This window comes from Sphingomonas sp. 10B4, from assembly GCF_035019905.1.
GTDB classification, from domain to species: domain Bacteria; phylum Pseudomonadota; class Alphaproteobacteria; order Sphingomonadales; family Sphingomonadaceae; genus Sphingomonas; species Sphingomonas glacialis.
In genome coordinates this window covers 1-55,959 of the sequence record NZ_JASJVC010000013.1, presented here as the reverse complement: position 1 = coordinate 55,959, position 55,959 = coordinate 1, and the positions used below count along the sequence as shown (strand labels likewise).

Annotated in this window: 55 protein-coding genes (1 of these 55 only partly in view); 31 read left to right on the top strand and 24 right to left on the bottom strand. The window is 65.7% G+C overall.

Annotation, left to right across the window (positions count from 1 at the left end; translation table 11 throughout):
- Positions 1–2,778, bottom strand: the 5' portion of a protein-coding gene (locus QN347_RS06275; RefSeq protein WP_322162628.1) for a TonB-dependent receptor. 78 nt of this gene lie to the left of the window's left edge; only the first 2,778 of its 2,856 coding nucleotides appear in the window; the start codon lies at positions 2,776–2,778; its stop codon lies off the left edge, out of view.
- A gap of 179 nt (positions 2,779–2,957) precedes the next feature.
- Between QN347_RS06275 and QN347_RS06270 the strand changes: the two genes are divergently transcribed.
- Positions 2,958–3,479, top strand: a complete 522-nt coding sequence (locus QN347_RS06270) for a hypothetical protein (protein ID WP_322162630.1) — start codon at positions 2,958–2,960, stop codon at positions 3,477–3,479.
- A gap of 4 nt (positions 3,480–3,483) precedes the next feature.
- Here the strand turns inward: QN347_RS06270 and QN347_RS06265 are convergent, their stop codons facing one another.
- The 3 genes from QN347_RS06265 to groES form a co-directional block, all read right to left on the bottom strand.
- Positions 3,484–4,059 carry a Uma2 family endonuclease gene (locus QN347_RS06265; RefSeq protein ID WP_322162631.1) on the bottom strand — a complete coding sequence of 192 codons (576 nt, stop codon included), beginning with the start codon at positions 4,057–4,059 and terminating at the stop codon, positions 3,484–3,486.
- Between the two features lie 218 nt (positions 4,060–4,277).
- Positions 4,278–5,921, bottom strand: a complete 1,644-nt coding sequence (gene groL, locus QN347_RS06260) for a chaperonin GroEL (protein WP_322162632.1) — start codon at positions 5,919–5,921, stop codon at positions 4,278–4,280.
- A gap of 54 nt (positions 5,922–5,975) precedes the next feature.
- Positions 5,976–6,263, bottom strand: a complete 288-nt coding sequence (gene groES, locus QN347_RS06255; RefSeq protein WP_010183565.1) for a co-chaperone GroES — start codon at positions 6,261–6,263, stop codon at positions 5,976–5,978.
- A gap of 226 nt (positions 6,264–6,489) precedes the next feature.
- Here groES and sppA point away from each other — a divergent pair, with 226 nt between their 5' ends.
- The 6 genes from sppA to QN347_RS06225 all read left to right on the top strand — a co-directional run bounded on the left by sppA (position 6,490) and on the right by QN347_RS06225 (position 13,304).
- Positions 6,490–8,382, top strand: coding sequence for a signal peptide peptidase SppA (sppA, locus tag QN347_RS06250; protein WP_322162633.1), 1,893 nt, complete (start codon positions 6,490–6,492; stop codon positions 8,380–8,382).
- Positions 8,379–8,963, top strand: coding sequence for a GNAT family N-acetyltransferase (locus QN347_RS06245; protein ID WP_189675772.1), 585 nt, complete (start codon positions 8,379–8,381; stop codon positions 8,961–8,963). The genes sppA and QN347_RS06245 overlap by 4 nt, the downstream gene beginning before the upstream one ends.
- A gap of 59 nt (positions 8,964–9,022) precedes the next feature.
- Complete coding sequence (locus tag QN347_RS06240) at positions 9,023–9,319, top strand: GIY-YIG nuclease family protein (protein WP_322162634.1); 297 nt, start codon at positions 9,023–9,025, stop codon at positions 9,317–9,319.
- 76 nt (positions 9,320–9,395) lie between these two features.
- Positions 9,396–12,362 (top strand): isoleucine--tRNA ligase, encoded by a 2,967-nt coding sequence (gene ileS / locus QN347_RS06235; protein ID WP_322162636.1) that lies wholly within the window; start codon positions 9,396–9,398, stop codon positions 12,360–12,362.
- Positions 12,359–12,901 carry a signal peptidase II gene (gene lspA, locus QN347_RS06230; protein ID WP_322162638.1) on the top strand — a complete coding sequence of 181 codons (543 nt, stop codon included), beginning with the start codon at positions 12,359–12,361 and terminating at the stop codon, positions 12,899–12,901. Before ileS ends, lspA begins: the two co-directional genes overlap by 4 nt.
- A complete protein-coding gene (locus tag QN347_RS06225) occupies positions 12,894–13,304 on the top strand; it encodes a DUF3035 domain-containing protein (protein WP_133186598.1) in 411 nt (136 codons plus the stop codon). Before lspA ends, QN347_RS06225 begins: the two co-directional genes overlap by 8 nt.
- Before the next feature lie 88 nt (positions 13,305–13,392).
- Here QN347_RS06225 and QN347_RS06220 read toward each other — a convergent pair whose 3' ends face one another.
- The 3 genes from QN347_RS06220 to sseA form a co-directional block, all read right to left on the bottom strand.
- Positions 13,393–14,250, bottom strand: coding sequence for a TorF family putative porin (locus QN347_RS06220; protein WP_322162641.1), 858 nt, complete (start codon positions 14,248–14,250; stop codon positions 13,393–13,395).
- A gap of 193 nt (positions 14,251–14,443) precedes the next feature.
- Positions 14,444–15,637 carry a cystathionine beta-lyase gene (gene metC / locus QN347_RS06215; protein WP_322162643.1) on the bottom strand — a complete coding sequence of 398 codons (1,194 nt, stop codon included), beginning with the start codon at positions 15,635–15,637 and terminating at the stop codon, positions 14,444–14,446.
- 115 nt (positions 15,638–15,752) lie between these two features.
- A complete protein-coding gene (gene sseA / locus QN347_RS06210) occupies positions 15,753–16,592 on the bottom strand; it encodes a 3-mercaptopyruvate sulfurtransferase (RefSeq protein WP_322162645.1) in 840 nt (279 codons plus the stop codon).
- A 128-nt stretch (positions 16,593–16,720) separates the two neighbouring features.
- Between sseA and queF the strand changes: the two genes are divergently transcribed.
- The 3 genes from queF (at position 16,721) to QN347_RS06195 (ending at position 20,915) form a co-directional block, all read left to right on the top strand.
- Entirely contained in the window at positions 16,721–17,167 is a 447-nt protein-coding gene (queF, locus tag QN347_RS06205) for a preQ(1) synthase (RefSeq protein ID WP_189675766.1), read from the top strand.
- A gap of 151 nt (positions 17,168–17,318) precedes the next feature.
- Positions 17,319–19,592, top strand: a complete 2,274-nt coding sequence (locus QN347_RS06200; protein WP_322162647.1) for a glycosyltransferase family 4 protein — start codon at positions 17,319–17,321, stop codon at positions 19,590–19,592.
- A gap of 42 nt (positions 19,593–19,634) precedes the next feature.
- Positions 19,635–20,915 carry a glycoside hydrolase family 130 protein gene (locus QN347_RS06195; protein ID WP_322162649.1) on the top strand — a complete coding sequence of 427 codons (1,281 nt, stop codon included), beginning with the start codon at positions 19,635–19,637 and terminating at the stop codon, positions 20,913–20,915.
- Between the two features lie 131 nt (positions 20,916–21,046).
- On the opposite strand, the gene QN347_RS06190 is transcribed toward QN347_RS06195, so the two are convergent.
- Positions 21,047–22,993: an OPT family oligopeptide transporter gene (locus QN347_RS06190; protein WP_322162651.1), complete on the bottom strand. Its 1,947-nt coding sequence runs from the start codon at positions 22,991–22,993 to the stop codon at positions 21,047–21,049.
- Positions 22,994–23,115: 122 nt separating this feature from the next.
- Here QN347_RS06190 and QN347_RS06185 point away from each other — a divergent pair, with 122 nt between their 5' ends.
- The 4 genes from QN347_RS06185 to QN347_RS06170 all read left to right on the top strand — a co-directional run bounded on the left by QN347_RS06185 (position 23,116) and on the right by QN347_RS06170 (position 26,546).
- Positions 23,116–23,562, top strand: a complete 447-nt coding sequence (locus tag QN347_RS06185; RefSeq protein ID WP_322162652.1) for a MarR family transcriptional regulator — start codon at positions 23,116–23,118, stop codon at positions 23,560–23,562.
- A gap of 73 nt (positions 23,563–23,635) precedes the next feature.
- Positions 23,636–24,466, top strand: coding sequence for a diacylglycerol/lipid kinase family protein (locus QN347_RS06180; protein ID WP_322162654.1), 831 nt, complete (start codon positions 23,636–23,638; stop codon positions 24,464–24,466).
- Positions 24,463–25,230: a metallophosphoesterase gene (locus QN347_RS06175; protein WP_322162656.1), complete on the top strand. Its 768-nt coding sequence runs from the start codon at positions 24,463–24,465 to the stop codon at positions 25,228–25,230. Before QN347_RS06180 ends, QN347_RS06175 begins: the two co-directional genes overlap by 4 nt.
- 53 nt (positions 25,231–25,283) lie before the next feature.
- Positions 25,284–26,546, top strand: a complete 1,263-nt coding sequence (locus QN347_RS06170; protein WP_322162658.1) for a dipeptidase — start codon at positions 25,284–25,286, stop codon at positions 26,544–26,546.
- An 11-nt stretch (positions 26,547–26,557) separates the two neighbouring features.
- On the opposite strand, the gene QN347_RS06165 is transcribed toward QN347_RS06170, so the two are convergent.
- From QN347_RS06165 to QN347_RS06145, 5 genes are all read right to left on the bottom strand, one after another.
- Entirely contained in the window at positions 26,558–27,832 is a 1,275-nt protein-coding gene (locus QN347_RS06165) for a sensor histidine kinase (protein WP_322162659.1), read from the bottom strand.
- Between the two features lie 173 nt (positions 27,833–28,005).
- Positions 28,006–28,566: a 30S ribosomal protein S9 gene (gene rpsI / locus QN347_RS06160; RefSeq protein WP_322162661.1), complete on the bottom strand. Its 561-nt coding sequence runs from the start codon at positions 28,564–28,566 to the stop codon at positions 28,006–28,008.
- The gene (rplM, locus tag QN347_RS06155) at positions 28,566–29,045 is read right to left on the bottom strand and encodes a 50S ribosomal protein L13 (RefSeq protein ID WP_010185350.1); all 480 of its coding nucleotides are present in this window, start codon (positions 29,043–29,045) and stop codon (positions 28,566–28,568) included. Before rplM ends, rpsI begins: the two co-directional genes overlap by 1 nt.
- Positions 29,046–29,196: 151 nt before the next feature.
- The gene (locus QN347_RS06150; RefSeq protein ID WP_322162663.1) at positions 29,197–30,234 is read right to left on the bottom strand and encodes a COX15/CtaA family protein; all 1,038 of its coding nucleotides are present in this window, start codon (positions 30,232–30,234) and stop codon (positions 29,197–29,199) included.
- Positions 30,235–30,294: 60 nt separating this feature from the next.
- Entirely contained in the window at positions 30,295–30,855 is a 561-nt protein-coding gene (locus tag QN347_RS06145) for a hypothetical protein (RefSeq protein WP_323493990.1), read from the bottom strand.
- 163 nt (positions 30,856–31,018) lie between these two features.
- Between QN347_RS06145 and QN347_RS06140 the strand changes: the two genes are divergently transcribed.
- The gene (locus QN347_RS06140; protein WP_322162666.1) at positions 31,019–31,411 is read left to right on the top strand and encodes a MerC domain-containing protein; all 393 of its coding nucleotides are present in this window, start codon (positions 31,019–31,021) and stop codon (positions 31,409–31,411) included.
- Positions 31,412–31,464: 53 nt separating this feature from the next.
- Positions 31,465–31,923 carry a Fur family transcriptional regulator gene (locus QN347_RS06135; protein WP_133186630.1) on the top strand — a complete coding sequence of 153 codons (459 nt, stop codon included), beginning with the start codon at positions 31,465–31,467 and terminating at the stop codon, positions 31,921–31,923.
- A 7-nt stretch (positions 31,924–31,930) separates the two neighbouring features.
- Here the strand turns inward: QN347_RS06135 and QN347_RS06130 are convergent, their stop codons facing one another.
- Positions 31,931–32,470, bottom strand: a complete 540-nt coding sequence (locus tag QN347_RS06130) for a GNAT family N-acetyltransferase (protein WP_322162668.1) — start codon at positions 32,468–32,470, stop codon at positions 31,931–31,933.
- Positions 32,471–32,587: 117 nt separating this feature from the next.
- Here QN347_RS06130 and dxs point away from each other — a divergent pair, with 117 nt between their 5' ends.
- From dxs to QN347_RS06110, 4 genes are all read left to right on the top strand, one after another.
- Positions 32,588–34,513, top strand: a complete 1,926-nt coding sequence (dxs, locus tag QN347_RS06125) for a 1-deoxy-D-xylulose-5-phosphate synthase (RefSeq protein WP_189675754.1) — start codon at positions 32,588–32,590, stop codon at positions 34,511–34,513.
- 606 nt (positions 34,514–35,119) lie between these two features.
- Positions 35,120–35,818 (top strand): DUF6629 family protein, encoded by a 699-nt coding sequence (locus QN347_RS06120; RefSeq protein WP_322162669.1) that lies wholly within the window; start codon positions 35,120–35,122, stop codon positions 35,816–35,818.
- 89 nt (positions 35,819–35,907) lie between these two features.
- Positions 35,908–36,081 (top strand): hypothetical protein, encoded by a 174-nt coding sequence (locus QN347_RS06115; protein ID WP_322162670.1) that lies wholly within the window; start codon positions 35,908–35,910, stop codon positions 36,079–36,081.
- Positions 36,071–36,358: a type II toxin-antitoxin system RelE/ParE family toxin gene (locus QN347_RS06110; RefSeq protein ID WP_133186639.1), complete on the top strand. Its 288-nt coding sequence runs from the start codon at positions 36,071–36,073 to the stop codon at positions 36,356–36,358. The genes QN347_RS06115 and QN347_RS06110 overlap by 11 nt, the downstream gene beginning before the upstream one ends.
- Before the next feature lie 19 nt (positions 36,359–36,377).
- On the opposite strand, the gene QN347_RS06105 is transcribed toward QN347_RS06110, so the two are convergent.
- The 3 genes from QN347_RS06105 to QN347_RS06095 are packed head-to-tail and all read right to left on the bottom strand — an operon-like array spanning position 36,378 to position 38,527.
- Positions 36,378–37,208 carry a haloacid dehalogenase-like hydrolase gene (locus QN347_RS06105; protein WP_133186641.1) on the bottom strand — a complete coding sequence of 277 codons (831 nt, stop codon included), beginning with the start codon at positions 37,206–37,208 and terminating at the stop codon, positions 36,378–36,380.
- Positions 37,205–38,269, bottom strand: coding sequence for a ribonucleotide-diphosphate reductase subunit beta (locus QN347_RS06100; protein WP_140851713.1), 1,065 nt, complete (start codon positions 38,267–38,269; stop codon positions 37,205–37,207). The genes QN347_RS06105 and QN347_RS06100 overlap by 4 nt, the downstream gene beginning before the upstream one ends.
- A 57-nt stretch (positions 38,270–38,326) precedes the next feature.
- Positions 38,327–38,527, bottom strand: a complete 201-nt coding sequence (locus tag QN347_RS06095) for a hypothetical protein (RefSeq protein ID WP_189675748.1) — start codon at positions 38,525–38,527, stop codon at positions 38,327–38,329.
- A 133-nt stretch (positions 38,528–38,660) separates the two neighbouring features.
- On the opposite strand from QN347_RS06095, the gene QN347_RS06090 reads away from it, so the two are divergent.
- Positions 38,661–38,921, top strand: a complete 261-nt coding sequence (locus tag QN347_RS06090) for a DUF2171 domain-containing protein (RefSeq protein ID WP_133186647.1) — start codon at positions 38,661–38,663, stop codon at positions 38,919–38,921.
- Between the two features lie 68 nt (positions 38,922–38,989).
- On the opposite strand, the gene QN347_RS06085 is transcribed toward QN347_RS06090, so the two are convergent.
- The 4 genes from QN347_RS06085 to QN347_RS06070 form a co-directional block, all read right to left on the bottom strand.
- Complete coding sequence (locus QN347_RS06085) at positions 38,990–39,475, bottom strand: endonuclease domain-containing protein (RefSeq protein WP_322162671.1); 486 nt, start codon at positions 39,473–39,475, stop codon at positions 38,990–38,992.
- Positions 39,476–39,539: 64 nt separating this feature from the next.
- Positions 39,540–41,492, bottom strand: coding sequence for a ribonucleoside-diphosphate reductase subunit alpha (locus QN347_RS06080; protein WP_133186651.1), 1,953 nt, complete (start codon positions 41,490–41,492; stop codon positions 39,540–39,542).
- Between the two features lie 401 nt (positions 41,493–41,893).
- A complete protein-coding gene (locus QN347_RS06075; RefSeq protein WP_322162672.1) occupies positions 41,894–43,363 on the bottom strand; it encodes a sensor histidine kinase in 1,470 nt (489 codons plus the stop codon).
- Positions 43,364–43,481: 118 nt separating this feature from the next.
- A complete protein-coding gene (locus QN347_RS06070) occupies positions 43,482–44,141 on the bottom strand; it encodes a response regulator transcription factor (protein ID WP_322162673.1) in 660 nt (219 codons plus the stop codon).
- Positions 44,142–44,263: 122 nt separating this feature from the next.
- Here QN347_RS06070 and QN347_RS06065 point away from each other — a divergent pair, with 122 nt between their 5' ends.
- Positions 44,264–44,926 carry a hypothetical protein gene (locus tag QN347_RS06065; protein ID WP_322162675.1) on the top strand — a complete coding sequence of 221 codons (663 nt, stop codon included), beginning with the start codon at positions 44,264–44,266 and terminating at the stop codon, positions 44,924–44,926.
- A 169-nt stretch (positions 44,927–45,095) separates the two neighbouring features.
- Here QN347_RS06065 and QN347_RS06060 read toward each other — a convergent pair whose 3' ends face one another.
- Complete coding sequence (locus tag QN347_RS06060) at positions 45,096–47,207, bottom strand: putative bifunctional diguanylate cyclase/phosphodiesterase (RefSeq protein WP_322162677.1); 2,112 nt, start codon at positions 47,205–47,207, stop codon at positions 45,096–45,098.
- 131 nt (positions 47,208–47,338) lie between these two features.
- Here QN347_RS06060 and QN347_RS06055 point away from each other — a divergent pair, with 131 nt between their 5' ends.
- The 5 genes from QN347_RS06055 (at position 47,339) to QN347_RS06035 (ending at position 51,002) form a co-directional block, all read left to right on the top strand.
- The gene (locus QN347_RS06055; protein ID WP_322162679.1) at positions 47,339–48,856 is read left to right on the top strand and encodes a fumarate hydratase; all 1,518 of its coding nucleotides are present in this window, start codon (positions 47,339–47,341) and stop codon (positions 48,854–48,856) included.
- Between the two features lie 73 nt (positions 48,857–48,929).
- The gene (locus QN347_RS06050; RefSeq protein ID WP_322162681.1) at positions 48,930–49,202 is read left to right on the top strand and encodes a CopG family ribbon-helix-helix protein; all 273 of its coding nucleotides are present in this window, start codon (positions 48,930–48,932) and stop codon (positions 49,200–49,202) included.
- Complete coding sequence (locus tag QN347_RS06045; protein WP_322162682.1) at positions 49,190–49,483, top strand: type II toxin-antitoxin system RelE/ParE family toxin; 294 nt, start codon at positions 49,190–49,192, stop codon at positions 49,481–49,483. Before QN347_RS06050 ends, QN347_RS06045 begins: the two co-directional genes overlap by 13 nt.
- Before the next feature lie 31 nt (positions 49,484–49,514).
- The gene (locus tag QN347_RS06040) at positions 49,515–50,435 is read left to right on the top strand and encodes a DMT family transporter (RefSeq protein WP_322162683.1); all 921 of its coding nucleotides are present in this window, start codon (positions 49,515–49,517) and stop codon (positions 50,433–50,435) included.
- 111 nt (positions 50,436–50,546) lie between these two features.
- Positions 50,547–51,002 (top strand): hypothetical protein, encoded by a 456-nt coding sequence (locus QN347_RS06035; RefSeq protein WP_322162684.1) that lies wholly within the window; start codon positions 50,547–50,549, stop codon positions 51,000–51,002.
- A 193-nt stretch (positions 51,003–51,195) separates the two neighbouring features.
- Here the strand turns inward: QN347_RS06035 and QN347_RS06030 are convergent, their stop codons facing one another.
- Positions 51,196–51,759, bottom strand: coding sequence for a DUF3617 domain-containing protein (locus QN347_RS06030; protein ID WP_322162685.1), 564 nt, complete (start codon positions 51,757–51,759; stop codon positions 51,196–51,198).
- Positions 51,760–51,840: 81 nt separating this feature from the next.
- Here QN347_RS06030 and uvrB point away from each other — a divergent pair, with 81 nt between their 5' ends.
- The 3 genes from uvrB (at position 51,841) to QN347_RS06015 (ending at position 54,702) form a co-directional block, all read left to right on the top strand.
- A complete protein-coding gene (uvrB, locus tag QN347_RS06025; protein ID WP_322162687.1) occupies positions 51,841–54,048 on the top strand; it encodes an excinuclease ABC subunit UvrB in 2,208 nt (735 codons plus the stop codon).
- An 80-nt stretch (positions 54,049–54,128) separates the two neighbouring features.
- On the top strand, positions 54,129–54,410 hold the full coding sequence (locus QN347_RS06020) for a type II toxin-antitoxin system RelE/ParE family toxin (RefSeq protein WP_322162689.1): 282 nt from the start codon (positions 54,129–54,131) through the stop codon (positions 54,408–54,410).
- Positions 54,382–54,702, top strand: a complete 321-nt coding sequence (locus QN347_RS06015; RefSeq protein WP_323493989.1) for a HigA family addiction module antitoxin — start codon at positions 54,382–54,384, stop codon at positions 54,700–54,702. The genes QN347_RS06020 and QN347_RS06015 overlap by 29 nt, the downstream gene beginning before the upstream one ends.
- Here QN347_RS06015 and QN347_RS06010 read toward each other — a convergent pair.
- Entirely contained in the window at positions 54,699–55,067 is a 369-nt protein-coding gene (locus QN347_RS06010; protein WP_322162692.1) for a PRC-barrel domain-containing protein, read from the bottom strand. The genes QN347_RS06015 and QN347_RS06010 overlap by 4 nt on opposite strands.
- 191 nt (positions 55,068–55,258) lie before the next feature.
- Between QN347_RS06010 and QN347_RS06005 the strand changes: the two genes are divergently transcribed.
- Entirely contained in the window at positions 55,259–55,813 is a 555-nt protein-coding gene (locus tag QN347_RS06005) for a hypothetical protein (RefSeq protein WP_322162693.1), read from the top strand.
- Positions 55,814–55,959: the final 146 nt, after the last annotated feature.

The following is a 55,959-nucleotide window of genomic DNA, read 5'->3' as shown; positions in this document are numbered from 1 at the left end:
GTAGCGCCGCCAGGGGGAATCGAGCAGATTGCTCGCCTCGACGAACACGGTGAACTGCTTGACCGGCGAATAGCCGATCCGCGCGTCGAGCGAATTGTTCTCGTCGGTATATTGGTCGGTCGCCGCGGTCGTACCGAGTGTGTCGAGATAGGCCGAGCGATAGGTGTAGGCGAGCCGTCCGGTCAGGCCGTATTTCTCGTAATAGAGCTGCGCCGTGCCGATATATTTCGACTGGAGCAGATTGCGCACCGACCCCGCCCGGCCGATCACGCCGCGCGACGATCCATCGGTATAGGTGAAATTCCCCGACACGCCGAAGCCCGACAACGCACCCGGCAGGAAGGTCAGCTGCGCCTGGAGATTGGCCTCGACGCCGTAGATCTTGGCGCTGTCGCCATTGACCGGCTGCGTGACCAGTGCGCGAGTGAAGGTCGTGCCGCCGACGGTGCCGCCTTGCGTCGTGCCGACGGTGAAGATCGGGTCGTCGAGATGCTTGTAGAAGCCCGCTATCGAAACGATTCCCTGGCCCGCGAGATAATATTCGGCCGATAGATCGCCCGACACCGCCTTGTAGGGCTTGAGGTTGGGGTTCCCGAGCGCGACGACGCCGGCGTTGGGCGTGGTGTCGCTCACGTTCACGTAGGGCGCGAGCAGATTATAGTCGGGCCGGCCGATCGCGGTGGTTACGGCGGCGCGCAGCACGAGGCGGTCGGTTGCGTCGAGGCGCACGGTGAGATCGGGGAAGGCGTCGGTATAGGCGCGCGAATTCGAGACGTTGTAACCCTGGCTCACCAGCGAGGTCGCGGTGAAGGCCTTGCCCTTGTAGGTTCCGTCGGTGTGCTCGATGCGGACGCCGGGGACGATCGTCAGCTTCGCAAACGTGAACGTGCCCATGATGTAGCCGGCATAGACCTTCTCGCTGAGGTCGTAATCGTTGACCAGCGAGTTGGCGACCGACGTCGCCGCGTCCGACGCGCTCTGCGTCCGCGCGGCGGGATTGGTGACGGTGTAATAGGTCTGCGCCTGATCGTAGTTGATCCGCGGGCCGACCGGATAGCGGCCGTCATAGATCGCGCTGCCGTCGTCGCCCGCAGCCCCGGTCGCGGCGAGCGTGCTGCCGAGCGAATATTGCTGGAAGTCGCGATTGTTGGACTTGTCGGTCTGCTGGAACTTGCCGCCGAGCTTGATCGTGCTGTCGCTGCCGACGCCGATCGGTATCGTCAGGTCGGCGCGCGCCTGGTAGAGGTTTTCCGCGGCGCGACGGCGGTCGTACGTCACGCGATAGCCGTTGTAGAGCGCGCTGTTGTAAGGCGTGCCATTGGCGGTGTTGACCTTGAACAGCGTGTCGGCGAGGTCGAGCGACAGGCCGGTCAGCGCGGTGCTGCCGGTGCGGAACGAGAATTCCGAGCGCAGCGGGTCTTTCTTGAGCGCCTTGCTGTAGGTGCCCTCGACCTGCAGCTCCGACCCGCCAAAGCGGAACTTGCCGCCGAGCTCGCCCGAGAAGGTCGAGTCATCCTCGTTGCGCAGCCGCAGGAAGCGCGTGCCGCGGCCGCTGAAGGTGCTGCCGTTCGAGATCGCGGCATTGACCGCCTGCTGCGCTGCGGTCGGCTGCGTGGTGACGCCAGCGGCGTTGGTCGTCGCGTAGGTGACCGGAATCTCGATCCGCGACTGGTCGCGCGTCTCGTGGTCCTTGAAGGTCGAATAGAGCGTGCGGAGATAGACGCTGACGTCCGAACTCGGCCGCCAGTCGAAATTGCCGACTACGCCGTAGCGGGTGCGGTTGAGATTGTAATCGCGCAACCGGTAATCGTCGGGCAGCGCGCGGCTCGCGCCGGGCGGCGTGCCCCAGTTCGACGAGCCCTGCAGGTTCTCGGATTCGATCGGGCGGCTCGAATAGTTGCCCGAGAGCACGACGCCGAAGGTTTTGTCGGGACCGAAGCGCGTCCCCGCAGTGATATCGCCCTCATACGGGCTGCGGCTGTTGAGCGTATTGTAGCCGCTGACGATCCGCGCGTTGGCGAACGCCTTGGTGCGGTCGAACGCGGTCAGCGTGTTGATGTCGACCTGACCCGCGATCGCATTGGCGTCGCGGTCGGGGGTGAGCGATTTGACGACGGTGACCGAGCCGATCAGCGAGGAGGGGATGTCGTCGAGCTTGACCTGGCGGCTCTCGGGCTCGGGTGCGGGGGCGGTCTGGCCGTTGACGGTGACGTTGGCGAGGTTGGGATTGACGCCCCGGATGATGACGTAGCGCCCTTCGCCCTGGTCGTTGGCGACCGAAATGCCAGGCAGGCGGCGCACCGCTTCGGCGACGTTCTGGTCGGGCAGCTTGCCGACGTCATTGGCGTTGAGCGTGTCGGAGATGGCGTTGGACGAGCGCTTGACCTGGAGTGCGCGGCGCTCGGCGGCGCGTTGTCCGGTGACGACGATCTCGCCGCCGCTCGTGTCGCCCGATGGCGGATCGAGCCGGAACTCGACGACCGTCGCGCGGTCGCTCGAGGTCGCGCTGCGCGTCACGGTCGGATAGCCGACATAGGTGAAGGTCAGCTCGACCGGACCGGGCGCGAGATCGCGGATCACGAATATGCCGTCGCGGTCGGCGACCGCGGTGCGACCCGCAGCGGAGATCGTCGCGCCCGGCAAAGCCGCGCCGGTTTGCGGATCGAGCACGCGGCCCGCTACATCGGCGGCATATGCCGGTAGCGCGGTGGAGCCGAGCAGCGCCGCGCACAGGCCTGCCTTGGACGCGAAGCTACGCGCCCGGATTTGTCCGAACATCAAGATTTTCCCCCACTCGCGGCGTTGATTGGGGATTCCCAATGTGCTCGCGTCGCCGAGGCCCTATCCGCGTCGCGTGACGGGAGCGTGACGTTTTCGCTATGTTTCGGAGAAGGCGCGAGTCGGCGACCGGTCTATGGTAGGGGAGATGCTCAAACCGAATCAGGCGGAGGACACCGATGCGTCGCACCCCCATAGTTTACGGCCTGAGCGCGCTGCTGATCGGCTCGATCGCGGCCGTGAGCGGCCATGCGCAAGAGCGCGACAGCCTCGGGCATGTCGTGACGCAGCCACTGCGCGACACGCGGATCGAGAAGACCAAGATTCCGCCTGTCCTTCAGCTCGCGGCGTCGGCGCCATATTCCGCGGCGCATACGCAAAGCTGTGCGACGATCGCGGCCGAAGTCCGCAAGCTCGACGGTGCACTCGGCGCCGATGTCGACGTGGCGGGCAAGGCCAAGGGCGAGGGCAGCGAAATCGCGGCGGTGGCGGCGCGGACGGCGGTCAGTACGCTGATCCCGGGGCTGGGCCTCGTCCGGGTCATCACCGGGGCGGACAAGGAGCAGCGCCGCGCCGAGGCGGCGGTCTATGCCGGGCAGACAAGGCGTGCGTTTCTCAAGGGGCTGGGCTATGCGCGCAAATGCCCGGTACCCGCCGCGCCGACGCGTGCCGCGGTGGCGGATATGCCCGGGCCCAACTGAGCCTTCAATCGCGCGCGAAGATTTTCGAGCGGGGGATGGTTAGGTTGAGCGAAGCGATCGTCACGTCTTCGTCGGGGCCAAGCCAGTCGGCGGTCCAGCCGCCCGCCGGAGTCCGCTGGACGACGTGGATCCGTTCTTCCGCCGGATCGACGAGAATGACTTCGCGCGTCCCGGCGAGCGCACAATATTCCGCAAGCTTGACCTTCTGATTGTAAGCGAAGGTCGAGGTGGACAGGACTTCGAAGACCACTTGCGGATCACCGAGCAGCTTCTTGCGCGCGTTCTCGGGCGCTGCTGGGTTGTTGCAATAGACGCTGACGTCGGGGAGGCGCACGGTGCGATCGTCTGTCTGCGCAGCGAGATCGGAGCCGTACGGGCGACAGCCTGAGCCGCGCAGCGCGCCACGCAGGCAGGCGAAGATATTGCCGGCAATTCGCGCATGCTGCTCGCTGCCGCCCGCCATCATGTAGATCAGGCCGTCTTCGAGCTCAGCCCTGGCGCCGCCGAAATCCATCTCGAGGAACTCCTCGACGCTGATGCGACGATAGGCCGGGTCGAGATCGAGAGAGGTCGCGGGCATGGCGCAGAATATACCGCCGATCGGCGGACAAACAAAGGGCCGGCGGATCGCTCCGCCGGCCCTTCATCTTGTCCAGCCAAGGAGGCCGGGTAGTGCGGGCTTCCGGCACCGGCAAAGCCGGTGCTGCGTCGTACGGGATCGTCGAGCATGCTCGCCGACCCGCCGGCCGGAGCCACGCGAGTCCTGACATAGCTTTCGCTATGTCAGGCCGCGTTGGCTCAGAAGTCCATACCGCCCATGCCGCCCATGCCGCCGCCGCCCATCGGCATTGCGGGCTTGTCTTCCGGCAGCTCGCTCACGGCCGCTTCGGTCGTGATGAGCAGGCCGGCGACCGATGCCGCATTCTGCAGCGCGGTGCGGACGACCTTGGTCGGATCGATCACGCCGGCTTCGACCAGGTTCTCGTACGTGTCGGTCGCAGCGTTGAAGCCGATCGTCGGATCGTTGCCGTCGAGCAGCTTGCCCGAGACGACCGCGCCGTCGTGGCCGGCGTTGGTGGCGATCTGGCGCACCAGCGAGGTCAGCGACTTGCGGACGATGTCGATGCCGCGCGTCTGGTCTTCGTTCGCGCCGGTCAGGCCGTCGAGGACCTTGCTGGCGTAAAGGAGGGCCGTGCCGCCGCCGGGGACGATGCCTTCTTCAACGGCTGCGCGGGTTGCGTGCAGCGCGTCGTCGACGCGATCCTTGCGCTCCTTGACTTCGACTTCCGAAGAACCACCGACCTTGATGACAGCAACGCCGCCGGCAAGCTTGGCGAGACGCTCCTGGAGCTTCTCCTTGTCGTAGTCCGACGTCGTGTTCTCGATCTGCTGACGGATCGCATCGGTGCGGCCCTTGATCGCGTCCGAGTCACCGGCACCGTCGACGATGACAGTGTTGTCCTTGTCGATCGTGACGCGCTTGGCGGTGCCGAGCATGCCGATCGTGACCGACTCGAGCTTGATGCCGAGGTCTTCCGAGATCATCTCGCCCTTGGTCAGGATCGCGATGTCCTCGAGCATCGCCTTGCGACGATCGCCGAAGCCCGGTGCCTTGACCGCTGCGACCTTGAGGCCGCCGCGCAGCTTGTTGACGACGAGCGTGGCAAGAGCCTCGCCCTCGATGTCCTCGGCGATGATCAGGAGCGGACGACCCGACTGAACGACGGCTTCCAGGATCGGGAGCATCGCCTGCAGGTTCGACAGCTTCTTCTCGTGGATCAGGATGTAGGGATCCTGAAGCTCGACCGACATCTTCTCGGGGTTGGTGATGAAGTAGGGCGAGAGGTAGCCGCGGTCGAACTGCATGCCTTCGACAACGTCGAGCTCGAACTCGAGACCCTTGGCTTCCTCGACGGTGATCACGCCTTCCTTGCCGACCTTCTCCATCGCTTCGGCGATCTTCTCGCCGACTTCACGATCGCCATTGGCCGAGATGATGCCGACCTGAGCGACTTCGTGCGAACCCGAAACCGGCTTCGAACGCGACTTGACGTCCTCGACGACCTTGATGACCGCGAGATCGATACCGCGCTTGAGGTCCATCGGGTTCATGCCCGCTGCAACCGACTTCATGCCCTCGCGAACGATCGCCTGAGCGAGCACCGTTGCGGTGGTCGTGCCGTCGCCGGCGATGTCGTTGGTCTTCGAGGCGACTTCGCGCAGCATCTGCGCGCCCATGTTCTCGAACTTGTCCTTGAGCTCGATTTCCTTGGCGACGGTGACGCCGTCCTTGGTGATGCGCGGTGCGCCGAAGCTCTTGTCGAGCACGACGTTGCGGCCCTTTGGCCCCAGCGTGACCTTGACGGCGTCGGCGAGGATGTCGACGCCACGGAGGATGCGCTCGCGCGCGTCACGGCCGAATTTTACGTCCTTGGCTGCCATGATGAGGCTACCCTTTCAGATGAGAAATGTGGTGAAAGTTACGCGAAGAAGGATTTAACCGACGATCCCGAGGATGTCCGATTCCTTCATGATCAGCAGATCTTCGCCGTCGATCTTGACCTCGGTGCCCGACCATTTGCCGAACAGGATCTTGTCGCCGGCCTTGACTTCGAGCGGGTGGATTTCACCGGCTTCGTTGCGGGCGCCGGTGCCGACGGAGACGACTTCGCCTTCCTGCGGCTTTTCCTTGGCGGTCTCGGGAATGATGATCCCGCCGGCGGTCTTTTCTTCTGCCTCTACGCGGCGGACGAGCACGCGATCGTGCAACGGACGAAAGGTCATGGGCGAAGTCCCTTTATAATGAACAGGTGTTAGCACTCGACGTTGGTGAGTGCCAGCAGGGCGGATATGATGGCGAGGTCTCGCATCGTCAACGGGCGCAGCCAAATTTCTGTGGAACCAAATGCAAAATCGGCGAATTGCCGTGTTGGTCGTATAGCACGCATTTACTCGGCTGGTGGCTTGCCGTAGCGAGGCGATGTGATCTCCGCCAACAAGGAGCGGCCAAGTGAAACTCGTACGCGGCGCGTGGAAAATTCTCGTCGGCATCAAGGACGCGCTGGTCCTTATCGCGATGCTGCTGTTCTTTGGCCTGCTGTTCGCAGCGCTCGCCTCGAAACCGAACAAGGCGGCGATCGGCGACGGCGCGCTCGTGCTCAAGCTCGATGGCCCGATCGTCGAGCAGACGCAGGAGGCAAGCGCCTTCGCCAGCCTGAGCGGCAACGGCATCCAGCGCGAATATCGCCTGCGCGACGTGGTCCGCAGCCTCGACAAGGCGGCGAAGGACGACCGCGTCAAGGTGGTCGTGCTCGATCTCGACTCGTTCGGCGGCGGCTATCCCGCAGCGCTCGAGGATGTCGGCGCGGCGCTGCGTCGCGTTCGCGACGGTTCCGATGGGAAGGGGGGCAAGCCGGTGCTGGCCTATGCCACCGCGTATACCGATTCCGGCTACCGCCTCGCCGCGAACGCCAGCGAGATCTGGGAAAGCCCGATGGGCGGCACGCTGTTCATGGGGCCGGGCGGATCGCAGCTCTATTACAAGGGCCTGATCGACAAGCTCGGCGTCAATGCTCACGTCTACCGCGTCGGCAAGTACAAGTCGTTCGTCGAGCCCTATACCCGCACCGAAGCCTCGCCCGAGGCGAAGGAGGAAGTGGTCAAGCTCTACCAGGTGCTGTTCGCCAATTGGCAGCAGTCGGTCGCGCGTGCACGCCCCAAGGCGAAGTTCGCGCCTTTCCTCGCGACGCCGGGCGCGGTCATCACCGCGGCGCAGGGCGACATCGCCAAGGCCAATATGGACGCGGGGCTGGTCGACAAGCTCGGCACGCGGCTCGACTTCGGCAAGCGGGTCGCCGCGATCGCCGGGGTCGACAGCGGCAAGGCGGCCGGGCTGTTCAAGACGATCAAATACGACGCCTATGTCGCTGCCAATCCGCTGCCGACCGGCGGCGACAAGGTCGGCGTGCTGACGATCGCGGGCGACATCATCGACGGCAAGTCGAAGGCCGGCTCGGTCGGGTCGGACACGGTGTCGAAGCTGCTGCTCGATGCGCTGGCCAAGAAGGACCTCAAGGCGCTCGTGGTGCGCGTCGATTCGCCCGGCGGCTCGGCGCTCGCATCGGAAGACATGCGCCGCGCGATCCAGGAGGCGAAGGCGCAGAAGCTGCCGATCGTCGTCTCGATGGGCTCGGTCGCGGCATCGGGCGGCTATTGGGTCTCGACCGCGGGCGACATGGTGTTCGCGCAGCCGACGACGATCACCGGTTCGATCGGCATCTTCGGGATCATCCCGACCTTCGAGAACACGCTCAAGAAGGTCGGGCTGACCACCGACGGCGTCCGCACGACGCCGCTCTCGGGGCAGCCCGACATCTATGGCGGCACCAACCCGGAGACCGATGCGATCTTCCAGGCGGGGATCGAGAATGGCTATCGCCAGTTCATCACGCGCGTCGCCGGCGCGCGGAAGATGACGCCTGAGCAAGTCAACGAGATCGCGCAGGGGCGCGTCTGGGATGGCGGGACTGCGCTCCAGCTCCATCTGGTCGACAAATTCGGCGGGTTGCAGGATGCGATCGCCGAGGCGGCGCGGCGCGCTGGCTTGAAGGCCGATGGCTATCACGCCGAATATCTCGAGAAGAAGCCGAGCGCGTTCGCCAAGATGATCCAGCAGTTCGCCGATTCGAACAAGGATGACGATGCGTCGGCAGGCGATGCCTTCACGCGGATGGCGGCCGAGCGGCGTGCGGTGTTCGCGCGGGCGCTGGGCGACGTGACGCGGATCGGCACGGGGGCTGCGATCCAGGCGCGCTGCCTCGAATGCGACGGCGTCGGCGGTAACGCGCCGCGTGCTGGCGACGCGCGGCTGATGGACTTCGTGCTCGCACGGTTCGGGCTGTGAGCCTGGACCGCGCCCCGACGCGGATCGCGATCCGGCCCGCGACTCCCGACGATGCCGCGGCGATCGCGGCGATCTACCGCCCCTATGTCGAGCGCGGGACGGTGTCGTTCGAGACCGAGGCGCCCGATGCCGGCGTGATCGCGCAGCGGATGGCGGCGTCGCGCGGGCTGTATCCGTGGCTGGTCGCGACCGAAGGCGAGGGCGGGGCGGTGCTTGGCTATGCCTATGCCTCGGCGTTCCGCGATCGGCCGGCGTATCGCTTCACGATCGAGACGACGGTCTATCTCGAGACGGGGACGCAGGGGCGCGGCAACGGGCGGCAACTGTACGATGCGCTCATCGACACGGTGCGCGCGCAGGGGTTCACGCATGCGATCGGCGTGATTGCGCTGCCCAACGATCATTCGATCCGGCTGCACGAGTCGGTTGGTTTCAAGCGCGCCGGGTTCTTCCGCGAGGCGGGGTATAAGGACGGGCGCTGGATCGACGTCGGATACTGGCACTGCGACCTCAACGACGCGACGATCCCGCCGATGGAGCCCAAGCCGTTCAGCGAGACGGGGATGGTGTGGAATTGGTGATGTAGCGGCACGAGGATGTTCCCCGGCGAAGGCCGGGGTCCAGTCGAGGAGCGCATGGGATGGAGAAACCAGGCTTCGTTTACATCATGGCGAACCGTCGCAACGTTACGCTCTATATCGGCGTAACGAGTGACCTCCCCAAGCGCATCTGGGAGCATCGCAACGACCTGATCGGTGGCTTCAGCAGGCGATATGGCTGCCACCGGCTTGTCTGGTACGGCGCATGCGGCGGGATCGAACACGCGCGTAAGCGCGAATTGCATATGAAGGAATGGAAGCGCGCCTGGAAAATCCGCGAGATCGAGGGCCTCAATCCGGAGTGGGAAGATTTTTTCGACCGACTCGATCCGATGTGATGCGCGTTCCGACTGGACCCCGGCCTTCGCCGGGGAACTAGCAAGAGCTTCCGTGCTTCGCTAAGGCCGCACTCAAATGACCGAGACCCCAGACACAACGCCCGCCCCGCGCGATTATCGCGACACCGTCTTCCTGCCGAAGACCGACTTCCCGATGAAGGCCGGCCTGCCCGCCAAGGAGCCCGGCATCCTCGCGCGCTGGCAGGCGATGGGCCTTTACGAGAAGACGCGCGAAGCCCGCCGTGGCCGCGAGAAATTCATTCTGCACGATGGCCCGCCGTATGCGAACGGCGACATGCATATCGGCCATGCGCTCAACCATATCCTCAAGGACACGGTGTGCCGCACGCAGGGGCTGCTCGGCAAGGACGCGCCCTATGTGCCCGGCTGGGACTGCCACGGCCTGCCGATCGAGTGGAAGGTCGAAGAGCAGTATCGCGCCAAGAAGCGCAACAAGGACGAAGTCCCCGCGAACGAATTCCGCGCCGAGTGCCGGGCGTACGCGCAGCATTGGGTGAACGTGCAGCGCGAGCAGCTCAAGCGGCTCGGCATCAATGGCGACTGGGACCATCCCTATCTGACGATGGACTTCGCCGCCGAGGCGACGATCGTCACTGAGCTGATGAAGTTCGCAGGAGACGGCCAGCTCTATCGCGGCGCCAAGCCGGTGATGTGGTCGCCCGTTGAAAAGACCGCGCTCGCCGAGGCCGAGGTCGAATATGAGGACGTCGTGTCGACGCAGATCGACGTGGCGTTCGAGATCGTCGATGCGCCGAATTCTCCAGCGATTCAGCGATGCCTGGCGTCGGGGAATAAGATCCATGCTGTGATCTGGACGACAACGCCGTGGACAATCCCCGTCAATCAGGCATTGGCTTACGGTCCGGAGATTGAGTATTGGCTGGTTGACGGAGTCGATTCCGAAGACGGAGTTTATCGGCAGTATCTCGTAGCCGAGCCACTCCTGGTCAAGTTTATGGAGCGGATGTCCGGACAGGCTTGGCCGCCGATCGCCGGGGACGGCACGGAGAAGGAACCTCTTTGGTCCATCTTCCAAGCGTCGTTCGATCAGCCGTGGCGGATCAAAGGCTCCGACCTTGAAGGCGCCACCGCGCGCCATCCGATGCACGAACTCGGCGGGTTCTTCGCGAAGCCGCGGCCGTTCCTGCCGGGCGATTTCGTCACTACCGACGCCGGCACCGGGCTCGTCCATATGGCGCCGGACCACGGCGAGGACGATTTCCTGCTGTGCAAGCAATATGGCATCGAGCCGGTCTTCGCGGTCGATGGCGCGGGGATGTATCGCGACGATTGGGCGTGGCTCGGCGGGCAGGGCTCGGTGATCAACAAGAAGTTCGTCTCCGCCGAGGGGCCGATCTGTTCGGATTTGCGCGCGGTGGGCGCGTTGCTCGCGGCGAGCGATGATTTTGCGCATTCGTATCCGCATTCGTGGCGGTCGAAGGCGAAGGTCATTTTCCGGGCTACCCCGCAATGGTTCATTCCGATGGATCAGGCGCTGCCGCAGTCCCCCTCCCGCTTGCGGGAGGGGTTAGGGGAGGGCAGTGCCGCGAGCGCTGACCTTTCCGGCACGCCCCTCCCGCAGGCGGGAGGGGAGCAAGAAGGGGCGACCCTTCGCTCCACCGCTCTCGCCGCCATCGAAGCGACCACCTGGTATCCGCCCAAGGGCCAGAACCGCATCACCGCGATGGTCGCCGGCCGCCCCGATTGGGTGATCAGCCGCCAGCGCGCGTGGGGCGTGCCGATCACGCTGTTCGTCAACCGCCTGACCGGCCAGTATCTCGTCGACCCCGCTGTCAACGCGCGCATCATCGCCGCGATCAACGCCGAGGGCGTCGATGCGTGGAGCGAGGAAGCGGCGCAGGACCTGCTCGGCCCCGACTACGACCTCGCCGATTACGAGCGCGTCACCGACATTCTCGACGTGTGGTTCGACAGCGGCTGCACGCATGCCTTCGTGCTCGAAAGCGGGCGCTGGCCCGATCTGCAATGGCCGGCCGATCTCTATCTCGAAGGCTCAGACCAACATCGCGGCTGGTTCCAGTCGTCGCTGATGGAGGCGTGCGGCACGCGCGGGCGCGCGCCGTACAATGCGGTGCTGACGCATGGCTTCACGATGGACTCCAAGGGCATGAAAATGTCCAAGTCGCTCGGCAACACGATCAACCCGCTCGATTTGATGAAGGAATCGGGCGCGGATATCCTGCGGCTGTGGGCGCTGTCGGTCGATTTCACCGAGGACCACCGCATCGGCAAGGAGATATTGGGCGGCGTGTCCGACCAGTATCGCAAGCTGCGCAACACCTTCCGCTATCTGCTCGGCGCGCTCGACGGGTTCGAGGAGAGCGAGCGGCTGCCGGTCGCGGAGATGCCCGAGCTCGAACGCTACGTGCTCCATCTGCTCGCCGAGCTCGACGCCAAGCTCAAGGCGGCGGTGCTGGTGTACGATTTCAACAGCTATGTCCGGCTGCTGACCGAGTTCGCGCAGGAGGATCTGTCGGCCTTCTACTTCGATATCCGCAAGGATTCGCTCTATTGCGACGCGCCGGCCGACCCCAAGCGCCGCGCGGTGCGCACCGTGTTCGACACGCTGTTCGATGCGCTCGTCCGCTACGCCGCGCCGGTGCTGTGCTTCACCGCCGAGGAAGTCTGGCAGGCGCGCTTCCCGAGCGAGGATGGCTCGGTGCATCTGCTCGAATGGCCCGAGGTTCCCGCAGTCGACAGCGTCGATGCGGCGAAGTGGGACGCCGTCCGCGCCTTGCGCCAGCAAGTGACCGAGGCGATCGAGCCGCTGCGCCGCGAGAAGATCGTGCGCTCGAGCCTCGAGGCCGAGGTGGTCGTGCCCGAGGCGCCGCTGCCGGTCGCCGAACTCGCCGAGTTGTTCATCGTCGCGCAAGTCACGCTCGGCGACACGCTCGCGGTGGCGCGGACCGACTTCCACAAATGCGGGCGCTGCTGGCGGCTGCTCCCCGAGGTCGATGAAGACGGCGATCTGTGCGATCGCTGCGAGGCGGTGGTGGCATGAGGCTCCCGCTCGCAGGCTTCGCGACCGCGGTCGCGCTCTTCGTCGCCGACCAAGCCGCCAAGCTCGGCGTGACCGAGGGGCTCAAGCTCGATGCGATGACCAACGCGCATTACGTCACGTCGTTCTTCAACCTGCGCTTCGTCGCCAACAAGGGCGTGTCGCTGGGGCTGCTCCACGCCGACACCGACACGACGCGCTGGCTGCTCGTGCTGATGACCGGCGCAATCGCGGTCGGCGTGCTGGTGTGGATGCTGCGCGAGACCAAGCGCGCCGACCAGATGGCGCTCGGGCTCGTGCTCGGCGGCGCGTTCGGCAACATCCTCGACCGGATCCGGCTCGGCTATGTCGTCGATTTCGCCGATCTGCATTTCGGCGAGTGGCAGCCGTTTCTGGTGTTCAACATCGCCGACGCGGCGATCAGTATCGGCGTGCTCATCTTGCTCGCGCGCGCGCTTCTGATACGAGATACACCGAACCAAGATTCTGGGACCAAAGCATCTGGGGCGGACCAGGGCCCAACGGAGAATATCCATGCGTAAGATTTCGATTCTGTCGGCCGGCGTGGCGCTGCTCGCGTTGGGCGCTTGCGCGCATGGCAAGGGTGGCCGCAGCGGGCCCGACGAATTCTCGGTCGCGCGCCAGGCTCCGCTCGTCATTCCGCCCGATTTCTCGCTGACCCCGCCAAAGCCAGGTGCGGCGCGTGCAAACGACACCAGCGCCAACGCGCAGGCGCTCGACGCGCTGTTCGGCGGCACCGCGCCGCGCAGCGCCGCCGAAAGCGCGGCGATCTCGCAGGCGGGTGTCGATTCGGACGATCCCGGCATCCGCTCGTCGGTCGGCGATCCGGGCACGACCGTGGTCGACAAGGGCACGACGACGCGCGACGTGGTCGCAGCGCCCGAGGGCGACGGTCAGGCAGCCAAGGCGACCGCGCCGAAGTGAGCCAAAACAAAACCCTCCCCCGCGGCCGCGGGAGAGGGTTTCGGGACCGATCAGAGGGAGTGCCCGCAAGGGCGCTCCCTTCTTCGTATCAGAAGTTCACGCCGACATAGGCGAGCACGGTCGATCCGCGGCCGAAGCGCGACGCATAGCCGCGCCGGTACAGCCCGCCGACCTTGTTGTTGGTGATGTCGGTATCGACATAGCTCACGCCGACCTTGAACGGACCCCCGACGGCTTCGGCGGTTGCCGACCAGTCGAGATAGTTGCGGTCGTTGCCGTTGAGGTTGGCGAGGCCGAGCGAGCCGTCGGTATAGCCGAGATGGCCCTTCAGCGTGATCGGCGTCTTGGGCACCGCGACCGAGGCCTCGCCATAGACGTAGATATTGTCGTCCTTGTTGTTCGGCGTGAAATCGAGGCCTTTCTGGCCGCCCCACGCATAATTGCCGCCGACCTTGGTCGAGACCGGGCCGAGCGTGTAGCTCACCGAAGCATAGGGCTCGAAGAAGTCGGTGTTGAGGCCCTTCACGCCGCTCGGATAGTAATAATAGAGCAGGCCGCCATCGACCGTGAGGCCGCTGAAGGTCTTGGTATAGCCGGCGTACAGATCGACCTCGGCATCGCCGTATCCGGTGAGGAGCGGGGTCTTGCCGCTGCCGTCGATCGTCGAGGCCCAGGTGCCGACATAGAAGCCGGCCGAGCTGTTGATATTGATCGTGCCCTGGACGGCGCCTTCGCCGTTGGTCTGGGTCAGGCCGCGGAAGCGGTAATCGCTGATCAGCGTTGCGCCGCCGGTGATCTTGAACGGCTTGTCGGGCGCGGCAGGCGCCGCGGCGGGCGCGTCCTTGGCGTCGGGCGTGGTGGTGGTGGTGGGGACATCCTGCGCAAAGGCGGGCGTGGCGGAGGCGGCGAGCAAGAGCGCGCCAAGCGTAGATGTGGAGAAGCGCATCGTTTCCCTTTCGAAAATGCGACTGTCCCCGCCTGCTTTACCGATGCGGCGTCTGTCGGAGGCGCAAGACCTCCCGCGCAGCTAAGCGGCAAGATCTTTCATTGCCGAGCTACGCTGCATCGCACAACTTAATTCGCGCGCGTGCGCGGGATACCGCGCTATTGTGGCTGTTGCGCAACACCCGTGTTTCAAATCATTGCTGAGCGGAAAAGCGCGCCAGGCCGGCGGCGAGGTCGGCGATCAGATCCGCCGGATCCTCGAGGCCGATCTGCAGCCGGACGAGTGGCCCGGCATCGGCGCGGCGCGTGACGCTGCGATGGCGTTGTGGGTCGACCGGCAGCGCGAGGCTTTCGAACCCGCCCCAGCTATAGCCGATCCCGAAATGCTCGAGCCCGTCGATCAGCCGTGCGCGATCGGCCTCGCCACCGCCGTTGAGGACGAACGAGAACAGCCCCGACGACCCCTTGAAGTCGCGCAGGAAGTTCACGTGGCCGGGGCAGCTCGGCAGCGCCGGGTGGAGCACGGTCGCGACTTCGGGCTGCTGCTCGAGCCAGTGTGCGATCTCGAGCGCGCTTGCCTGATGCTGCTTGAGCCGGATCGCCATCGTGCGCAGGCCACGGCTGGCGAGCCAGCTGTCGTCGGGGCTGGCGATCTGGCCGAGCTGGAAGCTGGTGTCGCGTAGCCGCGCGAAATGGCCCGGCGCGGCAGTGACCGAGCCGAGCATCACGTCGCTATGGCCGACGATATATTTTGTGCACGCAAGGATCGTGAGGTCGACGCCGTGCGCGATCGCGGGGAAGAACAGCGGCGTCGCCCAGGTGTTGTCGAGCAGCGTGGTGATGCCGCGCGCCTTGGCGACGGCGACGATCGCTGGAATGTCCTGAACGTCGAAGGTCAGGCTGCCGGGGCTCTCGAGCAGGATCGCGCGAGTCGCATCGGTGATCACGTCGGCGATGCCCGCGCCGATCATCGGATCATAGAAGCGCGTCGTGATTCCCATCCGCTTGAGCAGCCCCATGCCCATCGCGCGGGTCGGGTCATAGGCGCTGTCGGGAAGGAGCAGTTCGTCGCCGGGCGAGAGCACCGACAGCAAGGCGGCAGCGATCGCCGCGACGCCCGAGGGGTAAAGGAAAGTGCCTTCGGCGCCGGGCTCGAGCTCGGTCAGCGCATCGGCGAGGCTCCACTGCGTCGGCGTGCCCTTGCGACCGTAGAACAGCCGGTGGTGCGTATCGCGCCCACCCGCCTCGCGCAGATCCGCGACCGAATCGTAGAGGATCGTCGAGGCGCGCCAGACCGGCGTGTTGACGATCCCCTGCGTCCATTCCTTGCGGCGGCCGGCGGTGACGACGCGGGTCGAATCGCCCTTGGGGGCATCGGTCTTCTTCATGGCGCGAAATCCTGCAATGCAGGCCCTGCAAAGCCGCAGACCGTGAAGAAGGCAAGAGCGTCGCGCGTATTGTTGGAAGCCCCTCCCGTTCAGGGGAGGGGCTTTCGAGACGCGCTTACGCCGCGCCGGTCGCCTTTGGCGTGGTGCGGTCGGCACCCCATTCGGACCAGCTGCCGTCATAGACCGCCGCCTCGTTGCCGAGCAGATGCGCGCCGAACGCCAGCGCCGAGGCGGTGATGCCCGAGCCGCAGGTGGTGACGAGCGGCTTGGCGACATCGATGCCCGCGCCTTCGAACGCCGACTTCAACGCGTCGCCGGTCTTCCACGTGCCATCGGCATTGAAGAGCTCGCCGACGGGCAGGTTCTTCGAGCCCGGGATATGGCCGGCATGCGTCGCCGGGCGCGGATCGGGTTCTTCGCCGGTGAAGCGTGCGGCCGAGCGCGCGTCGAGCACTTGCTCGGCGCCGCTGTCGACATTGGTCTTCATCTGATCGAGCGTGCGGACGCCCTTGTCGTCGGCCCAGACGGTGAAGTGGCGGTGGCGGAGCTGCTCCTTGCCGCTGGCGGTCTCACGCCCTTCGGCCTGCCATTTGGCGAGCCCGCCATCGAGGATCGCGACATCATGCGCGCCGAAGGTGCGCAGCATGAACCAGGCGCGCGCCGAGGTGTGGAGCGGCGAATTGTCGTAGAGCACGATGCGGCTGCCATCGCCGAGACCGAGCGACTGCATCCGGCTGGCGAACTTTTCGGGCGCGGGGAGCATTGAGGGCAGCGTGCTGCTGGTGTCGGCGATCTCGGCGAGATCCATGAACACGGCGCCCGGGATGTGCGCGGCTTCATATTCGGCGGCGGGGTCGCGGTCGACGAGTCCGGCGAAATAGGTGGCGTCGACAATCCTCAGGTCGTTCGCGCCCAGCTCGTTTGCGAGCCATTCGGTTGTCACCAGCGAATCCATCGATCGTCTCCTTTGTTTTTTGATAGCCTAACCATCCGATCGCGCGCCGTCGAGACGCTCAAGGATCATCCGCGCGGGATGATCGGTGCGGGATGACGGGGGCGGATCGCTTCCCTATATCGCTGTGTATGACTCCTATGCATCTCGGCCAAACCAGCGCGCTCCCCACTTCGCCCGAGGAGGCGGTGCTCGATTATGTCCCCAACCCGCGGCCCGGTCGCCTGTATTTGGTGCGTTTCGCGGTGCCCGAATTCACCTCGCTTTGCCCGGTGACGGCACAGCCCGATTTCGCGCATCTCGTGATCGATTACGCACCTGCAGCAACGATCGTCGAATCGAAGTCGCTCAAGCTGTTTCTCGGCGCGTTCCGCAACCACCAGGCATTCCACGAGGATTGCACCGTCGGCATTGGCGAACGGCTGTTCACCGAGATGCAGCCGACATGGTTGCGAATCGGCGGCTATTGGTATCCGCGCGGTGGCATTCCGATCGACGTTTTCTGGCAATCGGGCGCCCCGCCCGAGAGCTTGTGGCTGCCGTCGCAGGACGTTCCGGGCTATCGCGGGCGCGGTTGAGCGCTGGGCCCGTTCATCCTACCGCAAGGTTGATTTGGATCAGACAATTCCCATTGTTGCAATGCAACATTCTTGCAACCATATTGAAACTTGGCCGTTCGGGAGAGGTAACTCGAGGGTATAAGCCCCGTCAGAAATAGGATTTGCGAACATGGTGCAACTGGCGGATGTCGTGAACTCGATCGACCACCTGGCTTTGGTCGGTAATTTTCTGCCGCGTAAATGTGGTCTTGCAACCTATACCACCGATACCTTCACCGCGCTGAAGAGCCGGTTCCCGGATCTTAAGATCGACGTCTATGCGATGGACGATCACCCCGGCCGGTACGAATATCCCCCCGAGGTGACGCGCAGCATCCCCGAGCAGGACCGGATGCAGTATCTCGAAGCCGCGCGCGAGATCGAGGCGAGCGGTGCGCAGGCGTTGTGGCTGCAGCACGAATACGGCATTTTCGGCGGCGCAGCGGGCGAGCATATCCTTGCCTTGCTCGAGCGCGTGTCGATGCCGGTGATCGTCACGCTCCATACGATCCTCGAAAAGCCCAACGCCGATCAGCGTCGCGTGATGGAAGGCCTGTTGCGGCGTGCGTCGCGCGTCATCGTCATGGCCGAGCGTGGTCGTGAGATCCTCGAGCGCGTTTATGGTGCAACCGGCCGGTCGATCGTGATGATCCCGCACGGTGTTCCCGATCGCGAGTTCGTCGATCCCAACACGCTCAAGTCGCGCTTTGGCTGGGAAGGGCGCGACGTCGTCCTGACCTTCGGCCTGCTCGCGCCGGGCAAGGGCATCGAAGTGATGATCAATGCGCTGCCCGCGATCGTCGAGCAGAACCCCAAAGTGCTCTATGCCGTGCTGGGTGCGACGCATCCGAACCTCGTCGCACACGAAGGCGAAAAGTATCGCGACAAGTTGAAGGCGCTTGCGCTCGATCTCGGGGTCGGTCGCAATATCGAATTCATCGATGCGTTTCTCGAGCATGACGAGCTCATCGACTATCTGCAGGCGGCAGACATCTATGCGACGCCGTATCTCAATCCGGCGCAGATCACCTCGGGGACCTTGTCCTACGCAGTCGGCGTCGGCAAGGCGGTGGTCTCGACGCCGTATGTCCATGCCACCGAGATTCTCGCGGATGGGTACGGCGTGCTCGTCGACTTTGGGGATTCCGCAGCGTTCGCGCGCGAGATCAACGCCTTGCTCGGCAGCGAGCGCAACCGGATCAAGCTTTCGGAGCGTGCCTATGCGCGTGGCCGTACGATGATCTGGCCGCGCCTCGCCGAACTCGCGATGCGCGAGATTGGGCAGATGGTCGCCTCCAAGCCGTTGCGCATGCCGAGCAGTACTGCGGCGCTGACTCCGCTCGCGCCCGATTTCGCGGCGGTCGAGCGGATGAGCGATTCGACCGGCATGCTGCAGCATTCGATCTTCTCGATTCCCGATCGCCGCCATGGCTATTGCATCGACGACAATGCCCGTGCGCTCATGCTGGTAAGCCAGATGACGTCGCTCGACGAGGTCCAGCGCGACAAGTGGATGACGATTTATGCGTCGTTCCTGCAATATGCCTGGAACCCCGAGGAGCGGCGTTTCCGCAACTTCATGAATTTCGATCGCACCTGGTGCGAGGAGTTCGGTTCGGAGGATTCGAACGGTCGCACGCTGTGGGCCTTCGGCGTGACCGCGCGCGATGCGCAGATGGACAAGCACAAGATGTGGGCCGCATCGATGTTCGACATGACGGCGTCGCTGTCGCTCGAACTGGGATCGCCACGCGCACACGCTTTTGCGATGCTGGGTGCCGCGGCGATGCTCGAGGTGGTTCCAACGCATTCCCTCGCCCGGACGATTCTCACGCGCTTCGGCGACGATCTGCTCGCCTTGCTCGAGGATGCGCGCCGTCCGCAGTGGGAATGGTTCGAGATCGTGTTGGCGTATGATAATGCGCGTCTGCCCGAGGCCCTGCTGCGTGCCGGTCTTGCGCTCCAGCGCGACGACATAATCCAGTGCGGCCTAAAGACGCTCGAATGGATCGTCGCCAAGCAGACCTCGCCCGACGGCCGCTTCCGCGCGGTCGGCAGCGAGAGCTTCGGGCGGGTCTATGCCGAGCCGTTGCAGTTCGACCAGCAGCCGCTCGAGGCGCAGGCGACGATCGACGCGTGCAGCGCGGCGTTCGATGCATCGCGGGACGCGCGTTGGGTCGAGGAAGCCAACCGCGCGTATCGCTGGTATCTCGGGCAGAACGATCTCGATTTGCCGCTGGCAACCGTCCAGGATGGCGGCTGCTTCGACGGCTTGATGCCGAGCGGGCTCAACCGGAATCAGGGTGCCGAGTCGATTTTGGCGCTGCAATTGGCCGGTTGCACGATTTCCGGGCTGGCAAAGCGGGCGCAAAGCGTGGCAGGACCGGATCGCGCCGTCGCGTAGCCTCGCTCGCGACGTCGCCAAGGCGTTACGCGAGGCGATATTGTGATCGAGCTGTTTGAACACCCATTGCGACTCCACGCCGACCCGTCACGGGTCGTCGTGCGACCGTTCCACCTTGCCTGGAGCGGCAATGGTGGCAACCGCACCGAGCGGATCGTCAATGCCGTGATGGCGCTCGATGCTGCCGAGACGCGCGCCGAGCTCGAGGTGGTGCTCAAGGATTTCGAGGCGCGGCATTGGCAGACGCGGCGCGTCTTCATGACGCGCTACGACGAGATCGAGGCGATGCTCGGGCTCGACGGCAGCGAGATCGGCGACGGGAAGCGCCAGCTGATCGGTGCCTATTTCTGCCACGAATACAGCTATGCTGCGGCGGCGTTGATGAATCCCAGCGCGGTGCCGCATTTCGACCAGTCGGGCATGCCTGCGGGATCGCAGCGCATCCTGATGAGCTTGCGCGCGGTGGGCGAAGGGCACATCTCCTCGGTCGCGTTCCGCGAAGGCATCATTACCGACGGCAATCAGTTGAAGCTCGCGCCCGAGCCGCCGTTCGCGACCGCGACCGATGCGGTCGGGCTCGACGAGGAAGAACTGCCCGAGGGGCCGATCACCGTCTATCGCCACCGCGATTCGACGCTGTCGGGTACGGTGATCTTCCCGATCACGGCGGCACAGTCGAAGGGGCTCGAGGATCTTCGCCTCGTCCAGTTCCAGCATGACGATGGCAGCTACGAATGGCTCGGCACGTACACCGCGTATAACGGCTCGACGATCCAGTCGGAGCTGATGCGTACGCGCGACTTCCGCGCGTTCGATCTGGTGCCGATGTCGGGTTCGGCGTCGCGCAACAAGGGCATGGGGCTGTTCCCGCGCAAGGTGAACGGCCAGTACATGATGATCGGCCGGCAGGACGGCGAAAACCTGTATCTCATCAAATCCGACACGCTGACGCATTGGGACGAGGGCGAGAAGCTGCTCGGGCCGATGTATCCGTGGGAGCTGGTCCAGATCGGCAATTGCGGCCCGCCGATCGAACTCGACGAGGGCTGGCTGCTGCTGACGCACGGCGTTGGCGCAATGCGCAAATATGCGATCGGTGCGGTGCTGCTCGACAAGACCAACCCGGCCAAGGTGATCGGCCGCACACGCGAGCCGATCCTCGCTGCGGCGAACCAGGACCGCGAGGGCTATGTGCCCAATGTCGTTTATACGTGCGGCGCGATCCGGCATGGCGACACGCTGTTCGTGCCCTACGGCGTGGCCGATAGCTCGGTCGCGTTCGCGTTCATCGACATCAAGACGCTGCTCGAGGCAATGGCCTAACCTCCGTCTTCCTTCGGGAGAGGGAAGGGGCCCGCTCGGCGAAGCCGAGGGGAAAGGGTGAGGGCAGTTCGTCTTTTGCCCTCACCGGACCTCGCTGCGATCGGCCACCCTCTCCCAGAGGGAGAGGGATTTCAGCGTGTTGCCGCCACCGCGCGGCGATACAGCATCGCCGCGATCGCGAAGAACAATAGCGTCCCCCCGATCAACGCCTCGGTCTCGTGGCCCGACATCAGCTTGAGCGGCGCATCGCTGCCGCTCAGCCACACGACCAGCGCGAACACCACGCCCCACAGGCTTTCGCCGACGATCATGCCCGTGGCGGTCAGCGTCCCCATCCGCTCGGCAACCTCAGGGTTCGCGCTGCCGTGTGCCCAACGGTTGTAGAACCAGCCGAACACCGAGCCGAGCACGGTCGGCAGGATCACCGCCATCGGCAGGTAGATGCCGAGCGCGACGCCGAGCGGCGGCAGGCGCAACAGCCGCAGCCGACCGAGCAGCTCGTCGAGCGCGATCAGCACCACGCCCGCGGCGACGCCGTAGCCGAGCATCGTCCAATTGGCATCGCCCGACAACACACCCTTCGCCAGCGCCGAGATCAGCCCCGCCTGTGGCGCCGCAAGCGCGTTCGGCCCAGCGCCGGGGACGCCGACGAATCCCATCCCGCTGTTGAGCACGTTGAGCACCGGCGGAATGATCAGCGATCCGAACACCACGCCGATCACCAGCGCAACCTGCTGCTTCCACGGCGTCGCGCCGACGAGCTGGCCGGTCTTGAGGTCCTGCAGATTGTCGTTCGAGATCGTCGCGACACCAAACACGATACCGGTGACGATCAGCGCATAGGCGATCAGCGCGCGCGTCGTATCGGCGCCGGGATTCTGCCCGAATAGCCCGACGAGCATCAGCGACGATCCGATTACCGCGAGGATGCCGATCCCCGACACCGGCGAGTTCGACGCCCCGATCAGCCCCGCCATATAGCCGCACACCGCCGCGATCATCAGCCCCGCGACAAGCACGAACACGAGCGCCCCCGCGATCAGCAAGAATGCCGAGCCGACCAGCGCGCCGCCCGCGATCACGTCCCACAACAGCCAGCCGATCGGCAGCAGCGTCAGCAGCGCGGCGAGCGCGACCCAGGCGATCGGCAGATCGCGTTCCTCGAGCGCGAGCGTCTCGCCCTTGCCGCGCGCGGCGCTGGCGGCGAGTGCTGAGCGCACGCCACCGATCACGGGGCCGGCAATCTTGACCAGGGTCCAGATCGCCGAAATGCCGATCACGCCCGCGCCGAAGAAGCGCACGTCGCCCTTCCACACGGTGTTGACCCACGCGGCGAGGTCGCCCGGTGCGGGGTGCGCCGCGGTGAGCATCGGCACGAGCACGAACCAGCCGATCACGAGCCCGAGCGCCATCGCCGCGCCGACCGAGATGCCGACGAGATGCCCGACGCCGATCAGCGCGAACGACAGGCTGCCTGAGATCCCCGTTGCGCCCGCGCCGACGCGGAAGCTGGTCGCGGCGGTATCGGTAATGATCTTGGTCTGCGTGAAGATCGCGAAAGCCGCCGAGGCGATGCTGTTCCAGATCAGCACGAGCAATCCCTGGCGGGCTTCGGCCTCGCCCTCGCGCGATCCGGCGCCGATCTGCAGCACTTCGGCGGCGGCGACACCCTCGGGATAGGGCAGGTCGGTATCGACGACGAGCGCACGCCGCAGCGGCACCGAGAACATGACGCCGAGGATCCCGCCGGTCATCGTGATCGCGGCGGTCTGGACATAGGGGAAATCCTGCCACCAGCCGATCATCACCAGCCCCGGCAGCACGAAGATGATCGCGGCGAGTGTGCCCGCTGCACTGGCGACTGTCTGGACGATGTTGTTCTCGAGGATCGTCGATCCCTTGAACAGTTTGAGGATTGCCATCGAGATCACCGCGGCGGGAATCGAGGTCGCGAAGGTCAGCCCGACCTTGAGCCCGAGATAGACGTTGGCGGCGGTAAACAGCAGCGTGATGAGCCCGCCAAGCAGCACGCCGCGCAGCGTGAGTTCGGCGATCGGGGCGGGACGAGAGTCAGTCATCGCCCCATCTCGCACAAGCGACGCCCTGAACGACAGCGCTTTTTGCGCGGGATATCGCGCGGCGCCCAGGACGGATCGAGGAAACGCTGGATATTTTGAGCATGCTTATTATACCGCGTGCCATGCAAGATTCGATCGCCTTCATGATCAGTGACGTTTCGCGACTGATGCGCCGTCGCTTCGACGAGCGCGCGCGCGCGATTGGCGTGACGCGGACGCAGTGGCGCGTGCTGAAGTTTCTTCAGCGAGGCGAGGGGATCAATCAGGGCGGGCTGGCCGAAATGCTCGAGGTCGAGCCGATCACCGCGTGCCGGATGATCGACCGGCTCGAGGAAGCCGGGTTGGTCGAGCGGCGACGCGATCCGAGCGACCGGCGCGCGTGGCAAATCTACCTGACCGAGCGCGCGCGGCCTTTGCTCGACGATCTCGGGCATCTTGCCGACGAAATGCTCGGCAGTGCGCTGGCGGGGGTCTCGGATGCCGAGCAGGCGCTCGTAATAGCGACGTTGCAACAGATCCGGGCCAATTTGTCCGATGCACAGCCTGCGAAGGACGCCGCCGACGCGTAATCGCCACGCGAGGTCGCGTTTTTTTTCCGTTGCGCAGGCGTCACTTCTGACCGCGCTGTGCGTTAAGCGCGCCATGCAGAGACTGTGGTTCATCACCAATATCAAATCGGGCACCGCGACCCCCGCCAAGGCCGATGCCATCGCGGCGTCGTTCGCCGGGCAGGGGCTGACGCTGGTCGGACGCACCGCTTTCCCGAGCGACCCCTTGCCAACCGCCGAATCGCTCGATGCGGCTGACGTCGACACTGCAGTGTTGTTCGCGGGGGACGGGACGATCAATGCGGCGGTCAGTGCGCTGGCGGCATGGCGCGGCGCGGTGTTGATCTTGCCCGGCGGCACGATGAACCTGCTCGCCAAGATGCTCCACGGCTCGACCGATCCTGCGGCGATCGTCACCGCGGCGATCACCCATGGTCGCAAGATCGCGCTTCCGGTGGTCGACCTGCCGGAGCATCGCGCGCTGGTCGGGCTGATCCTTGGGCCGGCCGCAACCTGGGTCCGCGCGCGCGAGCTGGTGCGGGCGGGGCGGTTGCGGGGATTGGGTCGCGCCCTGCGCCAGGCGTGGCGACGGACTTTCGGTCACGGAATCCGGCTCGACGGCGTGCCTGGCCTCAAGCACGGCGCGCAAGCGGTGTTGGTACGGGCAGAGCCAGAGCGGCTCGATATCGCGGCGATCGACGCGCGCGATTTTCGCGCGCTGACTCGGCTCGGCTGGGAATGGGTGACCGGCGACTGGGTCGAGGCGTCCGAGGTCACGCAATGCCATGCCGAGCAATTCCGGACACGCGGCGACAAGCCGGCGCTTGCGCTGGTGGACGGCGAACCGGTGATGCTCGAACCCGGCAGCACGATCCGGCTCGGCACTACGCGCGAGCTCTTCATTACGACCAAGAAGGACGCGTGATGCGGCTGTTCCATGTCAGCGACGTGCATTTCGGGCGCGAGGATGCGGCAGCGGTCGCCTGGTTCGGGGGGCTGGTCAAGGCCGAGCAGCCCGACGCGGTGATCATGACGGGCGACCTGACGATGCGCGCACGACGCCGCGAGTTCTCCGCCGGGCTCGCGTGGTTGCAGGGGCTCGGCGTGCCGGTGACGGTCGAGGTCGGCAATCACGATTTGCCCTATTTCAACCCGATCGACCGGTTCTTCCGGCCTTATCGGCGGATGCGCAAGATTGAACGGATGGTCGAGCAACCGCTAGACTTGCCCGGCGTCGCGATCGTCCCGCTCGTGACGACGGCGCGCGCGCAATGGCGGCTCAACTGGTCGAAGGGCAAGGTAAGCCGCGGCGCGCTCGATCGCACGCTCGCGTTGTTGGCTCAGGTGCCTGCGGGAAAGCTGGTCTTCATCGCCTGTCATCATCCGCTGGTCGAACCCGAGACGCGGATGTCGGCGCAGACGCATAACGGCGCGGCTGCGCTTCGGGCGCTGGCCGACGCCGGCGCGGATGCGGTGCTGACCGGACATGTCCATGATCCGTTCGATATTGCGCATAGCGTCGATGGCACCATGGTGCGGATGATCGGCGCGGGAACGCTGTCCGAACGCACGCGCACGACGCCGCCATCGTTCAACGAAATCCGCATTGCCGACGGGCGTTTCGACGTGCTGCTGCGGACGATGACGCCGGCGCCCGATCGTCCGCTCGAGCGGGAACGCGCGGAATAATCCGGGCATGCCGAAGGGCTTGTAACGCCCCCGTTGCGCGATACGCTGGCGTAATGAAAACATTCCTCTTTCTCGCACCGCTCCTGCTCGCCACAGCACCCGCTTATGCAGCGCCGTCCGACATCGACGCTCGCGTCGCGCGCGTGTTGAAAGACACGCCGCTGATCGACGGGCATAACGACTGGGCCGAGACGCTCGTCGGCCGCGCCGGCGACGCGCGCTGGACGCTCGATCTGACGACGCTCGACCCGGCCAAATACGACACCGACATCACGCGGCTGCGCAAGGGCGGCGTCGGCGGGCAATTCTGGTCGGTCTATGTCGATGCCAGCTTGCCCGGCCCGCAGCAGGTCGAAGCGACGTTCGAGCAGATCGGGCTGATGCAGCATATCTTCGCGCGCTATCCGACCGTGTTCGAGGCCGCGACCACCGCAGCCGACGTTCGCCGGATCCAGGCGAAGGGCCGGATCGCGTCGCTGCTCGGGGTCGAGGGCGGGGGGCAGATCGACGGCAAGTTCGCCGTGCTGCGCGCCTATCGCCAGCTCGGCGCATCCTATCTCACGCTGACGCATTCGCGGACGATCGCCTGGGCCGATTCGGCGACCGACGATCCGAAGCATAACGGTCTGACCAAGTTCGGCGAGGCGGTGGTGCACGAACTCAACCGGCTCGGCATGCTGGTCGATCTCAGCCACGTCAACGAAGCGACGATGCGCGCCGCGCTGCGCGTGTCGAGCGCGCCGGTGATCTTCTCGCATTCGAGCGCACGCGCGCTGTGCGATCATCCGCGCAACGTGTCCGACGCGGTGCTCAAGCTGCTCGCCGCCAATGGCGGGATCGTGATGGTCAATTTCGCGCCGAGCTACGTCTCGGAGCAGCGCCGGCTATGGGAGGCGGCGCACAATGGCGAGATCGCCAGCTACAATGCGCCGCCGTTCGGCGGGCTCTATATCGGCCAACCCGACAAGGCCAAGGCGGCGCTGGCGGCGTGGGAGCTGGCGCACCCCAAGCCAGCGGTGACGCTGACGATGGTCGCCGACCATATCGACCACATCGCCAAGGTGGCGGGGATCGACCATGTCGGGATCGGATCCGATTTCGATGGGCTTAGCGAATTGCCGCAAGGGCTCGACGGCGTCGAAACCTATCCCGCCTTGCTCGCCGAACTGGCGCGGCGTGGGTGGAGCGACCGCGATCTCGCCAAGCTGGCGGGCGGCAACATCCTGCGCGTGATGGCGGGCGCCGAGCGCGCCGCACTCGCGCTCAAGGGCGAGCCCGCGGCGACCGCGACGATCGCGCAACTCGACGGGACGTAAACGCGCCGGTCTCAGCCGTGCGCGGGCTTCGCCGGAAAGGTGATGGCGAACCACGCCCCCCCATCGGATCCGGCCTCGATCACGCCGTCGAGACTGCGCACCAGCGTCCGGATGAGCTGCATACCCAGGCTCGTCGATGATCGGCTCGTCATATCGAATGCCTCGGGCAACCCCTTGCCGAAATCGCGCACGGTCACGACGATCGCGCTGTCCTGCGCCTTCGCGGTGACGACGACGCGCCCCCCGGCATCGCCATAGGCATATTTGGCAGCATTGGTGACAAGCTCGGTGAGCAGCAGACCGACCGCGACGGCCTGGTCGGCATGAAGCGAGATGTCGTCGGCGCTGCACTCCAACGTGACGCTGGCGAGCTGCGTCGAAAGGCTCGCGCACAGATCCTTGATCAGCGCGGGGATCTCGATCCGCCCGGTATCCTGGCGCCACAATTGATCGTGCGTCCGGGCGATCGCGATGACGTGGCCCGACGCCTCGTTCAGCGCACTCGAGACTTCGGGGAGCGGATTGCTGCGCGATTGCAGATGGAGGATGCTCGACAGCATCGTCAGGCTGTTCTTGACGCGATGGCTCGCCTCGCGGACGAGCACCTTCTGGTAATCGATCGCTTCGGCGAGGCGGCGTTCGCCCTCCTGGCGGTCCATTGCGACGCCGAGCAAATTGGCGAAGCCCTGGAGGAATGCGATATCGGCGGCCTCGAACTGGCCGGCGCTCGGGCTGTCGACCTCAAGCACGCCCCACGGGCCCGCGGTGGTCGAGATCAGCACGTTGATCGCGCGGCGTACGCCGTGTTCGACCATGATCTTCGGCGTGCGGAAGCGCTCCTCGCCCTCGAGATGGTTCGAGATGACGGGCGTGCCGTTCTGATAGGCGAAGCCCGCGGGGGACTTGTCGTCGGCGGCGAGGCTGACCTTGCCGATCACCCCGGCGCGCCACCCCACGCCCGCGCGGAAGATCAAGTCGTGCTGTTCGGCGCGGTACTCGAGCACTTTGCACAGGCTGGTCTGCATCCCGTCGGCGGCCATTTCGGCAGCCTTGGCGAGCAGCGCTTCATTGTCGCGGCATTGCAGCGCGAACAACCCGAAATCGGACAGGATCGCCTGTTGCTGCAAGCGGTAACCGAGCAGCGACCCGGCGCCGACCTGTTCGATCGCCTCGGCAAACGATGTCGGCTCGTTCGATGCGCAGTCGGTCGTCTCGACGACGTCGTCCGATGGCCCGTCGAGCAAGGCGGTCTGGTTGGTCGCCTGCGGCGCGCGATCGTCGGTCAAACCCGGACTTCCCTTTGTCGTTCTTTCTGGTGCTGTCGCCCATTTCGGCATGGCAGCGTGGCAATGCAAGGTCGCGCCCAAGCGGCTCGCGGTATGCCGAGCCGGTCGACCAGAACCGAAAAGGGCGGCCCGTTGCCGGACCGCCCCTTTGCGTACCACAGTTTCGTGGAAGCTTAGCGCTTCGAGAACTGGAAGCTACGACGGGCCTTCGCCTTGCCGTACTTCTTACGCTCGACCGTGCGGCTGTCGCGGGTCAGGAACCCGGCTGCCTTAACGGGCGCACGCAGGATCGGCTCGAAGCGGGTCAGCGCCTGGCTGATGCCATGCTTGACCGCGCCGGCCTGGCCCGAGAGGCCACCGCCCTTGACGGTGCAGACGACGTCATAGGCACCGTCACGCTCGGTCACGCCGAACGGCTGGTTGATGACGAGACGCAGCGTCGGACGTGCGAAATACACTTCCTGGTCGCGGCCGTTGATCGTGATCTTGCCGGTGCCGGGCTTGATCCAGACGCGTGCGACGGCGTCCTTACGACGGCCGGTCGCATAGGCGCGGCCGTACTGGTCGAGGATCTGCTCGCGCAGCGGCATCGGCTCGTGCGTCGGCGCTGCAGGAGCAGCAACGTAATCTTCGCCCGTGGCAGGCGCGGTCGTCGCAGCGGCCGGAGCGGCTGCGGGTGCCGGCGTGTTGGTCAGGCCGGCGAGATCGGCGAGGGACTGGCGGTTGTCGGACATCAGTTGCCCACCTTGTTCTTGCGGTTCATGCTGCCGATGTCGAGGACTTCGGGGTTCTGCGCTTCGTGCGGATGCTCGGTACCGGCGAAGACGCGCAGGTTGCGCAGCTGGGCGCGACCCAGCGGCCCGCGCGGAATCATCCGCTCGATGGCCTTTTCGATGATCCGCTCGGGGAAACGACCTTCGAGGATCTTGCCGGCCGCGACGCCCTTGATGCCGCCGGCATAACCGGTGTGGCGGTAGTAGATCTTGTCCTTGAGCTTGTTGCCCGTGAACCGCACCTTGTCCGCGTTGATGATGATGACATTGTCACCGCAATCGACGTGCGGGGTAAAGCTCGGCTTGTGCTTACCGCGCAGGATGTTCGCGATGATCGACGCCATACGGCCGACGACCAGACCGTCGGCATCGACGATGATCCATTTCTTCTCCACCTCATGCGGCAATGCCGGCTTGGTGGTCTTCATCAGCGCCTTCATGGGGCTTGTGACCTTTACATGCTAAAAAGACAGATGCCGCCCCTTCGAGGGCGGCACCGTTGGAGGCGCTATTGCTGCTTGGCCTTGCGAAAGTCAAGCAAAGTGCGGGTTTGCTGACGGGTATTCTGATACCGGAGCGCTTTGCGGAGGGTCAGATCGCGCGGCGGCCGACTGCATGCGCCGCGGCGGCGGTCGCGATCACGAGCAAGGCGGCGTTGGCCTGGTGCGCGACCGCGACGGCGATCTCGACCCCGCTCAGCAAGGTCACGATGCCGAGCACGATCTGCGCACAGACCAAGCCGATCAGCGCCAGCCCAAGGCGCGGCGCGCCGGCGCGGCGGGCGCGCGCGGCGAGCATCATCACGCCGAACGCGACCGCGAAGGCGAGCCAGCGATGGACGAACTGGACGACGATCGGGTTGTCGAACAGGTTGCGCCACAGCGGATCGGTAAACGGCGTCGCCATCGGGAAGATCGCGTCGCCCATCAACGGCCAGCTCGAAAACGCATAGCCCGCGCGCAGGCCAGCGGTCAGCGCGCCGAACAGGATCTGCGCGAACAGCAGCACGATCGCGATCGCCGGGATCAGCCGCAGCCGGGCAGGGCGTGCCAGCCGGTTGTCGGCGAGCGCGCGCAGATCGAGCGCGGTCCACACCATGCCGGCGAGCGTGAACAAGGCGGTGAGCAAATGCGTCGCGAGCCAGCCGGGCGCGACCTCGGTCCGTCCACTGAGCCCCGAGCGGACCATCAGCCAGCCGAACGTGCCCTGCAGCGCGATCAGCGAGAACAAAGCGACGAAGCGCACCAGATACCCGCGCGGGATCCGCCGCCGTACCGCGAACCACACCAGCGGCACGAGAAAGGCGAGGCCGATCACACGGCCAAGCATTCGGTGAAGATATTCCCAGAAGAAGATCGCCTTGAACCCGGCGAGCGTCATCCCCTGATTGAAGGCCTCGTATTGCGGGATCGTGCGGTAATTGGCGAATTCGGCCTGCCACTGCGCATCTGTTATCGGGGGAATGCTACCGCTGAGCGGTTTCCATGACGTGATCGACAGCCCCGATTCGGTAAGCCGCGTGATCCCGCCGATCACGACGATCGCGACGATCAGCGCGGCCACGACGAACAGCCAAGTGGAGAGCGTCCGCGGGCGGACGGTGGAGGGGAGCGAAGACGCCTGAAGCATCGCGCGACCTTACGCGGTTGTCGGCGGCGCGTCGATTGGACAAACTGCCACGGGGGGCGGTTATCCGGGCTGGTGTTGATAGCCCTCGAGTTGCTTCGCCTGATCGACCAGCGGCGGGACATTGGTCGCCTGGCGCAGCGCATCGGACAGCAGCTCGCGCTGATACGGCTCCTGCGTCCAGGCGTGTCCCGGAGCGCGCTGGAATTGCGTGCCATAGATTTGCGGCTGACCGATCCGCTGAAGATAGCGGTCGAGCGTCGCTGCGGCGATCCACACCGCCTCGGGTTTGCCGCGGCCGGTTGCGACCACCGCGAGCGTATGCGCCTTGAGGAAATCAGCGGGCGTTTTGCCATGCTGGAACAGATAGGCCGCGTGATAGAAATCGTCCCCGCTGTGCAGGGCACCCGTGTCGAGCAGCACCTGCGTCCGCGCCCGCCGGGCGCGATCCGCCGGCCACAGCACCTTCCAGTCGATCGTGGCGGGGGTGTCGCGCGCCTTTTGGTCGGCGTCGAACAGCGCGGTCATCTCTGGGTTGCTGGCGGGTTGCGCCACGGGCGCGGGCCGCGTGGCGGGCTCGGCCAGAACGGGGGCGGCCGCCGACGCGGGGGCCGCCCACAACATCAGGCCGACGATAGCGCAGCGCATTTCCACTCCCGACCCGATTCAGTTCACGCACCATCATGCGATGCGGCACGGCAGCACGCCGGTCCGACGACAGGCCACCACAAAAAATCGTCGATGATATGTTGTAACCTGACCCTCGACATGCCACATGGCGAGCAACATGACGACACTCGCACACACTTCCGCCGCCCGCTGGATCGAACAGCGGTTCGACACGATGGCGATCGGCCTGTCGGGGCTGTGCATGGTGCATTGCATCGCGAGCTCGGTGTTCATCGCGCTGGCCTCGACCGCGGGCGGGCTGCTGCTCAACCCGCTGTTCCACGAGATCGGGCTGACGATCGCGATCGGCTTCGGCGTGTTTGCGCTCGGGCGCGGGATCTTCACGCATGGTTATATGATGCCCGCGGTGGTCGGCTCGGCCGGGCTCGGCACGATGGCAGGCGCGATCTCGTTGCCGCATGACGGATCGGGGATGGAGACGGTGTGGACGCTGATCGGCGTGGCGACGCTCGCGCTCGGCCACGACCTGAACCGCCGCGCCGCCAACTGACCCTCCTGAGTCGCGCCGTTGCGGGGAGGGCCCGCACCGCCTATCTCGGCCGCATGGCCACACATCATCATGCCGAGCCGCAAGGCGCCGATCTCGCCGTCGCTGCGCAGGCGACGCTCGAACGCTCGGGCGAGCAATGGACCGCGATGCGCGCGCAAATCTTCCGCGCGCTCGCCGGGTTCGACAAGCCGGCATCGGCCTATGACATCGCCGAGGCGGTCTCCAAGGCCGAGGGGCGGCGCGTTGCCGCAAACAGCGTGTACCGCATCCTCGACCTGTTCGTCGGTGCCAATCTGGCGCGGCGAGTCGAGAGCTCGAACGCTTATATCGCCAACGCGCACCCCGATTGCCTCCACGACTGCATTTTCCTGGTGTGCGACAGCTGCGGGCAGACGACGCACCTCGATGACGACCGGATCACCAAGGGCGTGCGCTCGGCAGCGGAAGCCGCCGGGTTCTCGCCGGTGCGCCCGGTGATCGAAGTCCGCGGCAAGTGCGCCGACTGCGGCTGAGCCGCGCTCAGCCAAGATCCTTTCCCATCCGTAACCCCGGCACCGGCGTCCCGCGATCGGCCATCTTGGCGACGCGCTCGATCTCCTGATAGCCCGCGGCGCGATAGAGCGGCTCGCCCGACAGCGTCGCCATCAGCTCGACCCGCGTGAAGCCAGCGCCCCGCGCAGCCGCTTCGCATAGGCCGAGTACCAAGCGTCCAATGCCGCGGCGCACGAAGCCCGGGTCGGTGTACATCGCGCGAATCCGGCCAGGCTCGGTCGCCGGATCGAGCATCCGCGCATCGCGCGGCGCGGCGCCGGCATTCCCGCCGTAGAGCGTCGCGCGGTAGCTCCAGCCGCCGCAGCCCGCGAGTTGGCCGTCCTGCTCGACCACGAAATAGGTGCGGTCGGCGATCAATTGCGTGTCGAGTCCCATGCTCAACCGGCTTGCGGCGATCTCATCGGGCGAGAGGAAACCGTGCTGCAGCTCGGCGATCGCGCGCTCCATCAACGCGGCGATCGCCGGGATGTCGGCCTCGGCAGCAAGGCGATGGCTAAGCGCGGTCATGGCATTTCCCCCGGTACGATCGGCGCGATGTGATGCCGCGACGCACGGCGCGTCAAGAATGTGCGCAGCGCAATCGAGGTAATCGACAGGCGGATTGCACCACGCTAAGCAGGCCGGATGGTCGATATTCTCCAAACGCCGCTGCTCGACACGGTGAACATTCCCGCCGATCTTCGGACGCTTGCCCCCACCCAGCTTCGCCAGCTTGCCGACGAGCTCCGCCAGGAGACGATCGCCGCCGTCGGCGTAACAGGTGGCCACCTGGGCTCGGGGCTCGGCGTGGTCGAGCTGACGGTTGCGATTCACTATGTGTTCGACACGCCCAACGACAAGCTCGTCTGGGACGTCGGGCATCAATGCTATCCGCACAAGATCCTCACCGGCCGACGCGACCGGATCCGGACGCTGCGCATGGGCGGAGGCCTGTCGGGCTTCACCAAGCGCTCCGAGAGCGAATATGACCCGTTCGGCGCGGCGCACAGCTCGACCTCGATTTCGGCCGCGCTCGGCTTCGGCGTCGCCAACAAGATCGCCGACAAGCCCGGCAAGGGCATCGCGGTGATCGGCGACGGCGCGATGTCGGCTGGCATGGCCTATGAGGCGATGAACAACGCCGCCCAGGCGGGCAACCGGCTGGTCGTGATCCTCAACGACAACGACATGTCGATCGCCCCGCCGGTCGGCGGGCTCTCGGCCTATCTCAGCCGCATCGTGTCGAGCCGCGAGTTCCTGGGGTTCCGCGATCTGGCGCGCAAACTCGCCAAGCGGCTGCCCAAGCCGATCGCGACGGGCATGCGCAAGACCGAGGAATTCGCCCGCGGCATGGCGATGGGCGGCACCTTGTTCGAGGAACTCGGCTTCTATTATGTCGGCCCGATCGACGGCCATAACCTCGACCAGCTGATCCCGGTGCTCGAGAATGTCCGCGATGCCGAGGAGGGCCCGATCCTCGTCCATGTCGTGACCAAGAAGGGCAAGGGCTATGCTCCGGCCGAGGCCGCGGCGGACAAATATCACGGCGTGCAGAAGTTTGACGTCATCTCGGGCGTGCAGACCAAGGCGCCCCCGGGTCCGCCGCAGTATCAGAACGTGTTCGGCGCTCAGCTTTCGAAGGAAGCCGAGACCGATCCGCGGATCTGCGCGATCACCGCGGCGATGCCGTCGGGCACCGGGCTCGACGCCTTTGCCAAGGCGCATCCCGAGCGTTTCTTCGACGTCGGCATCGCCGAGCAGCACGCCGTCACCTTCGCCGCCGGCCTCGCCGCGCAGGGGATGCGGCCGTTCTGCGCGATCTATTCGACCTTCCTCCAGCGCGCTTATGACCAGGTCGTCCACGACGTCTGCATCCAGAACCTGCCGGTGCGCTTCGCGATCGACCGCGCTGGCCTCGTCGGGGCCGATGGCGCGACGCATGCCGGGTCGTTCGACCTGGCCTATCTCGCCACGCTGCCCAACATGGTGGTGATGGCGCCGGCCGACGAAGCCGAGCTGGTGCATATGACGCACACCGCGATCCTGCATGACAGCGGGCCGATCGCAGTGCGCTATCCACGCGGCAACGGCACTGGCGTCGCGCTTCCCGCGGTTGCCGAGGCGCTCGAGATCGGCAAGGGGCGGATCGTGCGGCAGGGGCACAAGGTCGCGATCCTGTCGCTCGGCACGCGGCTCGAAGAGGCGATGCGCGCGGCCGAGGCGCTCGAGGCGAAGGGGCTGTCGACGACGGTCGCCGATCTGCGCTTCGCCAAGCCGCTCGACGAGGATCTGATCCGCAAGCTGCTGACGACGCACGAAGTCGCGGTGACGATCGAGGAAGGCGCGGTCGGGGGCTTGGGCGCACACGTGCTGACCTTCGCCAGCGACTCGGGGCTGATCGACGCGGGGCTCAAGCTGCGCACGATGCGGCTGCCCGACACGTTCCAGGACCAGGACAAGCCCGAGCTGCAATATGCCCAGGCCGGGCTCGATGCCGAGGCGATCGTCGAGACCGTGCTGAAAGCGCTGCGGCACAATTCGAGCAGCGTCGTCGAGGGCGCGCGCGCCTGAACGGCGCGGCGGCGGATCCCCGCGGTGGTGGGGATACGCCGGCGGGTGGGGTGCTGCGTCGATCCTGCGGACGGTGCGACGAACCGAGTGCGTGCTTGACTCGATTGACCCCTGGACGGTGAGTCTTCGATCGCGATCGTTTCCGTTTTTGTGATGATCGCGGGCAGACATCCCATCCCGTCGCCCCGGCGGAGCCCGGGGCCGCTCTGTGGTGGGACCGAACCGGCGATGCGCGCGAGAGCGATGCGGCCCCGGCCTTCGCCGGGGCGACGGGATAGGGTCTTGGCGAGCGTGAGGATCGGCATGACCGGCTCCCTGAGATCTGAGGTGCTCCCTATATAACCTAATTGGTTCGTGTAGGACAGAGGTTTGTAGCCGCGGCGGTTCGATCGGTGATCGGGTGTCGAACGCGGGCGGTGGCTGGCAGCATCGCCGCGGCGGAGGGCGAGGCCGCCGTGTGGCGGCGGGTTCGCACGCCGAGCGCGCACCCGCGACGGGCCCGGTCGCTGCCGGGGGTCGCGTCGCGGCCGCCGCGAAATCCTGCTGGCATTCCACGGCGGTGCGCCCCAGAGCGGACGTCTCTCCTGCTCGTGAAGGTCTGTGCTCATGTGCTTTTCGGCCACCGCCAGTTTTACCGCGTCGGTGGTCCTCGGCGTGGTCGGCGTCGCGACGCTACGGCATGTCCGCGAACCGCGCGCGCTGCTATTCGCGTGCGTGCCGCTGCTGTTCGCGGTGCACCAGTTCTCCGAAGGGATGGTGTGGCTCGCGCTCGAGGGGCGGCTCGGGGCCACGGCGGTCGACCATAGCGTGTTCCTCTTCACGCTCTATGCGATCGGGATCCTGCCGCTGCTGATGCCCGTCGCGGTGGTGCTGATGGAGCCGCCGGGGTGGCGGCGGCGCGTGATCCTCGCTCTGTGCGGCGTGGGGGCGGTGGTGTTCGCGTGGGACATGACCGGCCTTGTCGTCGCGCCGACCTGCGCGGTGATCGAGCAGCATTCGATCACCTATACCAACCCGATCACCAGCCAGATGTGGGTGTCGCTGCTCTACATCCTCGCGACGTGCGGGGCGCTGCTGCTGTCGACGCACCGCGTGGTGCGGGGCTATGGGCTGCTCAACGTGATCGGGCTGACGATCGTGCATCTGGTCAAGGGCTATGCGTTTGCGTCGGTGTGGTGCTTCTATGCCGCGGTGCTGAGCGTGGTGCTGTATCGGCAGTTCAACCGGCAGGACATCGATGTGGCGACGCCCAACGGGACGAGCGCGCCGCGGCGGCCGTTTGTTTTGTCTTGGTTACGGGGGTAGGGAGGTTTAGTCCTCCCTCGCCCGGGGGAGGATTGAACGATCGCAAACGGCGATTTTCGGAATGCGCAAACGGTGATACGCTCGCGCGCATGAAGCCGACCGCGATCCCCGCCGATAAGGTCTCCGAGCAAGCTGGCGTGCTCGACCCCGGCTATGCGGCATGGGAGCGCGCGAAGATCGAGCGCGGATTGGCGCAAAGCCGCGATCGTGCGGCGATGATCCCCGTCGAGCAGGTGTGGCGCGACCTCAAGCTTGAAGGTTAACCTCACGCCGCAGGCGCGGGACGATCTGGTCGCGATCCGCGACTGGATCGCGCAGGACAATGAGCGCGCCGCCGAGCGGGTGGTGAGCCGGATCCTTCAGACCGCGATGATGTTCGGTAAGTTCTCGAAGCTTGGGCGTGTTGGCGAGATTGCGGGAACGCGCGTGTTTGCGGTGCCTGGGCTGCCGTATCAAATCGTCTATGCGATCGCGCCCGAGGGGGAGATCGATGTGCTGACCGTGCTGCATACGCGGCGCAAATATCCACCGGCTTCTTAATTGTCTCGGCAGAGGCCTGTCAGCTTTCCGGGCGATAACCTGCGCTGCGGGCGATACGTCCTAAAACGCCTTTAACCGTTATGTCTAATTGCGACTGCGCTTGGTAATCCGCTGGGCAAACATGGTCTGCTCGATCTTCTGCGATCAGGTTGTAGACCTTATTGGCGTCAGGGCCTTGAAACCGTTCTGGATCAAATACGGCAACAGGTACTCCCCCCTGATATCTTAGCATTTTCATAGCTGGAATATCTGTGTCTCCATCTCCGATGAAGATCATCCGCTCAAAGGGGATTTCCCGCTCGTCCATCGGGATCCAGCGATTAACCGCCTTGTCGTCCGACTGATTCATTACGCCTTTGTTTATTCGAAACAGATACTGTGTCTTGCCGGTGTAATTTACTGCGGCGGCAGGCCACAATGGCCTGCCGTCCTTGTATGCGTATTTAGATGCAAAGACGTGCTTGAAGTGCTTCCGGATCGTAGTTCCGGCTATTATCTCATCAAGGCCGGAGCTAATTACGTAATGTTCAATCGCTAGGCCGCGCTTGAGGCCGTAAGCGTCAATCCTATCAAACCAAGACTCGACACCTGCGAAATAGGGTAGTCTCGCACCATGATCGGCGAGACTATCCTTTGACATGTGACTACCCTCAACCGCTTGAAGGCAATGCATATAAGTCAGTATTTCGTCTCCATCGATCGCTTTGTTGAGTTCCTTCACCTCAGACCAAAACTTGTCCGGGTCGGGATACCCCATCACCGGGAGCAACGTGTGTTGCTGCATCGATCCCGGCGACAGAGTCCCGTCAAAGTCATAAACAATTGCGGTACGATGGAGAACGGCGGTCACTCCGCCGCAACCCCCGCGCGCGAGAACATATCCCCCGCGTCGCCGGCATCCTCGTTCGCGACCGGAACCCCGACACCCGCCTTAGCCTTCTGGCGCTTGTCGAAGCCGTCCCACACTTCGTTCCAATTCCCGCGCGTCGCCGCCTTCGAATATTCGGTGGCGCGCTGTTCGAAGAAGTTGGCGTGCTCGACGCCGTTGAGCATCGGCGCGAGCCAGGGGAGGGGGTGTTCGTCGATCATGTAGATCGGCTTCATCCCGAGCTGCCCCAGCCGCCAGTCGGCGATGTAGCGGATGTACTTCTTGATCTCCTTGGGGGTCATGCCGTTGACCGGGCCCATCTCGAACGCGAGATCGATGAAATTGTCCTCGAGCCGGACGGTGTGCTGGCACATGTCGGCAATGTCGTCGCGCACCGACTTGGTCATGCAGTTGCGCTCGGCGCAGAAGGCGTGGAACAGCTTGATGATGCCCTCGCAGTGGAGGCTCTCGTCGCGGATCGACCAGGTGACGATCTGCCCCATGCCCTTCATCTTGTTGAATCTCGGAAAATTCATCAGCATGGCGAAGCTGGCGAAGAGCTGCAGCCCCTCGGTAAAGCCGCCGAACATCGCGAGCGTCTTGGCGATGTCCTCGTCGGTGTCGACGCCGAAGGTCTGCAGGTAATCGTGCTTGTCCTTCATCTCGCTATATTCGAGGAAGGCGCCATATTCGCTCTCGGGCATGCCGATCGTGTCGAGCAGATGGCTGTACGCGGCGATGTGCACCGTTTCCATGTTGCTGAACGCGGCCAGCATCATCTTGATCTCGGTCGGCTTGAAGATGCGGCCGTATTTCTCGTGATAGCAATCCTGCACCTCGACGTCGGCCTGGGTGAAGAAGCGGAAGATCTGCGTCAGCAGGTTGCGCTCATGGTCGCTGAGCTTCTGCGCCCAGTCGCGGCAATCCTCGCCCAGCGGCACTTCCTCGGGCATCCAGTGGATCTGCTGCTGGCGCTTCCAGAAGTCGAACGCCCAGGGGTATTCGAACGGCTTGTACTGCTTGCGGGCTTCGGTGAGGGACATTGGGGGTTACTCCGGGACTGTATCTGGGGATGGGTTAAAACTGGGGGTGAAACGGGGTCATGCGGCGACGCTCCAGCGCCACATCGCGCTCGCCGACATCAGCAGCACGATGCCGAGCGACAGCGCCATGATGCCGATCATGCGGAAGGCGTAGACCTTGCCGGGCGCGCTCGGCCGCGTGAGCGACAGCAGCAGGCCGGCGCCTAGAGCCGTGAACAGCGCGGCGACCGCGTACATGATGCCGATCGACAGGCTCATCGCGGGTCCTCGCATGGGCGGACCGCATGGAAGGCGTTGCGGATGCGTAATGATGGGATCATGCTGTGCCTCGTGCATCCAATGCCCCAACGGCGCGTTGAGGGATCGCAATCATAGCACAGGAGCTACCATCATGGTCGACGCATCGCAGATCAAAGAACATGCCGAAGTCATCGGCGCCGACGGCGTCCATGTCGGCACCGTCGACCATGTCGAGGGCGGCCGCATCAAGCTGACCAAGAAGGATTCGGGCGCGCAGGTCAACGAGGGCTCGGGGTCGCACGAAGGGCATCACCATTACATCTCGCTCGGCCTGGTCGCCGATGTCGAGGACGGCAAGGTGCGGCTCTCGGCGAACGGCGATGTCGCTGTGACCTTCGAAGAAGAGAAATAAGCTAAAAGCCCCTCTCCCTCTGGGAGAGGGTGGCCGAGCGTAGCGAGGTCGGGTGAGGGCAGTGCGGGTCATTCCGCGCTGCCCTTTCCGTATGCGATGTCCTCACCCTTCCCACGCGGCTGCGCCGCGGGGGCCCAGTTTTGGGTGAGCAGCGCCCCGCGCTGTTCAGGACATGCCGGGGGCATGTCCGACCCAAAACTCCTCTCCCGAAGGGAGAGGGAGATGGACGCGATCACGCCGTCGGTATTTTTCATCACATCGGTGTTGGTGAAGCGCAGCACGTGAAACCCTTCCGCTTCGATCATCTTGGTTCGGCCTGTATCGCGCGTCTCGCGATCGGCATGCGTGTCGCCATCGACCTCGATCACCAGCTTTTCCGAAAAGCACAGGATGTCGGTGTAGAATGGCCCTACCGGCGCTTGATGGCGCCATTTCAGCGTCGGGAAGCTCTCGCGCAGCGCCCGTAACAGCCGGCGTTCCGGCTCGGGTGCATCGCGCCGCAATTGCCGCGCGCGCGGAACGGTACCGACTGGCTGACGTGCATAGAGCCGCATCCTGTCCTCACCCTTCCGCGGCTGCGCCGCTCCCTCCCTCTCCTACCGGGAGAGGGAATTTAGCTCACTGGCACGCCAGACACTCGTCGTAATCGGTCGTTTCGAACTCGTATTGCGGCTTCTCGATCGTGTTGTCGTTCTCGACCCCGCCGGCGAACCCAGCGCGCTGGATGCTCTTCGAGCGCAGGTAATAGAGCGACTTCACGCCCAATTCCCACGCGCGGAAGTGGAGCATCAGCAAGTCCCACTTCTCGACGTCGGCGGGGATGAACAAATTGAGCGAGGTCGACTGGTCGATGAACGGCGTGCGATCGGCCTGGAGTTCGATCAGCCAGCGCTGGTCGATCTCGAAGCTCGTCTTGTAGCAGTCCTTCTCGTCCTGGCTGAGGAAGTCGAGGTGCTGGACCGAACCACCCTGCTCGAGGATCGAATTCCAGATCGCGTCCGAATTCTTCGACTTCTCGATCAGCAGCTTCTCGAGATACGGATTCTTGATCGAGAACGAGCCCGACAGCGTCTTGTGCGTGTAGATGTTCGCCGGGATCGGCTCGATGCACGCCGAGGTGCCGCCGCAGATGATCGAGATCGACGCGGTCGGCGCGATCGCCATCTTGCAGCTGAAGCGCTCCATCACGCCCATGTCGGCGGCGTCGGGGCAGGGGCCGCGCTCCATCGCGAGGTGCATCGAGGCTTCGTCGACTTGGCCCTTGATGTGGCGGAACATCCGCAGGTTCCACGACTTGGCCATCGCGCCTTCGAAAGGCAGGCCGCGCGCCTGGAGGAAGCTGTGATAGCCCATCACGCCGAGGCCGACCGAGCGCTCGCGCATCGCCGAATAGGCGGCGCGCTCCATGCCGGGCTCGGCGCGGTCGATGAAGTCCTGCAGGACGTTGTCGAGGAAGCGCATCACGTCCTCGATAAAGCCCTTCTCGTCCTTCCACTGGTCCCATGTCTCGAGGTTGAGCGAGGACAGGCAGCAGACGGCGGTGCGGTCGTTGCCGAGATGGTCCTTGCCGGTCGGCAGCGTGATTTCCGAGCACAGGTTCGAGGTCGAGACCTTGAGCCCCAAGTCGCGGTGATGCTTGGGCATGCCCTTGTTCACGTGATCGGCGAAGACGATGTACGGCTCACCGGTGGCAAGCCGCGTCTCGACGAGCTTCTGGAACAGGCCGCGCGCATCGACCGTCGCACGGACCGAGCCGTCCTTCGGGCTCGTCAAATTCCACTCTTCGCCCGCGCGCACCGCTTCCATGAAGGCGTCGGTGATGAGCACACCGTGATGGAGGTTGAGCGCCTTGCGGTTGAAATCGCCCGAGGGCTTACGGATCTCGAGGAATTCCTCGATCTCGGGGTGCGAGATGTCGAGATAGCAGGCGGCCGACCCGCGGCGCAGCGAGCCTTGCGAGATGGCGAGCGTCAGCGAATCCATCACGCGGACGAACGGGATGATGCCCGAGGTCTTGCCGTTGAGGCCGACCGGCTCGCCGATGCCGCGGACATTGCCCCAATAGGTGCCGATGCCGCCGCCGCGCGACGCGAGCCAGACGTTCTCGTTCCACGTATCGACGATGCCGCCGAGGCTGTCGGGCACCGAATTGAGGAAGCACGAGATCGGCAGGCCGCGCCCGGTGCCGCCGTTCGAGAGCACGGGGGTCGCGGGCATGAACCACAGCTTCGAGATGTAGCCGTAGAGCCGCTGGGCATGTGCGCCGTCATCGGCATAGGCCGAGGCAACGCGCACGAACAGATCCTGGAAGGTCTCGCCCGGGAGCAGATAGCGGTCGCGCAGCGTGTCCTTGCCGAAATCGGTCAGCAGCGCATCGCGCGAATGATCGACCTCGACCGGATAGAGCTGGACGTGGATTTCCTTCGAATCGCCCCGCGCGGCGAGCTTGCGATCGGCGGTGCCGCGACCGTCCTTGGCGGCGTCGTCGGCGGGTGCCGCAGCGGCGGCGAGCGCCTCGATCATATCGGTGGCCATGTCGGTACTCACTTCCCCGGTATCCCGAAAATCCATGTTTCGCGTCCCTGTAAACTCGTTCAAAATCGTGTCGACCGGGACCGCCTCTGTTCCCGATCCGTTCGAATCGGGAAGCGAGCTCCCAGCATAGCATTCCGTGGGCAAACGCGAGAACAAAAACAGACCGTCCCGCGCTACAATCGCAGTCCAGATCATTACCGCAATATAGGGTTGCGGTGTCTCATTCACTAGCTCTTGGGTTCGCCCCCGAACTCAACCCCTACAGATTGTGCCGGATCGCGCGGAGACACAAGACGGTAAATGACAGATTGGGGACTCGGTTCGTCGCTAATCCGCGACGCTTGGCGGATGACCGGGCGAAGCCTCATCACGCGACGCGCGGTCAAAGCTGGCTTCGCTCAAACGCAAGAGACCGAAGCGGGAACGTGACAATATTTTCACGCCTCGGAGAAAAGCGTCGTCGGCAGCGTAACGATCGCATCGAGACCACCGAGCGATGCTGCATCGAGCACCAGCGAGCCCCCATAGAGTGTCGCGAGTTCGTGTGCGATCGACAGGCCGAAGCCGTGGCCATCGCCGCGTTCATCGAGTCGCTGCCCGGCGGTGAGCGCGGCGGCGCGGGCCGCGGGCGCAATGCCCTTGCCGTCATCGGCGATGCTCAGGCGGATGAAGCGCGGATCGGGTGCGGGGGCGGCGTCGATCGTGATTCGCGCGGCGGCGAAGCGCCACGCATTGTCGAGCAGATTGCCGACCAGCTCGTCGAGATCCTGCCGGTCGACCGCGACGCTGAGCGCGGGATCGATCGTCGCGCTCGCGCTGACGCCGCGATCGGCGTGGATCCGCGACAGCGCGGTGGTCAGGTCGGCGACGACGGGGGCGAGCGGGGTTGCGAAGCGCAAGCCGCTCCCCGGCGTCGCGGCGCGCGCGCGGCCGAGATGGTGGCGGACCGCCTGGTCGATCCGCGCGACCTGCGCGGTGAGCGTGCCGTCGGGATCGTGCGGCGGCAGCGCGAGCGCGAGCGTGGCGAGCGGCGTCTTGAGGCCATGCGCGAGATTGGCGACGTGCGCGCGGGCATTGGCGAGCGCGGTCGCATTTTCGTCGAGCAGCGCGTTGATCTCGCGCGCGAGCGGGGCGAGTTCGGTCGGCTGATCCTCGGGCAGCGCGCGCGCGGTTCCGGCGCGGATCGCGGCGAGGCCGGTGCGCATCGTCTTCAAGGGGCGCAGGCCGATGCGGAGCTGGACCAGCGTCGCGGTCGCCAGCGCGACGCCGAGCAGCAGCAGCGAGCCGAGCAGCGGTGCCATCGCCGCGCGGAGCGGGCGGTCGACGATCGCGCGCGGGGCGGAGGCGGTGATCCGCACCGCGCCCGCCGGGGTGGCCAGCGTCAGGCTGCGCGCGTGGCGCATGCCGTCCTCCCCATGCCAGTCGAGCGCTTGCGTGCCGTCGTGGTCGCGCGGGCCGTCGCCGTGTGCGCGCGGGCCATCGGGCGGGGGCGGTGGGCCGATCAGCGCTGACGCGGCGGATGACGGAGCGGAAGGCGCTGGCGGGGAAAGCGGCGGCAAAGCGGGCGGCGGTGCGCGCCGCGGGCCGCGCGCTTGCAGCGCGGCGAGGGCGGGCGCGGCGGGCGAGGTGATCGTGCGGCCCGGCGCATCGATCCGCCAGCCCCAGCCGCCTTGCGGATCGTCATAGGGTGCGGCGAGGACGAGCCGCGCGCGGTCGATGCTGCCGTCGGGGCGGACGGCTTGCTCGAGCACCGCGATCTGCGCGTCGAGCCGGTCGTCCAGCCCGTGCATCACGAAGCGATCGAGCACCGCGCCGATCGTCACCGCGGCAAAGGCGAGCGCGGCGAGCGTCGCGACGAGCGCGGTGACGAGCAGGCGTCCGTAGAGCGAGCGGGGGAGGAGGGTCATGTCAGCCCTTTCGTCACCCCGGCCTTGTGCCGGGGCCCACCGTCCAACACCGGCTGCCGCGCGAGGGGCGAAGTGGACCCCGGCACAAGGCCGGGGTGACGGAAGAGGGCGGGGCCGCTCACCCCTCCACCACGCGATACCCGCGTCCGCGGACGGTCTCGATCGCCTCGGCGCCGATCTTCTTGCGCAGCCGCCCGATGATCACTTCGAGCGAGTTCGAATCGGGATCCGAATCGCCTTCATAGACATGGTCGAGCAAATACAGCCGCTCGACGACGACGCCCTTCCTCAGCATCAGCGCTGAGAGCACGCGCCATTCGAGCGCGGTGAGCCGCAGCGGGAGACCGTCTAGCTCGACCTGCCCAGTCAGCGAATCGAAGGCGACACGGCCGCACACGATCCGCGCCGCGGCATTGCCCGTCGCGCGGCGGACCAGCGCGCGCAGGCGCATCACCAGCTCCTCGACGCGGAACGGCTTGGTCAGATAATCGTCGGCGCCGGCGCGGAAGCCCGCGACCTTTTCCGACCAGCCGTCGCGCGCGGTGAGGATCAGTACGGGGAGCACGCGGCCCGCGGCGCGCCATTCCTCGAGCACGGTGATCCCCGATTTGATCGGCAGCCCGAGATCGAGCACCGCCGCGTCATAGCCGCCGGTATCGCCGAGATGCGCGCCGTCCTCGCCATTGGTGGCGACGTCGACCGCGAAATGCTCGGCGCGCAGCGCTTTCGCGATTCCCTCGGCGAGCGCCGTATCGTCCTCGACCAATAAGATCCGCATGTCCTCAGTCCTTTGCACCGCGCGCTAGGCGGACTGCTTAAACCGAGACTGAACCGACAAGTTCAGCGCGGTGTCGGGACGCTCCCGTACAAAGCGGGCATCAACCACGCAGGAGTGCAATGATGACCGACCAAATCGAAGGCCCCCAGGCCCCTTACGATACCGTGGCGGACGACCGCCCGCGCCGCAAGCTGCCGGTGCGCACCGCGATCGTGGGTGCCGCGCTGCTCGCGCTCGGCATCGGCGGCGGCGCGACGATCGCACAGATGACCGGCCCCTCGGTCGAGATGGCGCCGCTCAAGGCGGTGGCGATCCGCTCGCTGACCGACAATGGCAGCGTGATCAGCGTGCGCGGCCGCGTTGCCGAAACCTATGGCCCGATGTTCGTGCTGAGCGATGGCAGCGGGCGTGCGCTGGTCGATCTCGGGCGGCAGGGCGACGGCACCGGCCTCGTCAGCGCCGGGCAGGCGGTGACCGTCCAGGGGCATTATCGCCGCGGGATGATCCACGCCTCGTTCCTGGTGAGCGCCGACGGCAAGGTCGTTGCGCTGCGGCCGATGGGCCCGCCGCATCACGGTCCGGGTGGGCCTGGTGGTCCGGGCGGCCCCGATGGGCCCGATGGTCCGCGCCACGGTCCGCGTGGACCCGGCGCCGGTCCCGATGGCGGCCCCGGCGCGAACGACGCTCCGCCGCCACCACCGCCGCCTGCGATGGGCACGACCGTTCCGGCCCAGGCACCAGCCCCCGCTGCAGCCCCCGCTGCAACCGCGGACCGCGCGGGCTGAAACGTCGGCTCTTCTCCCTGAAAGGGAGGGGCTGGGGGTGGGTCGGCCCGTCGTCGGGCGTGCCGTTCCCACTGAGAGCAACCCACCCCTCGCTCCCCTCCCTTCCAGGGAGGGGAGGCGAAGGAGGAGCGTCGCTCCCCCCAGCGGCGGCGCTCGGCAGGTGTGGCTGTTATCCCGCCTTGCGCACCGGAGCGGTGGTGGCCGCGGCGAGGCGCTCGAGGTTGAAGCTCTCCGCGAAGGCGAGGCCGGCCTTGCCATCGGCTGCCCAGCGCAGCGTGGCGGGGAACATCTGGTCCTCGAGCAGTTCGATCAACACTTCGAACTCGCCTGCTCCGGCCTCGACATCGATCCCGTCGATCATCGCGCCCGTCGTCGAGAGGTTGCGAATCCGCACCTCGCCGACAATGTCGCCCGCCTGGATTCGCGCAGTCCGCAGCATCGCGGTGCGTGGGCTCCGGCTGACGCGGAAGCCGTTGGCGATCGCGCGGCCGCCACCCGCCGCGAGCTGCTCGAGCACATCGGGCGCGCGCGCCGGCTTGCCATAGACATAGCCCTGGATGTGGCTGCAGCCGAGCTCGCGGATCAGCGCGATCTCGTCGTGATTCTCGACGCCCTCGGCGGTCGTCTCCATGCCGAGCGTCTCGGCGAGGCTGACGATCGCCTTGATGATCGCGGCGTTGCGGTTGCCCGCGATCGCCGCGCCGCGCACGAAGCTCTGGTCGATCTTGATCTTGTCGAACGGCGCCTTCTTCAAATAGCCGAGCGACGAATAGCCCGTCCCGAAATCATCGAGCGCGAGGCGTACGCCGCAGCCCTTGAGCGTCCTGAACATCTGTTCGGTCGCGGCGTTTTCGTTGACGAACACGCCTTCGGTGATCTCGAGCTCGAGCCGATCGGGCACGATCCCCGATTTGGCGAGCGCCGAGGTGACGACCGTCGGCAGTGCTGGATTGGCGAACTGGATCGGCGAGACGTTGACCGCGACGCGCACGTCCTTCGGCCAACACGCCGCATCGAGACACGCGGTGCGCAACACCCATTCGCCGATCGATTCGATCAGCCCGCAATCCTCGGCGACGGGGACGAAGTCGGCCGGGCTGATCAGCCCGCGCGTCGGATGCTCCCAGCGCAGCAGCGCCTCATAGCCGACGATCCGCTCGGTCTTCGTGCTGACGACGGGCTGATAGGCGACGAAGAACTGGTTGGCGGCAAGCGCGTCGCGCAGATCATCCTCGAGCTGCTTGCGGCTCTGCGCGCCGGCGAGCATTTCCGGGCGGAAGAAGCGGTGGATGCCGCGCCCGTCGCCTTTGGCGGCATAGAGCGCGAGATCGGCGTTGCGCACCAGCGTCTCGGCGTCATGCCCGTCCTCGGGCGCGATCGCGACGCCGATCGAGCAGCCGATGCTGATCGCCGAGCCCTCGATCGTATAGGGTTGCGACAGGTCGAAGATCACGCGCCGCGCGAGATCGCCGAGCCGCGTGCGATCGGTCTCGTTGGGCAGGATCACCTGGAATTCGTCGCCGCCTAGGCGTCCGACCAGCCCGTCGCCGCCGCTCGCGCGCTGCAAGCGCTGCGCCACCTGCTTGAGCAGCGCGTCGCCGGTGTGGTGGCCGAGCGTGTCGTTGACGGCCTTGAAGCGATCGAGATCGAGCAGGAGCAGCGCGCTGGTGCGCGGCGCGACGCTGCTCGCACTCAGCGTCTGTTCGAGCGAGAGGCGCAGCCGCTGGCGGTTGGCGAGGCCGGTCAGCCCGTCGAACAGCGCCAGCCGCGTGATCTCGGCATCGGCGCGGCGCGTCTCGGTGAGATCGCTTCCGCTCCCGACAAAGCCGAGGAACGCGCCCGCCGAGTCGGCGATCGGCCGCCCCGAGATCGACCACCAGCGCTCGAGCTTGGCGCGGCTCGCGGGGCGGACCGAGTAGTTCGAAAAGGCGGTGCGTGCGGCGAGGTGGAAGCCGAGCGTGCGCTCGGTCTCGGGCGAGGCGCTGTCCATGCGGAACAGCGTCGGCAGCGGCTGGCCGAGCGCGGGCGCATCGGGCGCGTCGAGTTCGGCGGCGACCTTGGCCGAGAGATAGCTGAGGCAGCCCTCGGCGTCGGTACGCCAGAACCAGCCGTTCGAATGTCCTTCGAATTCATCGACCAGCAGCCGCGCGAGGCGATCGTGCGAGTCGCGTTCGGGGCAAATCGTAACGCTGCGCCGACGGGCCCAGAGGACACCGGCCGCAACGCCGCTAAGCCCCAGAGCGAGGGCCAGAATCAGGAGAAGAAGCGGCGAAATGGGCATCGTCGCCGCTATAGCGGGCGATCCTTTCCAAAATCCTTGTGCCCCAGACAATCTTCGCGAGAACCGCGTGCGGCGGATGGCTTGGCGCGCGGCGGACATGGCTTTAAGGCCCGGCCCATAGGAGTAGCCCCATGACGACCATCATCCGCGAAGCCGATCTGATCGAAAGCGTCGCCGACGCGCTGCAATTCATCTCCTTCTATCATCCGATGGATTATATCCGCGCGCTGGGCGAAGCGTATGACGCCGAGCAGGGGCCCGCCGCCAAGGACGCGATCGCGCAGATCCTGACCAATTCGCGGATGTGCGCCGAGGGGCATCGCCCGATCTGCCAGGATACCGGAATCGTCAACGTCTTCATCAAATGGGGCATGGACTGCCGCTTCGACGATACCAGCCGCTCGCTGCAGGAGATCGTCGATCAGGGCGTGCGGCTTGCCTATCTCAACCCCGAAAACAAGCTGCGCGCCTCGGTGCTGGCGGACCCCGCCTTCACGCGCCGCAACACCAAGGACAATACGCCGTGCGTGCTGCATGTCGACATGGTGCCGGGGTCGCGCGTCTCGGTCGATGTCGCGGCGAAGGGCGGTGGCAGCGAGAACAAGTCGAAGTTCAAGATGATGAACCCGTCCGATTCGATCGTCGACTGGGTGCTCGAGATGCTACCGCAGATGGGCGCCGGGTGGTGCCCGCCGGGGATGCTCGGGATCGGCATCGGCGGGACCGCCGAGCATTGCGTGCTGCTCGCGAAGCAGGCGCTGATGGAGCCGATCGACATGGGGCCTTTGAAGGCACGCGGGCCGAAGACCGACATCGAGGCGCTGCGGATCGAGATCTTCGACAAGGTCAATGCGCTCGGCATCGGCGCGCAGGGGCTCGGCGGGCTGTCGACGATCCTCGACGTCAAGATCATGGACGCACCGTGCCATGCCGCGGGCAAGCCCGTCGCGATGATCCCCAATTGCGCGGCGACGCGGCATGCGCATTTCGTGCTCGACGGATCGGGGCCGAGCTTCCTCGAGGCGCCCAAGCTCGATGAATGGCCCAAGGTCGATTGGCAGCCCGACAGCGCCGCGATCCGCGTCGATCTCGATACGCTGACGCCCGAGATCGTGCAGGGCTGGAAGCAGGGCGACCGGCTTTTGCTCAACGGCAAGATGCTGACCGGGCGTGACGCCGCGCACAAGCGGATCAAGGACATGCTCGATGCGGGCGAGCCGCTGCCGGTCGATTTCAAGGGCCGCGTGATCTATTATGTCGGGCCGGTCGATCCGGTCGGTGATGAAGTGGTTGGACCAGCGGGTCCGACGACGGCGACGCGGATGGACAAGTTCACGCGGATGATGCTCGACCAGGGGCTGCTCGCGATGGTCGGCAAGGCCGAGCGCGGGCCCGATGCGACCAAGGCGATCGCCGAGGGCAAGTCGGCCTATCTGATGGCGGTCGGCGGGGCGGCGTATCTCGTCGCGCGCGCGATCAAGGGATCGAAGGTGGTCGGGTTCGCGGATCTTGGGATGGAGGCGATCTACGAGTTCGAGGTCGAGGATTTCCCGGTGACGGTGGCGGTCGATTCGACTGGGGCGAACGTGCACCAGTTGGCGCCGCTGGTGTGGAAGGAGAAGATCGCACGTGAGGGGTTGCTGGTCTGAGGGGCCGATTGTCGGGCAACTCCCGATCCGCTATTAATACCAGGTAGTACCTCCGACTACCGAGGTGGATACCATGCCGACATCGCTCAAGATCGATCCTGAAATGAAAAGCCGGATCCAGGCGCTGGCGCAGCAACGCGACCGCTCGGCGCACTGGATCATGCGCGAGGCGATCCGCGAATATGTCGATCGCGAAGAGGCGCGCGAAGGCTTCCGGCAAGAGGCGTCGGATGCCTGGATGGCGTATCAGGAAACCGGACGGCATCTCACGGCTGCGGAAACGATCGGCTGGCTCGAAAGCTGGGGAACCGAGTCCGAGCGCGAGGCGCCCGAGTGCCACGACTGATCGTCACGGAAGGGGCGGTTCGCGGGATCGCGCGCTGCCGTACTTTCCTTGCCGAGAAGAGCCCGCAAGCGGCCCAACGTGCCGGCGCCGAGATTGCCCGGCAGCTTCGCTTGCTCGAACGCAATCCGGCGATCGGCCGCCCCTATGCGGGCGACGCCGACCTGCGCGAGGTGGTCATCGGTTTTGGCGCGGCGGGCTATGTCGCGCTGTATCGGTACGATCCGGCGGAGGACGCCGTCTATGTCGTCGCGTTCCGCCATCAACGAGAGGCAGGCTATTGAAAGCGTTTCCGGTCGATCAAGCTGAGATTCGGTGATCGCCACCCCATTATGGCTCCCCGCCGCGCTGATCGGCGGGGCGTTGCAGGCGTGGCGGACGGCGGTGCAGCGGCGCGTGTCGCGCACGCTGTCGGTCAATGCCGCTGGATTGGTGCGCTATCTCTACGGCCTGCCGGTCGCGGTGTTGCTCGTCGTCGGGTATCAATACCTTGTGGCACCGGCGCCGTTTCCGACGCTCGGCGCGTGGTTTCTGCCCTTCTGCCTCGGCGGCGGGATCGCGCAGATCATCGCGACCAATTTGCTGCTGATGGCGTTCGGCGAGCGCAATTTCGTCGTCGGGACGGCCTATTCGAAGACCGAGGCGGTGCAGAGCGCCCTGCTGTCGGTGTTGCTGCTCGGCGATCATCTGAGCCTCTCGACCTGGACCGGCATCGGCTTCGGCGTGGCGGGCGTCATGGTGCTGTCGACGGGCGGCAAGCGGATGGGGCCGCTCGCCTTCCTGCGCGCGCTCGGGCAGCCGGCGGCGCGGTACGGGATTGCTTCGGGCTTCGCCTTTGCGTTGACGACGATCGGCATCCGCGCCGCGACGCAGGAAGTGCACACGCCCGATCATATCCGCGCCGCGCTGATCGTGCTGGCGGTGACGGTGGCGGTGCAGACGGTGCTGCAGGGCGCGTATGTCTATCTGCGCGAGCGCGACCAGGTTGCGCGCGTTTTCTCCGAATGGCGCGTTGCCGGGCAAGTCGGGCTGATGTCGTCGGTCGCCTCGGCGTGCTGGTTCACCGGGTTTGCCTCGGCGCCGGTCGCTTTGGTGCGGATCGTCGGGCAGATCGAGGTCGCCTTCACGATGGCGTTCGCGCATTTTTATCTTGGCGAAAAGACCAGCCCGAGCGAGGTCGCCGGGCTTGTGTTGGTCGCGATCGGTGTCGTGCTGGCCTTGGTCGGCAGCCTGTGACGCGGGCGTGCGCACTGCTGGACCTCGCCCGAAGTGTAGGTACGGCTGCGTAACGAGATCTGCTTGGGAGCGGCGCGGGAGAGTGCTAAGCGGCACGCGGGGGGATCCGACGTGGCGACATCGATGGTACCGGCGGGATATGAAGCATCACTCGATCGCGCGGGGCTCGCGCTCGGTGCGGGGGGCGTTGTCGGGGGGCTGTTCGCCGCGGGGTTGGTGACGATCGGCAGCGGGTTCGATCCGTTTCCGATGCTGATCGGGTTCCTCGTCGGCGCGGTGATCACTGCGATGGCGGCGGTCGCGATCGGGGGACCGGTCTGGCTCGCGTGCCACGCGCTTGGGCGGCGCGGACCCGTGAGCGCGGTAAGCGTCGGGGCGCTGGCGGGCTTCGCGCTGTTTCTTGGCGGGCAAACCTATGGGTTCGGGATTTTCGCGATGCCGCAGGAAGACACGCCGACGCTGCTCTATCGCTGGATGAGCGCGATCGCGACGAGCCTGGTGCTGGCGTTGGTCGCGGCGCTGATCGGCTGGACGATGTGGCGCGTGGCGTATCGGCGGGCGGGGTAGGTGGTAGCGGTGGGCGTGCGCCCATAAACCCCAAACCGTCACCCCGACCTTGTGCCGGGCGCCACCGTGCCGCTTATCCCGCCGCCGCAGACTGTGCGGCACGGTGGACCCCGGGACGAGCCCGGGGGTGACGCAGTGGGGTGATCGCGGCGCGGGCTCATGCCTTCACCGGGATGATTCCCGCCCCGCGTGCTTACGGCTTCGCCGCCGGAGCGACCGTTGCCGGCGCTGCCGAGGGCGCTTCGGGCGGAGTGATGTCGCCGGGCTTGCAGTCGCCGGCGCGGGTCGAGACGATGCGCATCTGCATCGTGCCTTCCTTCGCGCCGGTGGCGGCATAGCCCTCGGTTTGCATCGTCATGTCCTGCTTGGTCGCGCTGTTGCTGCCGTCGATCGTCATCTTGACGGTGCCGCCGGTCGGCTGCTTGCAGGTCGCGGCGACGTGGATCGTGCCGCCCGACACTTCCTTCTTGCCAAAGGTGCAGTTCTGGCCGCGCGACGCCATCTGCTCCATCGCCTTGCCGAAATCTTCCTTGGCGGCTGCGGTGGGGGTTAGGCAGACCGATGTGCCCGCCATCGAATCGAACATCTTTTGCATCTGCGTCTTGGTTTCGGGCGTCGCGCCGCGGCCCTCGAGCTTGAGAATCTCGATCTTCTGCGACCAGCTGCCGGCCTGGCGCTTGACCGGACCCGAGGGCGAACAGGCGACGAGCGCGAGGGTAGGCAAAGCGAGCAGCGTGGCCAGCGTGCGGAACGACATTGAAGAATCTCCCCGGGAGTGCGCGCGCCGGCGGTCGGCGTGCGTTGTCTGTTGGCGTGTTCCTTCCCATATTGCGCAGCTATGGCAATCCAGATTCGCACCAGTCTCGACGAGCCCGAAACCGGGCAGAGCTTCGTTCCCCACCGCCCGGCGCATCCGCCCAAGGCCGAAGGCGGCAAGCGCTTCACGCTCGCCTCCGAATATACCGCGGCGGGTGACCAGCCGACCGCGATCGCCGAACTCGTCGCGCAGACGGAAGCCGGCGAGCGCGACCAGGTGCTGCTCGGCGTGACCGGATCGGGCAAGACCTTCACGATGGCCAAGGTGATCGAGGCGGTGCAGCGCCCCGCGCTGATCCTCGCGCCGAACAAGATCCTGGCGGCGCAGCTGTACGGAGAAATGAAGTCGTTCTTCCCCGACAATGCCGTCGAATATTTCGTATCCTATTACGATTACTACCAGCCCGAGGCGTATGTCGCGCGCTCGGACACCTACATCGAGAAGGAGTCGTCGACCAACGAGGCGATCGACCGGATGCGGCATTCCGCCACCCGCTCGCTGTTGGAGCGCGACGATGTGATCATCGTGGCGTCGGTGTCGTGCCTCTACGGTATCGGCTCGGTCGAGACCTATTCGGCGATGATCTTCGACCTCAAGAAGGGGCAGACAGTCGACCAGCGCGAGATCGTGCGCAAGCTCGTGGCGTTGCAGTACAAGCGCAACGACGCGGCTTTCCAGCGCGGCAATTTCCGCGTGCGCGGCGACAATCTCGAGCTGTTCCCGTCGCATTACGACGACACCGCGTGGCGCATCTCGTTCTTCGGCGACGAGATCGAGGAGATCGTCGAGTTCGATCCGCTGACGGGGAAGAAGATCGCGAGCCTCAATTCGGTGCGCGTCTATGCCAACAGCCACTATGTGACGCCGGGGCCGACGCTCAAGCAGGCGATGGAGGCGATCAAGTTCGAACTGTCCGAGCGGCTCAAGGAACTGGTGCCCGAGGGCAAGCTGCTCGAGGCGCAGCGGCTCGAGCAGCGGACGAACTTCGACCTCGAGATGATCGCGGCGACCGGGAGCTGCGCGGGGATCGAGAACTATTCGCGCTTCCTCACCGGCCGGATGCCGGGTGAACCGCCGCCCACTTTGTTCGAATATCTGCCCGAGAATGCGCTGCTGTTCGTCGACGAGAGCCACGTCACCGTTGGCCAGATCAACGGCATGTCGCGCGGCGATCACCGCCGCAAGCTGACGCTCGCCGAATATGGTTTCCGCCTGCCGTCGGCGATCGACAACCGCCCGCTGCGCTTCAACGAATGGGACGCGATGCGCCCGCAGACGACCTATGTCTCGGCGACGCCGGGGGCGTGGGAGATGGAGCAGACCGGCGGTGTGTTCGCCGAACAGGTGATCCGCCCAACCGGGCTGATCGATCCGCCGATCGAGATCAAGCCGGTCGAGGAGCAGGTGCAGGATTTGATCGTCGAGGCGCGCAAGACCGCCGAGCTTGGCTATCGCACGCTGGTGACGACGCTGACCAAGCGGATGGCGGAGGATCTCACCGAGTTCATGCACGAGGCGGGCCTGCGCGTCCGCTACATGCACAGCGACGTCGAGACTTTGGAGCGTATCGAGCTGATCCGCGACCTTCGGCTCGGCGTGTACGACGTGCTGATCGGCATCAACCTGCTGCGCGAGGGGCTCGATATCCCGGAGTGCGGGCTGGTCGCGATCCTCGATGCCGACAAGGAGGGCTTCCTGCGCTCCGAGACGTCGCTGATCCAGACGATCGGCCGCGCGGCGCGTAACGTCGACGGGCGCGTGATCCTCTACGCCGATCGCATCACCGGCTCGATGGAGCGGGCGATGAACGAGACGGGGCGTAGGCGCGAGAAGCAACTCGCCTACAATGCCGAGCACGGCATCACCCCGACGACGATCCGCCGCAACATCGGCGACATCATCCAAGACGTCGCTAGCCGCGACCAGGTGACAGTCGAGATCGACGAGGACCGGCCGCACATGGTCGGGCATAACCTGCGCGCGTATATCGAGGATCTGGAAAAGCAGATGCGGACGGCCGCGGCGGATCTCGAGTTCGAGACGGCTGGTCGCTTGCGCGACGAGATCCGGCAGTTGGAGCAGGAAGAGCTCGGACTGCCGGTCGACCAGCAGAAGGCGCCGGTGATGGGGCGCTCGAACGAGGGCAAGCCGGGGACGCGCAAGACACGCTATGGCAAGAGCCAGAAGATCCGGGCTGGAATGGCGGGGAGTTCGCGGCGGGCGCGGTGACATATGGGTGGAAGCTGCCTGCCTTCATGGTTGGCTATTTCCGCAGCGTGATCCATGAGAATGCCCCAAGGAGCATTTTCATGATCCGCACTTTCGCTGACTCGGAAAGCGAGCGCGTCTGGAACCGAGAGCGTAGCCGAAAGCTGCCGCCCGATATCCAGCAACGCGCGATGCGCAAGCTTACCGTTTTGGATGTAGCTCTGTCGCTTGACGAGCTTGGAAGCCAGCGCGGGAACCGGCTTCACGCGTTGAGGGATGATCGCGCAGGCCAGCACAGCATTTCAATTAATGACCAATGGCGTATATGTTTCGTCTGGAAGGCTGGAGACGCGTATGACGTCGAGATTGCAGACTATCACTAATCCGGATTGGCTCGACAACGAGCATGCCGGTCAAATGCTGGTCACCGAGTTTCTCAAACCCGAAGAGTTGAGCGTCGAGCGGCTTGCCGACGATATCGGGGTCGCGTCAGAGCGCATCACCGAGGTCATCGAAGGCATCCGTCCGGTCGACGCCGATCTCGATCTGCGCCTTGGCCGCTATTTCGGTATGTCAGAAGGCTTTTTTCTGCGCCTTCAGGACCGGTACGAAATCGTCGAAGCCAAGCGCGCCCTGAACGGCGCGCTCGACCGCATCGTGCCGCGCGCCGCTTAACTCAGCGACAGATCCTCACCCGCCACATCGTAATATTTCGAAACGCGATCGGCATACGCCTGGTCGAACTCCGGCGCATTCGCTGCCCAGCTCGGGCCGCCCTCGAGCACTCGGCGGTCGATCGTTACGACGTAGGTGTCGTTGACCGGATCGAACGCAAGGAGCGAGAAGGGGATCGGATAGTAGGCTTTGCCCATGCCGAGGAAGCCACCGATCGACAGCACCGCATAGACCGCGCGGCCGGTGCGCTTGTTGACCATCAACGAGAACAGCGTGCCGATCTTGTCGCCGTCGCGACTGCGGATCGGCATCGTGTCGGCTTTGTTCGACTGGAGCAGCAATTGGGTCGGTTCGGTCTGGGCCATGGATCTCTTCCTTCGTGTCGCGAGCGTAACGGCGCGTGGGCCATTGCGGTTCCCTGCGACGTGAACGATCGCACCCCGCGGGCTGGTTCCCGCGGATAAGCACGTTTGGTGAGCGCCAGTCGACGCGGATTCGGGGTGGAGCGCGGGCGCCAGCGGTTGAGCGAGGCGATCGCTTCGCGCATAGACCTGGCATGTCCCTGACTCCCGCCCGCTTCGCCCCGCCACGCCTCGCTGTCGTCGCCACGCTCTTGGTCCTTGCCGGTTGCGTCGGAAATCCCGCACCGCCGCGTGCCGCTGCCCCGACGGTTGCGGCGCCGCGCCCGGTTCCGGTGGCGCCGCCCCCCGCGCCGCTCGCCGCTGACTGGCGCGATTGGCCGGTGACGCCGGGCGACTGGACGTACCGGACCGACGCGCGCGGATCGATCGCGCTGTTCGGGGTGCCCGGCGCCGACGCGGTGTTGACGCTGCGCTGCGACCGGCAGACCAACACGGTGTATCTCTCGCGCCAGGGGCAGGCGCGCGGCCCGCTGACGCTGCGGACGTCGACCCTGGCGCGCAGCGTGACGGTCCAGCCGACCGGCGCCGCGCCGGCCTATGTCGCGACCGCGCTGACGCCGCGCGACGGGATCCTCGATGCGATGGCGTTCAGCCGCGGGCGGTTCCTGGTCGAGCAGGCCGGCATGCCGACGCTGGTCGTTCCCGCCTGGGCCGAAGTCGGCCGCGTGACCGAGGATTGCCGCCGCTGATCGGGATGCCGCGCGGTACGATAAACCGACTTTGGGCAGGCCGAAGAGAATCGTCGAAACAGGCCCATAATATAGCCTGACTCATTGAGGAGCCGGAAAAGAGGTTGCGTTGTGGTCCGGAAGCGATTCATGTTCCAACATGATCC

Bases quoted from the DNA above. Each gene is read 5' to 3' on its own strand.
- QN347_RS06270 (WP_322162630.1), top strand. From the start codon at position 2,958: ATGCGTCGCACCCCCATAGTTTACGGCCTGAGCGCGCTGCTGATCGGC.
- QN347_RS06265 (WP_322162631.1), bottom strand. From the start codon at position 4,059: ATGCCCGCGACCTCTCTCGATCTCGACCCGGCCTATCGTCGCATCAGC.
- groL (WP_322162632.1), bottom strand. From the start codon at position 5,921: ATGGCAGCCAAGGACGTAAAATTCGGCCGTGACGCGCGCGAGCGCATC.
- groES (WP_010183565.1), bottom strand. From the start codon at position 6,263: ATGACCTTTCGTCCGTTGCACGATCGCGTGCTCGTCCGCCGCGTAGAG.
- QN347_RS06240 (WP_322162634.1), top strand. From the start codon at position 9,023: ATGGAGAAACCAGGCTTCGTTTACATCATGGCGAACCGTCGCAACGTT.
- ileS (WP_322162636.1), top strand. From the start codon at position 9,396: ATGACCGAGACCCCAGACACAACGCCCGCCCCGCGCGATTATCGCGAC.
- lspA (WP_322162638.1), top strand. From the start codon at position 12,359: ATGAGGCTCCCGCTCGCAGGCTTCGCGACCGCGGTCGCGCTCTTCGTC.
- QN347_RS06225 (WP_133186598.1), top strand. From the start codon at position 12,894: ATGCGTAAGATTTCGATTCTGTCGGCCGGCGTGGCGCTGCTCGCGTTG.
- QN347_RS06220 (WP_322162641.1), bottom strand. From the start codon at position 14,250: ATGCGCTTCTCCACATCTACGCTTGGCGCGCTCTTGCTCGCCGCCTCC.
- metC (WP_322162643.1), bottom strand. From the start codon at position 15,637: ATGAAGAAGACCGATGCCCCCAAGGGCGATTCGACCCGCGTCGTCACC.
- sseA (WP_322162645.1), bottom strand. From the start codon at position 16,592: ATGGATTCGCTGGTGACAACCGAATGGCTCGCAAACGAGCTGGGCGCG.
- queF (WP_189675766.1), top strand. From the start codon at position 16,721: ATGACTCCTATGCATCTCGGCCAAACCAGCGCGCTCCCCACTTCGCCC.
- QN347_RS06200 (WP_322162647.1), top strand. From the start codon at position 17,319: ATGGTGCAACTGGCGGATGTCGTGAACTCGATCGACCACCTGGCTTTG.
- QN347_RS06190 (WP_322162651.1), bottom strand. From the start codon at position 22,993: ATGACTGACTCTCGTCCCGCCCCGATCGCCGAACTCACGCTGCGCGGC.
- QN347_RS06185 (WP_322162652.1), top strand. From the start codon at position 23,116: ATGCAAGATTCGATCGCCTTCATGATCAGTGACGTTTCGCGACTGATG.
- QN347_RS06180 (WP_322162654.1), top strand. From the start codon at position 23,636: ATGCAGAGACTGTGGTTCATCACCAATATCAAATCGGGCACCGCGACC.
- QN347_RS06170 (WP_322162658.1), top strand. From the start codon at position 25,284: ATGAAAACATTCCTCTTTCTCGCACCGCTCCTGCTCGCCACAGCACCC.
- rpsI (WP_322162661.1), bottom strand. From the start codon at position 28,566: ATGTCCGACAACCGCCAGTCCCTCGCCGATCTCGCCGGCCTGACCAAC.
- rplM (WP_010185350.1), bottom strand. From the start codon at position 29,045: ATGAAGGCGCTGATGAAGACCACCAAGCCGGCATTGCCGCATGAGGTG.
- QN347_RS06150 (WP_322162663.1), bottom strand. From the start codon at position 30,234: ATGCTTCAGGCGTCTTCGCTCCCCTCCACCGTCCGCCCGCGGACGCTC.
- QN347_RS06145 (WP_323493990.1), bottom strand. From the start codon at position 30,855: ATGTTGTGGGCGGCCCCCGCGTCGGCGGCCGCCCCCGTTCTGGCCGAG.
- QN347_RS06140 (WP_322162666.1), top strand. From the start codon at position 31,019: ATGACGACACTCGCACACACTTCCGCCGCCCGCTGGATCGAACAGCGG.
- QN347_RS06135 (WP_133186630.1), top strand. From the start codon at position 31,465: ATGGCCACACATCATCATGCCGAGCCGCAAGGCGCCGATCTCGCCGTC.
- QN347_RS06130 (WP_322162668.1), bottom strand. From the start codon at position 32,470: ATGACCGCGCTTAGCCATCGCCTTGCTGCCGAGGCCGACATCCCGGCG.
- dxs (WP_189675754.1), top strand. From the start codon at position 32,588: ATGGTCGATATTCTCCAAACGCCGCTGCTCGACACGGTGAACATTCCC.
- QN347_RS06120 (WP_322162669.1), top strand. From the start codon at position 35,120: ATGTGCTTTTCGGCCACCGCCAGTTTTACCGCGTCGGTGGTCCTCGGC.
- QN347_RS06115 (WP_322162670.1), top strand. From the start codon at position 35,908: ATGAAGCCGACCGCGATCCCCGCCGATAAGGTCTCCGAGCAAGCTGGC.
- QN347_RS06100 (WP_140851713.1), bottom strand. From the start codon at position 38,269: ATGTCCCTCACCGAAGCCCGCAAGCAGTACAAGCCGTTCGAATACCCC.
- QN347_RS06095 (WP_189675748.1), bottom strand. From the start codon at position 38,527: ATGAGCCTGTCGATCGGCATCATGTACGCGGTCGCCGCGCTGTTCACG.
- QN347_RS06090 (WP_133186647.1), top strand. From the start codon at position 38,661: ATGGTCGACGCATCGCAGATCAAAGAACATGCCGAAGTCATCGGCGCC.
- QN347_RS06085 (WP_322162671.1), bottom strand. From the start codon at position 39,475: ATGCGGCTCTATGCACGTCAGCCAGTCGGTACCGTTCCGCGCGCGCGG.
- QN347_RS06080 (WP_133186651.1), bottom strand. From the start codon at position 41,492: ATGGATTTTCGGGATACCGGGGAAGTGAGTACCGACATGGCCACCGAT.
- QN347_RS06075 (WP_322162672.1), bottom strand. From the start codon at position 43,363: ATGACCCTCCTCCCCCGCTCGCTCTACGGACGCCTGCTCGTCACCGCG.
- QN347_RS06070 (WP_322162673.1), bottom strand. From the start codon at position 44,141: ATGCGGATCTTATTGGTCGAGGACGATACGGCGCTCGCCGAGGGAATC.
- QN347_RS06065 (WP_322162675.1), top strand. From the start codon at position 44,264: ATGACCGACCAAATCGAAGGCCCCCAGGCCCCTTACGATACCGTGGCG.
- QN347_RS06060 (WP_322162677.1), bottom strand. From the start codon at position 47,207: ATGCCCATTTCGCCGCTTCTTCTCCTGATTCTGGCCCTCGCTCTGGGG.
- QN347_RS06055 (WP_322162679.1), top strand. From the start codon at position 47,339: ATGACGACCATCATCCGCGAAGCCGATCTGATCGAAAGCGTCGCCGAC.
- QN347_RS06050 (WP_322162681.1), top strand. From the start codon at position 48,930: ATGCCGACATCGCTCAAGATCGATCCTGAAATGAAAAGCCGGATCCAG.
- QN347_RS06030 (WP_322162685.1), bottom strand. From the start codon at position 51,759: ATGTCGTTCCGCACGCTGGCCACGCTGCTCGCTTTGCCTACCCTCGCG.
- uvrB (WP_322162687.1), top strand. From the start codon at position 51,841: ATGGCAATCCAGATTCGCACCAGTCTCGACGAGCCCGAAACCGGGCAG.
- QN347_RS06020 (WP_322162689.1), top strand. From the start codon at position 54,129: ATGATCCGCACTTTCGCTGACTCGGAAAGCGAGCGCGTCTGGAACCGA.
- QN347_RS06015 (WP_323493989.1), top strand. From the start codon at position 54,382: ATGACGTCGAGATTGCAGACTATCACTAATCCGGATTGGCTCGACAAC.
- QN347_RS06010 (WP_322162692.1), bottom strand. From the start codon at position 55,067: ATGGCCCAGACCGAACCGACCCAATTGCTGCTCCAGTCGAACAAAGCC.
- QN347_RS06005 (WP_322162693.1), top strand. From the start codon at position 55,259: ATGTCCCTGACTCCCGCCCGCTTCGCCCCGCCACGCCTCGCTGTCGTC.